The sequence below is a fragment of the Paenarthrobacter sp. TYUT067 genome (assembly GCF_023656375.1).
In the GTDB taxonomy this organism is placed as follows: domain Bacteria; phylum Actinomycetota; class Actinomycetes; order Actinomycetales; family Micrococcaceae; genus Arthrobacter.
This window is the reverse complement of sequence record NZ_JAMOIT010000016.1, coordinates 17,357-75,027: the sequence shown is the minus strand read 5'-3', so window position 1 is coordinate 75,027 and position 57,671 is coordinate 17,357. Positions and strand designations below refer to the sequence as shown.

At 62.7% G+C, this 57,671-nt stretch carries 49 protein-coding genes and 1 tRNA gene (1 of these 50 cut by a window edge); 33 read left to right on the top strand and 17 right to left on the bottom strand.

Going from position 1 to position 57,671, the window contains the following annotated elements; translation table 11 throughout:
• On the top strand, positions 1 to 893 hold the 3' portion of the coding sequence (locus tag MOD31_RS15140) for an ABC-F family ATP-binding cassette domain-containing protein (protein ID WP_142940065.1). Its footprint begins 769 nt before the window's first position; the window shows 893 of its 1,662 coding nt (coding positions 770-1,662); the start codon falls outside the window, past its left edge; it ends in the stop codon at positions 891 to 893.
• Positions 894 to 896: 3 nt separating this feature from the next.
• A complete protein-coding gene (locus MOD31_RS15135; RefSeq protein WP_166841582.1) occupies positions 897 to 2,810 on the top strand; it encodes an ABC transporter ATP-binding protein in 1,914 nt (637 codons plus the stop codon).
• Between the two features lie 9 nt (positions 2,811 to 2,819).
• On the opposite strand, the gene MOD31_RS15130 is transcribed toward MOD31_RS15135, so the two are convergent.
• The 3 genes from MOD31_RS15130 to MOD31_RS15120 all read right to left on the bottom strand — a co-directional run bounded on the left by MOD31_RS15130 (position 2,820) and on the right by MOD31_RS15120 (position 3,762).
• The gene (locus tag MOD31_RS15130; RefSeq protein ID WP_166841581.1) at positions 2,820 to 3,233 is read right to left on the bottom strand and encodes an NUDIX domain-containing protein; all 414 of its coding nucleotides are present in this window, start codon (positions 3,231 to 3,233) and stop codon (positions 2,820 to 2,822) included.
• Positions 3,230 to 3,688, bottom strand: a complete 459-nt coding sequence (locus MOD31_RS15125; protein ID WP_250821021.1) for a DUF6314 family protein — start codon at positions 3,686 to 3,688, stop codon at positions 3,230 to 3,232. Before MOD31_RS15125 ends, MOD31_RS15130 begins: the two co-directional genes overlap by 4 nt.
• 1 nt (position 3,689) lies before the next feature.
• Positions 3,690 to 3,762, bottom strand: a tRNA-Arg gene (locus MOD31_RS15120).
• Between the two features lie 108 nt (positions 3,763 to 3,870).
• On the opposite strand from MOD31_RS15120, the gene MOD31_RS15115 reads away from it, so the two are divergent.
• A complete protein-coding gene (locus MOD31_RS15115; RefSeq protein ID WP_250821020.1) occupies positions 3,871 to 4,668 on the top strand; it encodes a hypothetical protein in 798 nt (265 codons plus the stop codon).
• 61 nt (positions 4,669 to 4,729) lie between these two features.
• Here the strand turns inward: MOD31_RS15115 and MOD31_RS15110 are convergent, their stop codons facing one another.
• Complete coding sequence (locus MOD31_RS15110) at positions 4,730 to 5,356, bottom strand: hypothetical protein (protein ID WP_166841578.1); 627 nt, start codon at positions 5,354 to 5,356, stop codon at positions 4,730 to 4,732.
• Between the two features lie 33 nt (positions 5,357 to 5,389).
• Between MOD31_RS15110 and MOD31_RS15105 the strand changes: the two genes are divergently transcribed.
• From MOD31_RS15105 to sucD, 5 genes are all read left to right on the top strand, one after another.
• Positions 5,390 to 6,235 (top strand): inositol monophosphatase family protein, encoded by an 846-nt coding sequence (locus tag MOD31_RS15105; RefSeq protein ID WP_166841577.1) that lies wholly within the window; start codon positions 5,390 to 5,392, stop codon positions 6,233 to 6,235.
• Between the two features lie 78 nt (positions 6,236 to 6,313).
• Entirely contained in the window at positions 6,314 to 8,860 is a 2,547-nt protein-coding gene (gene pcrA / locus MOD31_RS15100) for a DNA helicase PcrA (protein WP_142940058.1), read from the top strand.
• A gap of 14 nt (positions 8,861 to 8,874) precedes the next feature.
• A complete protein-coding gene (locus MOD31_RS15095) occupies positions 8,875 to 9,573 on the top strand; it encodes a hypothetical protein (protein WP_142940057.1) in 699 nt (232 codons plus the stop codon).
• Positions 9,574 to 9,837: 264 nt separating this feature from the next.
• Positions 9,838 to 11,007 carry an ADP-forming succinate--CoA ligase subunit beta gene (gene sucC, locus MOD31_RS15090; RefSeq protein ID WP_011773779.1) on the top strand — a complete coding sequence of 390 codons (1,170 nt, stop codon included), beginning with the start codon at positions 9,838 to 9,840 and terminating at the stop codon, positions 11,005 to 11,007.
• A 12-nt stretch (positions 11,008 to 11,019) separates the two neighbouring features.
• Complete coding sequence (gene sucD, locus MOD31_RS15085) at positions 11,020 to 11,922, top strand: succinate--CoA ligase subunit alpha (protein ID WP_062070672.1); 903 nt, start codon at positions 11,020 to 11,022, stop codon at positions 11,920 to 11,922.
• Positions 11,923 to 12,060: 138 nt separating this feature from the next.
• Here the strand turns inward: sucD and MOD31_RS15080 are convergent, their stop codons facing one another.
• Positions 12,061 to 14,979, bottom strand: a complete 2,919-nt coding sequence (locus MOD31_RS15080) for a chitobiase/beta-hexosaminidase C-terminal domain-containing protein (protein WP_250821019.1) — start codon at positions 14,977 to 14,979, stop codon at positions 12,061 to 12,063.
• A 191-nt stretch (positions 14,980 to 15,170) separates the two neighbouring features.
• Here MOD31_RS15080 and MOD31_RS15075 point away from each other — a divergent pair, with 191 nt between their 5' ends.
• A complete protein-coding gene (locus MOD31_RS15075) occupies positions 15,171 to 16,304 on the top strand; it encodes an LOG family protein (RefSeq protein ID WP_250821018.1) in 1,134 nt (377 codons plus the stop codon).
• 4 nt (positions 16,305 to 16,308) lie between these two features.
• Here the strand turns inward: MOD31_RS15075 and MOD31_RS15070 are convergent, their stop codons facing one another.
• The 3 genes from MOD31_RS15070 to MOD31_RS15060 all read right to left on the bottom strand — a co-directional run bounded on the left by MOD31_RS15070 (position 16,309) and on the right by MOD31_RS15060 (position 19,514).
• Positions 16,309 to 17,310, bottom strand: a complete 1,002-nt coding sequence (locus tag MOD31_RS15070; RefSeq protein ID WP_142940055.1) for a matrixin family metalloprotease — start codon at positions 17,308 to 17,310, stop codon at positions 16,309 to 16,311.
• A gap of 66 nt (positions 17,311 to 17,376) precedes the next feature.
• A complete protein-coding gene (locus MOD31_RS15065; protein ID WP_166841666.1) occupies positions 17,377 to 18,213 on the bottom strand; it encodes a matrixin family metalloprotease in 837 nt (278 codons plus the stop codon).
• 143 nt (positions 18,214 to 18,356) lie between these two features.
• Entirely contained in the window at positions 18,357 to 19,514 is a 1,158-nt protein-coding gene (locus MOD31_RS15060; protein WP_223942602.1) for a VIT1/CCC1 transporter family protein, read from the bottom strand.
• Between the two features lie 226 nt (positions 19,515 to 19,740).
• On the opposite strand from MOD31_RS15060, the gene MOD31_RS15055 reads away from it, so the two are divergent.
• The gene (locus MOD31_RS15055; RefSeq protein ID WP_142940054.1) at positions 19,741 to 19,932 is read left to right on the top strand and encodes a hypothetical protein; all 192 of its coding nucleotides are present in this window, start codon (positions 19,741 to 19,743) and stop codon (positions 19,930 to 19,932) included.
• Here MOD31_RS15055 and MOD31_RS15050 read toward each other — a convergent pair.
• Positions 19,929 to 20,126 (bottom strand): hypothetical protein, encoded by a 198-nt coding sequence (locus MOD31_RS15050; protein WP_250821017.1) that lies wholly within the window; start codon positions 20,124 to 20,126, stop codon positions 19,929 to 19,931. The two genes, MOD31_RS15055 and MOD31_RS15050, sit on opposite strands and share 4 nt — an antisense overlap.
• A gap of 225 nt (positions 20,127 to 20,351) precedes the next feature.
• Positions 20,352 to 21,869: a sodium:solute symporter gene (locus MOD31_RS15045; protein WP_250821016.1), complete on the bottom strand. Its 1,518-nt coding sequence runs from the start codon at positions 21,867 to 21,869 to the stop codon at positions 20,352 to 20,354.
• Between the two features lie 266 nt (positions 21,870 to 22,135).
• On the opposite strand from MOD31_RS15045, the gene MOD31_RS15040 reads away from it, so the two are divergent.
• Positions 22,136 to 22,711 (top strand): helix-turn-helix domain-containing protein, encoded by a 576-nt coding sequence (locus tag MOD31_RS15040; protein ID WP_024819844.1) that lies wholly within the window; start codon positions 22,136 to 22,138, stop codon positions 22,709 to 22,711.
• Between the two features lie 148 nt (positions 22,712 to 22,859).
• Here the strand turns inward: MOD31_RS15040 and MOD31_RS15035 are convergent, their stop codons facing one another.
• Positions 22,860 to 24,833, bottom strand: a complete 1,974-nt coding sequence (locus tag MOD31_RS15035; RefSeq protein ID WP_250821015.1) for an amino acid transporter — start codon at positions 24,831 to 24,833, stop codon at positions 22,860 to 22,862.
• 217 nt (positions 24,834 to 25,050) lie between these two features.
• Between MOD31_RS15035 and speB the strand changes: the two genes are divergently transcribed.
• From speB to MOD31_RS14965, 14 genes are all read left to right on the top strand, one after another.
• Entirely contained in the window at positions 25,051 to 26,121 is a 1,071-nt protein-coding gene (gene speB, locus MOD31_RS15030) for an agmatinase (RefSeq protein WP_142940051.1), read from the top strand.
• Positions 26,118 to 27,821 (top strand): thiamine pyrophosphate-binding protein, encoded by a 1,704-nt coding sequence (locus tag MOD31_RS15025; protein ID WP_250821014.1) that lies wholly within the window; start codon positions 26,118 to 26,120, stop codon positions 27,819 to 27,821. Before speB ends, MOD31_RS15025 begins: the two co-directional genes overlap by 4 nt.
• A gap of 202 nt (positions 27,822 to 28,023) precedes the next feature.
• Positions 28,024 to 28,506: a MarR family winged helix-turn-helix transcriptional regulator gene (locus MOD31_RS15020; protein WP_250821013.1), complete on the top strand. Its 483-nt coding sequence runs from the start codon at positions 28,024 to 28,026 to the stop codon at positions 28,504 to 28,506.
• Between the two features lie 8 nt (positions 28,507 to 28,514).
• Positions 28,515 to 30,635 (top strand): MFS transporter, encoded by a 2,121-nt coding sequence (locus MOD31_RS15015; protein WP_250821012.1) that lies wholly within the window; start codon positions 28,515 to 28,517, stop codon positions 30,633 to 30,635.
• Between the two features lie 307 nt (positions 30,636 to 30,942).
• The gene (locus MOD31_RS15010; RefSeq protein WP_250821011.1) at positions 30,943 to 32,676 is read left to right on the top strand and encodes an ABC transporter ATP-binding protein; all 1,734 of its coding nucleotides are present in this window, start codon (positions 30,943 to 30,945) and stop codon (positions 32,674 to 32,676) included.
• Positions 32,673 to 34,751 (top strand): ABC transporter ATP-binding protein, encoded by a 2,079-nt coding sequence (locus MOD31_RS15005; RefSeq protein ID WP_284705441.1) that lies wholly within the window; start codon positions 32,673 to 32,675, stop codon positions 34,749 to 34,751. Before MOD31_RS15010 ends, MOD31_RS15005 begins: the two co-directional genes overlap by 4 nt.
• Before the next feature lie 56 nt (positions 34,752 to 34,807).
• Positions 34,808 to 35,224 carry a thioesterase family protein gene (locus MOD31_RS15000; protein ID WP_250821048.1) on the top strand — a complete coding sequence of 139 codons (417 nt, stop codon included), beginning with the start codon at positions 34,808 to 34,810 and terminating at the stop codon, positions 35,222 to 35,224.
• 80 nt (positions 35,225 to 35,304) lie between these two features.
• Positions 35,305 to 36,069 carry a copper homeostasis protein CutC gene (locus MOD31_RS14995; protein ID WP_142940045.1) on the top strand — a complete coding sequence of 255 codons (765 nt, stop codon included), beginning with the start codon at positions 35,305 to 35,307 and terminating at the stop codon, positions 36,067 to 36,069.
• A gap of 185 nt (positions 36,070 to 36,254) precedes the next feature.
• Positions 36,255 to 39,368, top strand: a complete 3,114-nt coding sequence (locus tag MOD31_RS14990; protein ID WP_250821010.1) for a glycoside hydrolase domain-containing protein — start codon at positions 36,255 to 36,257, stop codon at positions 39,366 to 39,368.
• 1 nt (position 39,369) lies between these two features.
• The gene (locus tag MOD31_RS14985; RefSeq protein ID WP_250821009.1) at positions 39,370 to 41,307 is read left to right on the top strand and encodes a DUF5107 domain-containing protein; all 1,938 of its coding nucleotides are present in this window, start codon (positions 39,370 to 39,372) and stop codon (positions 41,305 to 41,307) included.
• A gap of 87 nt (positions 41,308 to 41,394) precedes the next feature.
• The gene (locus MOD31_RS14980) at positions 41,395 to 41,997 is read left to right on the top strand and encodes a DUF1349 domain-containing protein (RefSeq protein ID WP_250821008.1); all 603 of its coding nucleotides are present in this window, start codon (positions 41,395 to 41,397) and stop codon (positions 41,995 to 41,997) included.
• Positions 41,998 to 42,093: 96 nt separating this feature from the next.
• On the top strand, positions 42,094 to 44,328 hold the full coding sequence (locus MOD31_RS14975; RefSeq protein ID WP_250821007.1) for an McrB family protein: 2,235 nt from the start codon (positions 42,094 to 42,096) through the stop codon (positions 44,326 to 44,328).
• Between the two features lie 73 nt (positions 44,329 to 44,401).
• On the top strand, positions 44,402 to 45,610 hold the full coding sequence (locus tag MOD31_RS14970; protein ID WP_250821006.1) for an McrC family protein: 1,209 nt from the start codon (positions 44,402 to 44,404) through the stop codon (positions 45,608 to 45,610).
• 33 nt (positions 45,611 to 45,643) lie between these two features.
• Positions 45,644 to 45,895 (top strand): PLD nuclease N-terminal domain-containing protein, encoded by a 252-nt coding sequence (locus MOD31_RS14965; RefSeq protein WP_223941985.1) that lies wholly within the window; start codon positions 45,644 to 45,646, stop codon positions 45,893 to 45,895.
• A 3-nt stretch (positions 45,896 to 45,898) separates the two neighbouring features.
• Here MOD31_RS14965 and MOD31_RS14960 read toward each other — a convergent pair whose 3' ends face one another.
• Positions 45,899 to 47,569 (bottom strand): cell wall metabolism sensor histidine kinase WalK, encoded by a 1,671-nt coding sequence (locus MOD31_RS14960; RefSeq protein WP_223941986.1) that lies wholly within the window; start codon positions 47,567 to 47,569, stop codon positions 45,899 to 45,901.
• Between the two features lie 99 nt (positions 47,570 to 47,668).
• On the opposite strand from MOD31_RS14960, the gene MOD31_RS14955 reads away from it, so the two are divergent.
• Positions 47,669 to 48,412, top strand: a complete 744-nt coding sequence (locus MOD31_RS14955; protein ID WP_142940038.1) for a response regulator transcription factor — start codon at positions 47,669 to 47,671, stop codon at positions 48,410 to 48,412.
• Between the two features lie 67 nt (positions 48,413 to 48,479).
• On the opposite strand, the gene MOD31_RS14950 is transcribed toward MOD31_RS14955, so the two are convergent.
• Positions 48,480 to 48,866: an Hpt domain-containing protein gene (locus MOD31_RS14950; protein WP_166841561.1), complete on the bottom strand. Its 387-nt coding sequence runs from the start codon at positions 48,864 to 48,866 to the stop codon at positions 48,480 to 48,482.
• Between the two features lie 188 nt (positions 48,867 to 49,054).
• Here MOD31_RS14950 and MOD31_RS14945 point away from each other — a divergent pair, with 188 nt between their 5' ends.
• A complete protein-coding gene (locus MOD31_RS14945; protein WP_165450215.1) occupies positions 49,055 to 49,231 on the top strand; it encodes a hypothetical protein in 177 nt (58 codons plus the stop codon).
• Between the two features lie 69 nt (positions 49,232 to 49,300).
• Here MOD31_RS14945 and MOD31_RS14940 read toward each other — a convergent pair whose 3' ends face one another.
• Positions 49,301 to 49,741 carry a very short patch repair endonuclease gene (locus MOD31_RS14940; protein ID WP_223941988.1) on the bottom strand — a complete coding sequence of 147 codons (441 nt, stop codon included), beginning with the start codon at positions 49,739 to 49,741 and terminating at the stop codon, positions 49,301 to 49,303.
• Positions 49,742 to 49,830: 89 nt separating this feature from the next.
• Between MOD31_RS14940 and MOD31_RS14935 the strand changes: the two genes are divergently transcribed.
• Complete coding sequence (locus MOD31_RS14935; protein WP_250821005.1) at positions 49,831 to 50,040, top strand: hypothetical protein; 210 nt, start codon at positions 49,831 to 49,833, stop codon at positions 50,038 to 50,040.
• 11 nt (positions 50,041 to 50,051) lie between these two features.
• Here MOD31_RS14935 and bioB read toward each other — a convergent pair whose 3' ends face one another.
• The gene (gene bioB, locus MOD31_RS14930) at positions 50,052 to 51,077 is read right to left on the bottom strand and encodes a biotin synthase BioB (protein ID WP_142940034.1); all 1,026 of its coding nucleotides are present in this window, start codon (positions 51,075 to 51,077) and stop codon (positions 50,052 to 50,054) included.
• Positions 51,078 to 51,272: 195 nt separating this feature from the next.
• On the opposite strand from bioB, the gene MOD31_RS14925 reads away from it, so the two are divergent.
• The gene (locus MOD31_RS14925; RefSeq protein ID WP_250821004.1) at positions 51,273 to 53,000 is read left to right on the top strand and encodes a cytosine permease; all 1,728 of its coding nucleotides are present in this window, start codon (positions 51,273 to 51,275) and stop codon (positions 52,998 to 53,000) included.
• Between the two features lie 160 nt (positions 53,001 to 53,160).
• Here the strand turns inward: MOD31_RS14925 and MOD31_RS14920 are convergent, their stop codons facing one another.
• Together MOD31_RS14920 and MOD31_RS14915 are read right to left on the bottom strand one after the other, a co-directional pair.
• Positions 53,161 to 53,346 (bottom strand): CsbD family protein, encoded by a 186-nt coding sequence (locus MOD31_RS14920; protein ID WP_142940032.1) that lies wholly within the window; start codon positions 53,344 to 53,346, stop codon positions 53,161 to 53,163.
• A 113-nt stretch (positions 53,347 to 53,459) separates the two neighbouring features.
• A complete protein-coding gene (locus tag MOD31_RS14915; protein ID WP_250821003.1) occupies positions 53,460 to 54,635 on the bottom strand; it encodes a zinc-dependent alcohol dehydrogenase in 1,176 nt (391 codons plus the stop codon).
• A gap of 236 nt (positions 54,636 to 54,871) precedes the next feature.
• Between MOD31_RS14915 and MOD31_RS14910 the strand changes: the two genes are divergently transcribed.
• From MOD31_RS14910 to MOD31_RS14895, 4 genes are all read left to right on the top strand, one after another.
• Positions 54,872 to 55,129: a hypothetical protein gene (locus MOD31_RS14910; protein WP_374206993.1), complete on the top strand. Its 258-nt coding sequence runs from the start codon at positions 54,872 to 54,874 to the stop codon at positions 55,127 to 55,129.
• Positions 55,130 to 55,266: 137 nt separating this feature from the next.
• Positions 55,267 to 55,782, top strand: a complete 516-nt coding sequence (locus tag MOD31_RS14905) for a hypothetical protein (RefSeq protein WP_142940029.1) — start codon at positions 55,267 to 55,269, stop codon at positions 55,780 to 55,782.
• A 23-nt stretch (positions 55,783 to 55,805) separates the two neighbouring features.
• Positions 55,806 to 56,426, top strand: a complete 621-nt coding sequence (locus tag MOD31_RS14900) for an SIS domain-containing protein (protein ID WP_187697265.1) — start codon at positions 55,806 to 55,808, stop codon at positions 56,424 to 56,426.
• A gap of 108 nt (positions 56,427 to 56,534) precedes the next feature.
• A complete protein-coding gene (locus MOD31_RS14895; protein ID WP_142940028.1) occupies positions 56,535 to 57,605 on the top strand; it encodes an alkene reductase in 1,071 nt (356 codons plus the stop codon).
• Positions 57,606 to 57,671 lie beyond the last annotated feature (66 nt).

Sequence of the window (57,671 nt, the reverse complement as noted above, 5' to 3'; positions counted from 1 at the left end):
GGGAACGGTACGAAGAGTTCGCCAACACCAAGGCCGACCTCGTCTCCCGGGCACGCACCCAGCGCGAGTGGAGCTCCCAAGGCGTCCGGAACGCGATGAAGAAGAACCCGGACAATGACAAGATCCGGCGCGCAGCGAGCAGTGAATCGTCCGAGAAACAGGCACAGAAAGTCCGCCAGATGGAGTCCCGCATCGCCCGGCTCACCGAGGTGGAAGAACCTCGCAAAGAGTGGCAGCTGCAGTTCAGCATCGGCCAGGCACCCCGCTCAAGTGCCGTCGTCGCCACTTTGCGCAACGTCATCGCGCGCCAAGGCGACTTCACCCTGGGTCCGGTGAACCTGCAACTCAACGGCGGCGAGCGGATCGGCATCACCGGACCGAACGGTGCCGGCAAGTCAACGCTGTTGCGCCTGCTGCTGGGGACCCAGGAACCGGACGACGGCGAGGCCTCCATGGGTGCCTCCGTGGCCATTGGCGAAATCGACCAGGCGCGCGGACTGCTCGACGGCGGGCGGCACCTTGGCGATGCCGTTGAAGCTGTGCTGGTGGACTGGAACAGTGCAGATGTCCGCACCCTGTTGGCCAAATTCGGCCTCAAAGCCGACCACACATCCCGGACCGTGGATTCACTGTCCCCCGGGGAGCGAACCCGTGCTGCGCTTGCGTTGCTGCAGGCCCGCGGCGTGAACCTGCTGGTGCTGGACGAGCCCACCAACCATTTGGATCTTCCGGCCATTGAGCAATTGGAGGAGGCACTGGAAAGCTACGAGGGCGCACTCCTGCTGGTCACCCATGATCGCCGTTTATTGGAAAACGTGCGGCTCGATTCGCGCTGGCACCTGGAAAACGGCCAAGTGCAAGAGCTTCATCACACCCCAAGCCAGGAGAAGTAACCCATGAGCATGGACCGCGTGGCCTGGAGCTCGCTGTACAACATCACCACTGCCAAGAGCGGTTCCAAGCCGTTCTCCAAGGAAACCCTGAAACGGGTCATGGCTTTCGCTGCGCCGCATAAGGGCAAACTCATCGCCTTTGTGATCGCCTCGATTGCCGGTGCTTTCCTCGCTGTGGCCACTCCTGTGCTTGCCGGTCAGGTGGTCGATTCCATCATTGCCAACGCAGGCGTTGGAACGGTGATCTGGTTGGCCGTCCTCATTGCGATCGTTGCGGTGGGCGAGGCCGGTGTGGGCCTGGTGACCCGGTGGTTGTCCTCGATCATCGGCGAGGGCGTCATTGTGGACCTCCGCACGCGCGTGTTCGATCACGTGCAGCGCATGCCCATCGCGTTCTTCACCCGAACCCGAACCGGTGCCTTGGTCAGCCGCTTGAACAACGACGTCATCGGGGCGCAGTCCGCCTTCGCCGGCACCTTGTCAGGTGTGGTCAGCAATGTGGTGGCCCTGGTCCTCACGCTGGTGGTCATGCTGAACACGTCCTGGCTTGTGACTGTGCTGGCCATGGTGCTGCTGCCGATCTTCCTGATCCCAGCAAGGCGGATGGGCTCCAAACTGGCGGACCTCCGCCGCGAAGCTGCCGCGCACAACGCCGCCATGGGAACCCAGATGACGGAGCGGTTCTCCGCCCCGGGAGCCACGTTGGTGAAGTTGTTCGGCCGCCCGGATGAAGAATCCCGGGAGTTCGCCGAGCGTGCCGGCAGGGTCCGGGATATTGGCGTCCGGACTGCCATGCTGCAGTTCACCTTCGTGACGGCCCTGACGCTGGTCTCTGCCCTGGCGCTCGCCTTGGTCTACGGTTTGGGCGGTTGGCTGGCAATCGGTGGGCAGCTCGCACCCGGCGATGTTGTGGTGCTCGCACTTCTTCTGACAAGGCTCTACGCTCCGCTGACGGCGCTCTCCAACGCCCGCGTGGAAATCATGAGTGCTTTGGTCAGCTTCGAGCGGGTGTTCGAAATTCTGGACCTAAAGCCGCTGATCACCCAGAAACCGGACGCTGTTTCCGTGCCCGCAGGCCCCGTTGCCGTGGAATTCGACGACGTCCGTTTCTCCTATCCCTCGGCCGAAAAGGTGTCGCTGGCTTCCCTTGAGGACGTGGCCACCTTGGATACCCGGGGCGGGGAGGAAGTCCTGCATGGGGTCAGTTTCAGGGTTGAACCTGGCCAGACTGTTGCCTTGGTGGGTTCCTCAGGTGCCGGCAAGTCCACGGTGGCGCAGCTGCTCTCGCGCCTGTATGACGTCGACTCCGGCGCCGTGCGCCTCGGGGGGCAGGCACCTGGAACAGGCGTGGACATTCGCGACCTCAGTTTCGACTCCCTGCGCGACACCATGGGCATGGTCACCCAGGACGGCCACCTCTTCCACGAAACCATCGCCTCCAACCTGCGCCTCGCCCGGCCGGATGCCACCGAGGACGACATGTGGGATGTGCTCCGGCGGGCACGCCTGGAGCCCATGATCCGGTCTCTGCCCGATGGCTTGGAAACAGTGGTGGGGGAGCGCGGCTACCGTCTCTCCGGTGGTGAACGCCAACGGCTCACCATTGCACGGTTGCTCATCAAGCAGCCCCGTGTTGTGATCCTCGACGAAGCCACGGCAGCCTTGGACTCCACCAATGAAGCCGCCGTCCAAGCGGCCTTGGGCGAGGCACTCGAGGGGCGCACCGCCGTCGTGATTGCGCACCGCTTGTCCACCATCCGTGCCGCAGACGCCATCCTGGTGGTTGAGGACGGCAGGATCGTGGAGCGTGGCACGCACACTGAGCTGCTTGCTGCGGATGGACGCTACGCGGAGCTCTACCAAACCCAGTTCGCTGAGGCCACCGCTGTGGCGCAGGAAGCGGTCCCGGAGCTGTAAACGCTGCCCCTACGTGGGCGGGGTCAGCAGCGGGATGACGTGGTCCGTTAGCAGCGGTGCCAGGTCGGTGGGCAGCGGCGCGTCCAGGTCCAGCCAGCGGATCTCCGCGATTTCCGCTGAAGGATGCGCGTCCCACGTTCCGGGGGCCGTGAAGACCGTTGCCTCGATATTGGTCGCGGCCTCGTTGGCTGCCTCCGCCAACCACACCCCGAGCGGCTCGAGGACGCCCGGCGGAACCTCGATGCCGACTTCCTCCAAGAGCTCCCGGGAGGCAGCCTCAGCAGCGGTTTCCCCTGGCTCGGGTTTGCCGCCGGGATGCATGAACTTGTCCGTGCCACGCTTGCGGACGGTCAACAAATGACCTTCCTGGTTGTAAACGCACACCGCGCTCACAATGATCAGGTCCGTGCCGGTTCCACTCATGGTTGCCTCCCGGCGTAGATCCGGACCAAGTGCGATTCAAGCAACAGATCCTTGGCTGGCCCGCGGACATCCCACGTGAAACTGAACGAGTCCGGGCCCTCACGGAAGTAATTAACACGGTAATCGTCGGGGTCGCACCAGTGCTTGTCCTGGTTGCCTTCTTCGGCGAAACTCATCACATGGAACGGGCGGCCGTCGGGGAAGAACACGTCCATCGAATCCAGGCTGGCTCCGGGTTTCAGGAGATACTCACGGAATGCCGGGCCTGAATGAGTAGGCCAGTGCATGGTTCCGTCTTCGCGGTAGTCCAGGCCGCCGTCGGGGTTCTTCAAGTAGCGCACGACGCCGGAAAAGGTTCCGTTGGTGCCGGACGTCCGGTCCAGGAGGGTCCGCTCCACGCGCCAGCTGCCGGCCAGGTAGGCCTGCAAGTCCTGGGTGGGCTGCTGGTGGTTCAAGTGCCCTCGATTGGAATCGAACCAACGACACCGGCTTTAGGAGAGCCGTGCTCTATCCACTGAGCTACGAGGGCCTGTGCGTCCATGACTCTGAATCCCACTGCTGGAGCTCAAGGGCCCGGACACGACTACAAGCATACAAGCTGCCGGGGCGCTGCCCGAACACCGCTAGGCTGACGTTCATGAAAGGGCACGTCACTGCACCGGCAACAGCTGGATCCTTCCGTCCGAATACCCGCAGCATCAGGGCGAACATCGGAGGGTGGGCGCAACTGAGTGTGGTCCAGTACTTCGTGGCTGAAGCCGCTGTGATCGATGCCTGGGCAGGCCCGGAGCCGTACAGCAGGGCCACGGGATTCATCAGCGACCTCGGGGCAGTCTCTTGCGGCATTTATGAGGACAGGGCTGTGTGCTCGCCGCTGCATCTGCTGATGAATGCCTCGTTCATGGTTCAGGGCTTGGCGTTGGTCCTTGGCTCGCTGTTCCTGACAGCCGGGCTCTTGAGCGTGGCTGCGCGGCCCGTCGTGCAAGCCCGGCGATTCCGGGCTGTTTCGGAGGGTTCCCTTCCTGCACGCGTCCTGACCGTGCCCTGGATCTTGGCCGTTGCTATCCGGATTCTCACCGCTGTTGCGGGGGTAGGAACGGTAATTGTGGGTCTGGTTCCGGAGGACTTGGGCTCTCCCTGGCATTTCGCGGGCGCTTTGATGTACTTCATCGCCGGCGGCTTTGCCCTCCTGCTGTTGGGAGTCCTGTGGTTCCGGCAAACCCCGATCAGTTGGTTCCTCGCTGCGTGCGGGCTGACGTGCATTGGGGCACTCGTGATCGGCGCAATCACGGGGATGGACGTGCCGCAGCCGGGATTGCTGGAGCGGTTCATGGGCTACCCGGTGACCATTGGCCTGGCAGCTGCGGGCCTGGTGATTGCCCAGCGTACGCACACGGAACGGAAATTGGCGCGGGCAGGGGCGGGTGCGCACTGAGGTTTGTTGGCTGGGGCCTGGTGCTCCGGGCGGAAACGGGTGCGCCGCCGCGGACGAGTGGTCAGGCGGGCTTCGCACTCTTTCGTCCAAGGAACACGGCTACCACGCCGCACACCAGGCTGAGAAGGAACAGTACCCAGGACGCAACCGTGACTGCTGACGCCAACGCCACCGAACCGGCGTCGGGCGCTTCGGCAGCGAGCACCGAGTCGATGGCCACGTTGGACCACAGGTGAGCCACCGCGAACAGCAGGGGGGCAGCCCACAGGGCCCAACGCCATGACTTTCGCGCCACATTGGTGCCAATCAACAGGAGCCAGCTGAAGCCGAAGATCAGCGGAAACAGAGTGCCGGCGGTCTTGTGGACGTAGTTGAGCTGGCCTCGGGCTGACTCGTCCATGGCCTCCCGGAGCTGGACGATGTAGTCCTGCGAGAATCCACCGATCAGCGAATCAGGCATGGCCAGGCCGCCGGAGAGCTGCGTCATCTGGTTCAAGGTGAGCAGGTGCAGGTACCAGAACAGGAACAGGCTGGCCACCACGCCCGCGATCACAATGAGCTTGGAGTTGCTCTGCGCCTTTTGCGGGGTGCGCTGCGTGGTGTTGTTGATCACGGGAGGCAGCGAGTGGTCGGGGACCACTGCCTTTGCTCCGTGCTTCTTGATGCGCTGGGCGGGTGTCTTGGCCATGTCATTCATTATCCCGCCACATAAGCTGGATCCATGACCACTGGCAGGCACACAGCAACTGAACTCGATCCATCACTGGATGACTACCAACTGGCCAGCGCCCTGGTTCGCGAAGCAGGCCAGCTGGCGCTGCTCATGCGGATGGGCGGGCTACAGGGTGAACGCAAGACCTCAGTGTCCGACGTCGTAACTGCGGCCGATCACGCAGCTGAGGCTTACGTCCTGGAACAGTTGCGGCGCTGCCGTCCCCAGGATGGCATTCTGGGCGAGGAGGGGGCCTCCGTTGCCGGCACGAGCGGCCGGACCTGGGTGATCGACCCCGTGGACGGCACCTACAATTTCCTGCACGGCTCCACGTACTGGTGCTCGGCCATCGCCCTTAAGCGCGATGATGCAGACCACGGCGGTCACCCGGTTGCCGATCCCGAGGTGCTGCTGGGGGCCATCTATCAGCCCGAACTGGACAAGCTCTGGCTTGGCGGCCCGGATCGCCCTTCCACGCTGAACGACGAGCCGATTTCCGGCTTCGGTGACCTCCCCGTGAGCCAAATCTCCGCCGCCACCTACATCCATCCCACTTGGCTGGCGGACCCCCGCGCAGCAATGCCGTGGCACGCGGCTGCAGTTTCCGCGGCATCACTGCGCATGTTCGGCTCAGGTTCCTGCGACCTCGGCAGGGTTGCTGACGGGGAGCTCGGTTGCTGGTTCCAGCACAGTTGCCCGGAATGGGACTGGCTTCCCGGCAAAGCGATCGTCCGCGCGGCCGGCGGGGACACCGCCGTCGTGCAGGTCAACGGACTGAACTGGTTCGTGGCAGGAGGCCCGACGGCGGTCCGTGAGTTGAGCGCTGCCCTCACCTCTGTTCCCCAATTTGCGTAGGGCGTTTCGGAGGGCACCAGCACACCGGATCTGGCGCGACGTAGAGTGTCAGAGGCACCGCCTAGACTGGTAGGCACCATGGATATGTTGTTTGACCCCTACGCAGACGGACCCTTCAAAGCAGGCACCAAAGCCGCACTCAAGGCTGCCCCGGAGCTTTCCCCCTCCGGCGGTGGCTCCTCCGGGCCCCGCCTTCAGGAAGGCGCCGGCGAGTCAAAAGACCTTCCGGGCCAGGGTGCACCGGGAGGGTGGGACCACCACGGAACCCACGGCTTACCCACTGCCGATGCCCTGCTCCAGGGACTGAATCCACAGCAGGAAGAAGCTGTGAAACACGCCGGAAGCCCCCTGCTGATCGTTGCAGGCGCGGGCTCCGGCAAGACCCGTGTGCTCAGTAACAGGATCGCCTACCTCATTGCCACCAAGCGTGCCCATCACGGCGAAATCCTGGCCATCACCTTCACTAACAAAGCGGCGGCCGAAATGCGGGAACGCATCGAAGCCCTGGTGGGACCCCGGGCCAAGGGCATGTGGATCTCCACCTTCCACTCGTCCTGCGTACGTATCCTGCGCCGGGAAGCGGCCAACGTGGGCCTGAATTCCAACTTCTCCATTTACGACTCCGCTGATTCATTGCGCCTGATCACCCTGGTGGCCAAGAACCTGGACCTCGATCCCAAGAAGTTTGCTCCAAAGGCCATCCAACACAAGATTTCCGCGCTCAAGAACGAGCTCATCGATGCCGACTCCTACGTGTCCTCGGCAAACCATAACGACCCCTTTGAAAGCGCCGTTGCAGAGGTCTTCAAGGGCTACACGCAGCGTCTCCGGCAAGCCAACGCCATGGACTTCGATGACCTCATCGCCGAAACCGTGTACATGTTCAGGGCCTTCCCGGCGCTCGCGGAATCCTACCGGCGCCGTTTCCGGCACGTGTTGGTTGACGAGTACCAGGACACCAACCACGCCCAGTACGCACTGGTCAGGGAAATCGTGGGTTTGGGAACGGATACGGACGTTGCGCCCAGCGAACTGACTGTGGTGGGCGATTCCGATCAGTCCATTTATGCCTTCCGCGGCGCGGACATCCGCAACATCGTGGAGTTCGAGGCCGACTATCCGAACGCCCGCACCATCAAACTTGAGCAGAATTACCGCTCCACACAGAACATCCTCAGCGCCGCCAACTCGGTGATTTCCCGTAACCCGAACCGCCAGGAAAAGCGTTTGTGGACAGCGGAGGGCGACGGCGAGAAAATCGTTGGCTACGTGGGGGAGAACGAACACGACGAAGCCCAGTTCATTGCCAAGGAAATCGACCGCCTGCAGGACGAGGACGGCTTGCGTCCCGGCGACGTCGCCATCTTCTACCGCACCAACGCGCAGTCACGCTCCATTGAGGATGTGCTGGTCCGGGTGGGCTTGCCCTACAAAGTGGTGGGCGGTACGCGCTTCTATGAGCGCAAGGAAATCAAGGATGCCCTGGCGTACTTGCGCGTCCTGGTGAACCCGGACGACGACGTCAACCTCCGCCGCGTATTGAACGAACCCAAGCGCGGGATCGGTGATCGCGCCGAGGGTGCAGTTGCCGCTTTGGCGGAGCGGGAACGCACGTCATTCATGGCCGCTGCACGTCGCGCCGACCAAGCTCCCGGAATGGCAACCCGCTCGGTCAACGCCGTCCTGGGCTTCGTGAAGCTGCTGGATGACCTCGCCGAGGTGGCGTCCGGCTCCGGCGCCGCTGCTGCCCTCGAAGCCGTCCTTGAACAGACCGGTTACCTGGCGGGCCTGCGCGCCAGCAACGACCCCCAGGACGAATCCCGCGTGGAGAACCTTGCCGAACTGGTGGCCGTGGTCCGGGAGTACGAGCGCGATAATCCGGACGGGTCCCTCGGCGAGTTCCTGGAGCAGGTCTCCTTGGTGGCAGACGCCGACCAGATCCCCGATGCCCCTGGTGCGGACATTGATGCCGCGGTGGCTGAGGCCAAGAGGATGGGCGTTGTCACGCTCATGACCCTGCACACAGCCAAGGGCCTGGAGTTCCCGGTGGTCTTCCTCACCGGCATGGAGCACGGTATCTTCCCGCATCAGCGCTCGGCAACGGACCCCAAGGAGCTAGCGGAGGAACGCCGCCTGGCCTACGTGGGCCTGACCCGTGCCCGCAAGCGCCTTTATGTCACGCGCTCTGAGGTTCGCAGCATGTGGGGCCAGAGCCAGTACAACCCCGCCAGCCAGTTCCTGGAAGAGATTCCCTCCGAACTTGTGGAGTGGAAGCGCGAAGGAATGAGTCGCCAGGCCGCAGGTGGCTGGGGGAGCGCCCCCATCGGGTCCAACCGCTACGGTGGTTCGTTCTGGGGTGCGGGCACATCCCGCGGTGCTGCCGCCAGCCCAACCGCAGGGTTCGACGCCGACGTCCCGGCCGCCGTCGTACGCAACAGGGTCCAGCCGCAAAAGGAAGTTATTTCCGTGGTGGCGGGGGACAAGGTCAACCACACAAGCTTCGGCAACGGAGTGGTCTTGGGCATCGAGGGTTCGGGGGACAAGACGGTGGCGAAGGTGAAGTTCGACGTCGGCGAAAAGCGACTTCTCTTGCGGTATGCGCCCCTGACCAAGTTGGATGCGTGAAATCGCACGGCATAATGAGGGGCATGCGACGGACTGTTGGGCCGATCCTGGCCGCCTTGATCATGGTGCTGGCGGCGGGATGCTCTTTCGCCACCAAAGATCCTGACTATGTGCCGCCGGCCCCGTTGCCGCCGCTTGAACAGCTCCAGCAGGTTCCCGTCACTGAGCAGACCACCTTGTCCGCGGGCGAGGATGTCACTGCTTTTGTCACGGCTGACAAGAACATTGTCTGCGCCATGACGTCCTCACGGGGTGGGCACCTCAATCTCCCGTATGAGGCCAACTCTTACTCGGATGCTGCCAACAACAAGTTCGCCGTTGTTCCCGTGGTCCACTGTGAACTGGCCAAGTATGCCGCACCGGAGCCCGACGACGTCGCTGACGATTGTGCGGGAATCGGCCTCGGATACCTGGGCGGGACGGTGCTCCTGACTCCGGAGAAGGCGGTGTACGGCTCATGTCGTTCCGGCGTAACACAAATGGAGTCGGAGTTCGGTCCGAAGGGCAGCCGGGAAGGTCCCATCTCCAAGCTCCGGGAGCTGGGGGAGGGGCAGAACATTGAGCGCAACGGTCTGCGGTGTTCGGCATACAACGGCGGCGTTGCTTGCGGAAATATCTCCGGGGGCGTGGCGTTCTTCGTCAATCGCGAGGGCTACCAGTTGATTTCCGACGGCGGGAAAAAGGTCTCGGGAAACCTGAAACTTGCGTCGTGACTGCTCTTGGATAGTGGGCGGGCGGCCCAAAAACCGCGTCATTCTGCGGGTTTTCTACAGTCGATAGAAGTGTAAGGTTACTCACTTAACAGGTAGTGTGTAGCTGGCGGGACTCCTCAAAGGGCTAAAGTTCCGAGAGGACCTTACGCAATGTGACCGGCTTCAATCCTGGTTGTTACCGCGTACTTTCCGCAGCTGGCTATCGCGGTCATCGCGGTTCCCGGCTGAACAGAAAACTACTTCGACGTAGAAGGACACTAAACCGTGGACCTGTTTGAATATCAGGCGCGCGATATGTTCGAAGCGCACGGTGTACCCGTGCTCGCCGGCATCGTGGCGCACACTCCTGAAGAAGCAAAGGCAGCTGCCGAGAAGATCGGCGGCGTAACTGTCGTCAAGGCACAGGTTAAGGTTGGTGGCCGCGGCAAGGCTGGCGGCGTCAAGGTTGCCAAGACTGCCGAAGAGGCACTTGAGCACTCCACCAACATCCTGGGCATGGACATCAAGGGCCACACCGTCAACAAGGTGATGATCGCCCAAGGTGCTGACATTGCCGAAGAGTTCTACTTCTCGGTCCTCCTGGACCGCGCCAACCGCAACTACCTGGCCATGTGCTCGGTTGAGGGCGGCATGGAGATCGAACAGCTTGCCGTGGAGCGTCCCGAGGCCCTGGCCAAGATCGCCATCGACCCCGCAGTGGGCATCGACCAGGCCAAGGCTGACGAGATCGTCGCAGCTGCAGGTTTCGCTGAAGAACTGCGCGGCAAAGTGGCCGACGTCATTCTGAAGCTCTGGGACGTCTTCAAGAAGGAAGACGCAACCCTGGTTGAGGTCAACCCGCTGGTCCGCACCGGCGCCGGCGAGATCGTTGCCCTCGACGGCAAGGTCTCCCTGGATGAGAACGCTGACTTCCGCCACGTGCACCACGCGCACCTGGAAGACAAGGATGCAGCTGACCCGCTGGAGGCCAAGGCCAAGGCCCAGGACCTCAACTACGTCAAGCTGGACGGCGAAGTAGGCATCATCGGCAACGGCGCCGGTCTTGTGATGTCCACCCTCGACGTCGTTGCATACGCCGGCGAGAACCACGGCAACGTCAAGCCCGCCAACTTCCTGGACATCGGCGGTGGAGCTTCCGCCGAGGTCATGGCCAACGGCCTCGACGTCATCTTGGGCGACTCCCAGGTCAAGAGCGTGTTCGTGAACGTCTTCGGTGGCATCACCGCCTGTGACGCCGTTGCCAAGGGCATCGTCGGCGCACTGGCTGAGCTGGGTTCCTCCGCGAACAAGCCGCTGGTAGTTCGCCTCGACGGCAACAACGTTGAGGAAGGCCGCCGCATCCTGACCGAGGCCAACCACCCGCTGGTTACCCTGGCCGCCACCATGGACGAGGGCGCCGACAAGGCCGCCGAGCTCGCCAACGCAGCTAAGTAAAGGGACGCGACAATGTCTATCTACCTCAACAAGGACTCCAAAGTCATCGTTCAGGGCATCACCGGCGGCGAGGGCACCAAGCACACCGCCCTCATGCTCAAGGCCGGCACCAACATTGTTGGTGGCGTCAACGCCCGCAAGGCCGGCACCACGGTCCTGCACGGCGATAAGGAAATCAACGTCTTCGGCACCGTCAAGGAAGCCATCGCTGAAACCGGCGCTGACGTCTCCATCGTCTTCGTACCCCCGGCATTCACCAAGGACGCCGTAGTTGAAGCCATCGAAGCCGGCATCGGCCTGGTAGTTGTCATCACCGAAGGCGTTCCTGTTCAGGACTCCGCCGAATTCTGGGCTCTCGCCCAGTCCAAGGTTGACGCTGACGGCAAGCAGATCACCCGCATCATCGGACCGAACTGCCCCGGCATCATCACCCCCGGCGAAGCACTGGTTGGTATCACCCCGGCGAACATCACGGGCAAGGGCCCCATCGGCCTGGTGTCCAAGTCCGGTACCTTGACCTACCAGATGATGTACGAACTCCGCGACCTCGGCTTCTCCACCGCGATCGGCATCGGTGGCGACCCCATCATCGGCACCACGCACATCGACGCCCTGGCTGCGTTCGAGGCTGATCCGGAGACCAAGGCAATCGTCATGATCGGCGAAATCGGTGGCGACGCTGAAGAGCGCGCAGCCGACTTCATCAAGGCCAACGTCACCAAGCCGGTTGTTGGCTACGTTGCAGGCTTCACCGCTCCGGAGGGCAAGACCATGGGCCACGCAGGCGCCATCGTCTCCGGCTCTGCAGGAACGGCACAGGCCAAGAAGGAAGCTCTCGAAGCTGCAGGCGTGAAGGTCGGCAAGACGCCGTCCGAAACCGCCACGCTGCTGCGCGAAGTTTACGCAACGCTCTAGGTTCTACAGCTAACTCACGACGACGGCCCGGCGCCTTCCCTACGGAAGGTGACGGGCCGTCGTCGTGCTCTAAGTAGCTGACGCGAGCCGAAGAGTCTGGGGGAAAACTCCGACCCGCGCCAGGTCCGTGGGGGCTGGCTAGGCGATGATCTTCATGGCCTGCCAACCGGTGCCGAGGCTGATGGGCGGCACAGTGCTGAACGCTCCACTGCCTGTGCCCGGGTACAGCCACAGGGTGTCGCCGATGCGGCCTACGACGTCATTGCTGCCATCGCCGTTGAGGTCGCGGGGCCCGGCTATCGATGTTCGGTTGTCCCAACCCGTTGAGATTTGCTTCCACTGGAGCCATCCGCGGGTTCCGTTTCCGGGGTAGAGCCAGAGTGCACCCGTGTCCGAACGGCGCGCCAGCACATCTGCCTTTCCATCTCCATTAAAGTCCCCCGTGCTCAGAATTGCATTCATCACATTCCACCCGGATCCAATGGTGGTGGGAGTCCGCTGGCCGCCGGTTCCGTTGCCTTCGTAGAGCCGCAGCTCCCCGGAGCTCAGCCGCCCAATGAAGTCCGGAATACCGTCGCCGCTGAAGTCGCCGGGAGAGAACAGCTGGCTCATGGTGCTCCAGCCGGTGCTGACCTGTACCCGGGCTCCGAAACTGCCGGCACCGTTGCCCGGGTAGAACCACACGACGTCTCCGGCGCGGGCCAGGAGGTCATTCTTGCCGTCCCTGTTGAAGTCGCCGGGGGTGATGGTTTCGTTGACGGTGGACCACGCCGGTGCCGCCAGGGCCACCTGGCGTCCCGATAGCCCGCCCGCACCGTCACCGGGGTACAAGTACAGATTTCCAGCGGTATCGGAGGCTAGGACATCGGCTTTGCCGTCACCGTTGAAGTCATGGGCCGACGGCGGTCCGGCTGCGGGCACGGTGTACGTCTGGTTGCCCACGGCTGAGGCGTTACCGGCAGTGTCCACCCCGATGTACTTCAGGTTCAGGGTTGAGGTGCCCATGAGAATCGGGGCCGAGTATTTGATGTTCGTTGCCGATTCCACCGCAGTGGGTGTGCTGCCATCGGTGGTGTAGTAGATGGCAGCCCCCGGCTCATTTGCGGTCAGGGTGATGGTTGCCCCGCTGGCCAGTGCCCGGCTGGTGGGGTTGGCTGTGACCACGGGGGCTGTGGTGTCCGGCGGCACCGTGTACGTCTGGGTGACGACGTCGGAGACGTTTCCGGCAGGATCCGTGGCGGAGTACTTCAGTGTCATCGGGCCCGGGCCGTCGAAGGTGATCGGTGCCGAGTACACCACGCCGGCGACCAAGGGGTCGGTACCGTCTTTGGTGTATTTGATGACCGAATTCGCTTCATTGACCGTGAGGGTGATGGTGGTGCCGGGAGCGTACGCGCCGCCGGCAGGGTTGGCCGTGACCACGGGCTTGGTGACGTCAGGGCCTGTGGAATAGACTTGGGTGACCACTGCGGATGGGTTGTTCGCGGTGTCTACAGCGAAGTACTTCAGGGTCAGCGGCCCGTTCACCGTGAGGGGGGTGGCGTATCTGCTGCTGGCCGTGGTGGGTGTGGACCCGTCCACGGTGTAGTAGATGGTGGCCGGCTCGTTCACGGCAAGCGTGACCTTCTGTCCGACGTCGTACGTGCCGCCTGCCGGTGTGGCTGTGACCACGGGGGCAACAACATCGGCGGTGATATGCGCTTCGAATTCGGCCAGGCCCACGTTGGTGGTGGTACCGCTGACGGAGCTGATGTTGAAGCGTACGGAGCTGACGGTCCTGGCAGGAAAGTTGGTAGTCAATCCTGAGCCGTTGTTGGGCAGGGCCGCAACCGGGACGGTGGTGCCGTCAGAAAATGTGAGATTGCCGCCGGTGACGTGGTCGCTGGGCAAGGGACGGTCAAAGAGTGTCACTGCGTTGATGGTCCGGGCAGGGGAGAAGTTGTACTGGATCCAGCTACCAGCCTTGCCCCCGTTAGTGACCCACTCGCGGTTGGCATCCATGGGAGTGCCCCAGGCATATCCATCCCGCGCCTTCTCCGGACTTTGTGCGGAGGCCTTTTGGGAGGACGCTGACACCGTGGTTCCCGCCGATTTTGCTGCGTTTCCGGTCCACTCGATCGACGTGATGTACTGCCGCTTGAGCCAGTCGCTGTAAGGGGTGTCCGGGCAAACGGCACCGCAGAGGTACTCATCAAACTCAGCGAAGCGCCTGAAAGTGTTGACCTTGCTGGTCAATTCGGCCCCTGTGACGTTCTGTGCGTACTCGTCAATCACGTACGCGTCGTAGGCGGAGGAAGTATGTGGTCCCGTGTAGGCGCGGGTGGCCAGCTGACCGAACTTGGCCGCAGCCCAATGGTCGCTGTGGTCATACGGGGTGGTGAAGTTGCCGGTCCAGTCCTGGGTCCGAAACGTGGTGGGCTTGTAGTTGGCCACGAGCCGGTTCAACACGCTCTGGAGTTGGGCTTTTGTGTACGTGGCAGATCCATCAACGGGGCGGATGGTGGAGATGCGGCCGTCCCACAGTTTGAGGATGCTCTGGCCGTTGTAACGGCTGCTGCCATTGCCATTGGGGAAGCCATCCGGAAGCCGCAGGAAAACCACTGAAATATTCGGGGCGGCATTGAGCGTGTGAACGGTCAGTGGCCGCTCAGGAACACCGGCGTCAGAAGCCGTCCAGGCGTTGGCTACCCCGGCCATCAGGGCATAACTCGACCGGATGCCGTCCTCCAGGCCACCCCAATAGGACTGCCCTTCACCGGCTTCCCCCGCTGTGATGTAGACGGTCTGGACGCAGCGTTTGGCTTGGATGTCCCGCATGAAGTCCGGGCTGATGAAGATCAGGTCATCGTCGGTGTGCGCCACGATCATGTGGGCACCGCCTGTACCCGGACAGGGCGGTACTGCCGCCGAGGCGGGCATAGCCAGTCCGAACACCAGGGAGGAAAGGGCAACAGAAAGGCCCAGCAGGAATCCAAGGATTCGCCGGGCAAAGGTACGGGTGCTGACGAGTGGTAGTCGAGTATGACGACGAACGTATTTTGGACGGTCCACAACCATGCTCCTTGAGCAGATGTTGGGCCCCCCAGCCGGCAAACTTACGACGCCCCCAGGACGCCATGTCGGATTGAGTTATTCACCGCCCCACGGGTTCCCCGCGTGAAAACGATGCAGTGAGCGCTACTGTACTCCCGCTGATGGGCCGTGGGTAGGGTTCCGGCAAACTTCCATGCCAGCACTACGCTGAAACCATGAATCGCTCCGGATCCTTGAACCCGAGTCCCCGCACACTGGACGTCGAAAGTGTGGCCCACTTCAGCCACCTGGTCAGTGCAGGAGCCGGGTCCATGCACGGCTGGCACGCTCAGTCGCTGGACCTGCGAGGCCACGCACGGGACCTCAAAGCTTTGGACCCTGAAGGTGCGATCTTCCTGGGCTGCACCTTTGATGACGGGGTGGAGGAAAGCCTCCGACGGCGGGGAGCGCTCATCTTTCCCAAGCTTCACAATGTGCCGTTCAACCCCTACCGAAGCGGGGTCTACACAGCCGGGGAACTATACGCGGACATTTCCTCCACGGAATACGAGTCCACCCTGGACGCCCGCGTTTACCAATGGAGCATCCTGCCCGGGCGACGAGGCAGCCTGGACGCCACCCTCGCCGCAGCCCTGCACGATCACGCAATCGGCGATGCCTTGGACGAGTTGCTGGAGCACGGCGCGCTCTCCGGCACCAGGGTGGTGGGCGTCATGGGCGGTCACGCGGCGCAGCGGGGGACCAAGGAATTCGCCGACGCCGCGCATCTGGGATGGTTGCTGGCCCAAGCCGGCTTTACAGTAGCTACGGGCGGTGGCCCCGGCGCCATGGAAGCGGCCAACCTTGGGGCTTACTTGAGCAGAGTCCCCGACACCGACTTCACCGCCGCGCTTGAGGTCCTCGCTGCGGTGCCGGGATTCAGGCCCTCGGTGACAGCTTGGGCGCGGCAAGCAGCCGCCGTCGTCGAACGCTATCCGGACGGTACCCCAACGCTCGGTATTCCCACATGGTTCTACGGCCACGAGCCGCCCAATCTTTTCTCCACCCACATCGCCAAGTACTTCGCCAACGCTATCCGCGAGGCCATCCTGTTGGAGCTCTGCGACGGCGGCATTGTGTTCCTGCCGGGCGCGGCCGGAACGGTACAGGAGATCTTCCAGGACGCGTGCGAGAACTACTACGGAGCCCCTGAGACCATTACGCCCATGGTGCTGGTGGGACGCGAACACTGGGAACGGACATTTCCCGCCTGGCCCATGGTGCAGAGCCTCGCGGCCGGGAAACCGATGGCGGAGAAGATCTTCCTGGTGGACACGGTGGAGGAGGCCTTGGCGGTGCTTGCCCCGTAGGACCTCAGAAATCCTTGCTGCAAGGTCCCCTGCCCAGCTGGGCCAAGCCGGTGAGGTCGCCGGCAGCGTACCCGCGCACCCAGGAAGCTTGATCGAACATGAGCTGCCGGGGATCGTCCACATGGTCCAGGCCCAGGAGATGACCGAGCTCGTGCATGATCACAGCTACGCCGATCTCCTCCCCGTTGGGAGCGTTCACGATCTCAGCGAACTGGGGAGCATCCAAGGACACCGTCCCGGTGACGTACGCCTTGTAGCCGTCGCTGAGGCCAATGGAAGAACTCCCGCCAAGCCCCACAGTCTGCCCGGTCAGGCGTGGCACCTGCTCCGGGGTGGTCCACGCAATGAGGACCGGTGCCCAGCGGTCCCCGTACCTTTCCGGCTGGTATCCGGACCTGGTGGGGGAGGGAACTTCGGAACTGGGGCCGTCATAGACGAACCTCAGTCCCGTAGCTGAACTGGCCTGCTCCACTGCCTCCACCACCAAAGGCTGCCACGAGGCCGGCGCGAGGTCCGAATTAACCACGTAGTGGATAGGCCTGCACGGCGAATAGGCCAGCGGGGTTCCGTCTTCTTTGACGGCCAGGAACTTATATGAGGAACTGGTGCGGTTCAGCGGGGCTGGTGTCCCCAGCGGCGCGTCCGCTTCTTCGAGTCCCGGGACGGGGTCCTGGCGTTGGCCGAAAGGAACCAATCCGGGCCGGGGAGCCTGGCTTTGCGTTGCGGACGGGCCATACAGGAACTGACGGAGTTCGCCGCTGAAGTAGGCTCCCGCGCACACCAGCGCCAGGACGCTGATGAGGAACATGATGGCCGCGATGCTGCTGTGCTTGATGGGCGGCCTGATCTGCGGAGGGTCCGGCGGGCGCTGGGAGTGCGGGAGGTATTTCGGGCGAGGGGGATCGGGGTCCGGCCACTGGGGCGACCCGTAAGGTTCCATGGAACCCCCTGACGTGGAGGCCGCGACGGGAGGTGGGGCGCCGCCGTCGACCGTAGTGGCCAGCATAAGTCCCACTCCGCCGGGAGTCCATGGCGGGAGTCAACGCCGCGAATGCTTGAAGCGCGAAGCCGCTCAGATGTCCTTGCGGCAAGGCGCCGAGGCAAGAAGATGCAGGCCGTTCAGGTCTCCCGCCGCGAGTCCGTCGGGAGCCCCGATCTCCGGATACATGAGTTGGATGGGATCATCCACGTGATCCAGGCCCATCACGTGGCCCAGTTCGTGCTGCATGACTGCCAGGACGTAGTCGGCCCCGCCGGGGCTGGCAAGCAGTTCCGTGACCTGCGGGGTATCCAGCTCCAAGCTCCCCGTGATGTAACTTTTGGGGCCCTTATTGAGGGAGTACATGGTGCTGCCTCCGGTCCCGATGACGTTATCCGCCAGCGCCGGGGCCTCCACCGGGGTGGTCCACGAGATCAGCAAGGGAGCCCACCGGTCACCGTATTTGGACGGCTGGTAGGGCTCGCGCCGGTCCACGGGCAACTCGTCCGTGGTGCCGTCGTCAATGAACTGAATGCCCGACGCCGCAGAAATATTGGCCAGGGCGGTGGCCAGCAGGGCATCGGAGCCAACAGGTGCGGTGGCGTTGTTCACAACGTAATGAAGCGGGCGGCACGGCGAATAACCTACGGGTGTGCCGTCGTCGTTGGTGGCCAGGAACTTGTATGAGTCGTTGGTGGTGCCGGGGGCTGACGGGGAGGCCAGCGGGGCATCCGCCTCCTCAAGCCCCGGGGGTGGCGCGTCAGGGGCACGCCCCGGTTCTGCAACGCCCGGTCCCTTTTGCGGGGCACCCGGAACGCTGACACCCGGGAACAGTGCGGTGATGCGGGGATCACCCTGCAGATATCCACTCACCAGAACAGCGACGATTGCGGCAATTCCGGCCATGAGGACACCGCGGAGAACCCGCACAGCTGTTGAACTGCGTCGGTGTTTTGGCGCACGTGTTGCTTCCCGCTCCGGGTCCACGGTTCTCCGTTCATGATGCCCTGGATCACGCGGGGCAGCGCGGAGGACGAACCAACATTACGTTCTGCGGGCCGAGCCGTCCAAACTTAGATGATGGTTGCCCCGAACACCAGGCCCAGCCCATAGGTTGCAGCTGCCGCTCCCAGGCCGATGGCCAGCTGACGCAGCCCGCGGCTCAGCGGCGAGGTTCCGGACAGCAAGCCGACGACGGCGCCCGTGGCCAGGAGCGCGATGCCCACCAGGACCCCGGCCACCATCAGGGCTGCAAGGCCCGTCATGCCGAAGATGAAGGGCAGGATGGGCACTATTGCACCTGAGGCGAAGAAGCAGAAGCTGGACAATGCCGCGCCCCATGCGGAGCCTACGGACTCGTGCTCGTCCGCCGGCGGTTTTTCCGGTTGCAAGGACAGGCTCGGATCGCAGTCGCAGCTGAACAAACCCATGCGCTCGGCCGCGCGGTGCTCCGCAGCTTCACGGGTCATGCCCCTGGCAAGGTACACCAGGACCAGTTCGTTGTGCTCAATATCCAACGAAGGCGCGGCAGTCAGTGTTGCCTGCGTGGGAAGCGTGGCGTTAAGGAGTTCGCGCTGGGAACGGACCGAGACATATTCGCCCGCGCCCATGGACAGCGCACCGGCCAACAAGCCTGCCACGCCACTCATCAGGACTACAGGGCTGGGTACACCGGTTGCTGCCATGCCCATCACCAACGAGAGGTTGCTGACCAGTCCGTCATTGGCGCCAAAGACTGCGGCGCGGAAGGTTCCGGAGAGCCTGTTGCGTCCGCGCGTGGCCAGGCCCCGGACAACTTCCTCGTGGATTTGTTCATCGGCAACCATGGCAGGCGTTGCTGCAGGCTCGGTGCCGTAGGGGGAACGGCCCTCGGCGCGTTGGGCCAACGCCAGCACAAAGACCGAGCCGAAATTACGGGCAAGGAATCCCAGGAACTGGCTCCGGGCGGACGCTGCCTTGGGCATTCCGGCGTGCTCGCCAAGGAGCTTGAGCCAGTGTGCTTCGTGGCGGCCTTCAGCTTCGGCCAAGGCGAGCAGGATTTGGCGCTCCTCGCCGTCACGCCGCTGGGCAAGTTCGCGGTACACGGCGGCTTCGGCACGCTCATCGGCCAGGTACTGGCGCCACCGGCGGATGTCCGCGTTCGACGGAAGCGCGGCTGCTGATTCGGGGGCTGCTGAGTCGGGGGTGGGGTCCGGAGCGGGGCTCGACGAACTGTGGGATTCCTGGTGCATCTGCACTACGTCTCCTGTGCTGGGCACTTGTCTCCTGTGCTGGGTGGGGTAGTTGCGCCCCTTTGCACGCCCCACACTACCGCTTATCCGCGCGGATTTTTGGCCGGTATTCCTTAACTGGAATGTTCGGTGCACCGTAATTTCCTTCCGCTCCTTGACCCTTGTTTGCGCCGGTGCTCAGATGGAAGGACACCGGCCAACCGGCCCACGAGACGGAGGTTGCACCATGAACACCACCGAATCACACGCCAACCACCCGGAACGGGCAACCATCGAGTCCGACCCGGCCTACGACTACGCCGAAGACCAGGAAGTGGACCAGCCCTGGGTTGAGGAAGTAGACGCCCCCGAGGACGACGAACGCGTGGTCCCCATCGACGAAACCGAAGAATTCCGCGAGGAGGACGAGGAACTCTAGGCCGGGTGGTCGCAGCTCAGCGTGAAGTGACGTTGGAGGCCTGCCCGCTTCCCGACGGCGGCAACAGTCACCGTCACCGTCTTTGACGCCTCACACCAGCGCGTTGGGCGGATGGCTTGGGCCAACGCCTGCGCGATCAACTGCGGCTGGGGATGCCTGAAGCGCCCGGTCCGGTCCTTTGTCGTGATGGTCACCATGCCTGTGAAGAGGTCGACGGCGGGAATCACCGGGACCGTGGGTGTGGCCGTTTCCGCCGGGGTTTCGGGTGTCTTCGTTGCGCGGCCCGTTCTGCGCCCTTTGTTCGCGCCTTATCGTGCAGAGCGGGCCACGCAACGCCTCCTCCGGGACGCAACAACGGCGACGCCGCCCCGGAAAGGGGAGGCGCCGCCGTCGAACTTTGCTTGTTTCTTTGTACCTGCCTACGAGGCGGGCGTGGTGACCTCTTCCTCTGCCACGCGTGTGCCCGCAACGCGGTCGGTCCAAGCCTTCATGACTGCCGGATCGGTGGGCTTGCTGGCGAGCGAAACCACCACATAGACCAGTGCCGAGGCGATCAGGCCATAGTAGATGGGCTCGTTGGCGTAGATGCCGTCCAGGGGAACTTCGGCGTTGATCTCGAGGATGATCATGGTGCCCAGGGTTACCACTGAACCGGCCGCCATGGACCATGCTGCAGCGATGCCCGTTCCGTGCTTCCACACCAGGCCACCGATGATGGCTACCAGCAGGCCGCCCACAAGGATGTCGTAGGCGATGGTCAGAGCGGCCACTACGTCCTTGGTGGAGATGGCGATGATGATGGCCACGATTCCCAGTCCGAGGACCCAGTAGCGGTTGGCCTTGACGTCGTGCTCAGGGTTGTCGGAATCGGAGGTGTCCACCTTCTTGCCGAACCAGCTGGCAACAAAAGGCATGACGTCTGCGCGGGCAACGGTGGCGGCAGCGATCAGCGCGCCGGAAGCCGTGGACATCATGGCTGCGACAGCTGCAGCGAGCACCAGTCCACCGATGCCGATGGGCAGCAGGCGGGTGGCAACTTCAGCGTAGACGTCATCCTTGGCGGCGATCTCCACACCGGAGAGGGCAACGCTGGCAGCCATGCCGATCAGGGCACCGGCAAAGCCGTAAAGGATGCAGTAGATGCCGGCGGTGGCCCCACCCCAGCGGGCAACCGTGGGGGTCTTGGCCGTAAAGACGCGCTGCCAGATGTCCTGGCCGATCAGCAGGCCCAGTGTGTAAACGACGAAGTAGGTGATGATCGTTTGGAGGCCGATGCCGCCGATATCGAAGAAGCTCTCATCGACGCGGGCGCGGATGCCGTCCAGGCCGCCAGCAGCGTTCAGGGCGAAGGGGAGCATCAGGAAGAAGATGCCCACCGTCTTGATGACGAACTGGACCTGGTCTGCCAAAGTGATGGACCACATGCCGCCGATGGTGGAGTAGACCAGGACAATTGCGCCGCCGATGGCGATGGCCAGCCAACGCTCCCAGCCGAAGAGGACCACGAAAATGGTGGCGTAGGCGCCGGTGGACGTGGCACACAGCATCAGTGTGTAGGCCAGCATGACGATGCCCGAGGTCTGGGTTGCGGTGCTGCCGTAACGGAGGGTCAGCATCTGGGAGACCGTGTAGATCTTGAGTTTCTGGATGGTCCCGGCGAACAGGAGGCTGAGCAGCAGCACACCCGAGCCGATGGCCACAACAAGCCACATGCCGGAGATGCCGAACTTGTAGCCCAGGCCGACGCCGCCCACGGTGGATGCGCCACCGAGGACCACTGCGGCCATGGTGCCGGTGTAAAGGAAGGGGCCCAGGCGGCGGCCTGCCACCAGGAAGTCGCTGTTGTTCTTGGTGCGGGACTTGCCCCACCAGCCGAATGCCAGCATGGCGAGCAGGTACGCCACCACGATTGCGATGTTTATAGCCGATGATTCCATGAACGGTCCTTGGAGCTGATGCACTGAGGTTGGGGTTTTCGACGATACTCCTGCGAAGAGTCGAAGTCTCTGTGCTGATGATTGGAGATTGGGGAGGTGTTGTGTGCCTCACAGGCAACACTTGTTGCCTCTGAGGATATGTTGTGATGGGAGTAACAGTCAAGATCCTTTGGTCATGCTTCCGCGTATTCTGGCGTTCTTGGCCTGTCTCCCGGCTACTATTGCTCCAATGACAGGGCCACATGACAGGCCTGAAAGGTTCGTGAATGAAGGCTCTACCCGTTGAACCGAGCAATGTTCCCGTTGCCATCGGTTCCAGAATCCGCGCAGCCCGGCAAGCGCAGCGCCTCACCATCGAGCAAGTGGCGGACGCTACCGGTCTGACCAAGGGCTTCCTCAGCCGGGTGGAGCGGGACCTGACATCGCCGTCGGTTGCCTCGCTGGTCACTCTGTGCCAAGTGCTGTCCGTCTCCGTGGGCGACCTCTTCGCAGCTCCGGAGACACACCTGACCAAGCGCGACGACGGCCCCCGCATTTCCCTGGGCGGCCAGGGCATCGTGGAGCGTCTATTGACCGCCCGCTCCGAGCGTCGCTTACAGATCCTGCAGGCAACCATCGAGCCACGTGGCCGCGGCGAAAACGAGCTCTACGCCGTGGACTGCGACGTCGATGTCCTGCACGTGGTCAAGGGACGGATCAAGCTCATCCTCACCAACGAGGAGTACGACCTCGAAGAAGGGGACACTCTCTCCTTCCCGGGCCGGGAACCCCACACTTGGATCAACCCCACGGACGAGACCGTTGAGGTGCTGTGGGTCCTGGTGCCGGCGGCGAGCCGCTAGCTTCACTCCCTGCGCTCCCTCCCAGATCTCCGCACAGGCTAAGCGGAGCGCGCGAAATCCGGGGAGGAGCGCAGCCTGCGAGGGGACCAACCGGGGAGGAGCGCAGCCTGCGAGGGGACCAACCGGGGAGGAGCGCGCGGGTCCGGGGTTAGCCCACGTGCACCCACGGGCGTCGGGTGATGTCAGGCTCGGCCTCCCGAAGTACCTCGCGGGTCACCGGGGCGATCTCTCCTTCGCCGAAGAACAGGAACTTGCTGAGGTTGGAGATCGGATTGCCCTCGGTCCAGCGGAAGTAGATATGGGGCATGAATCCTGTGACGTCGCGGATGTGGAGGAGTACTGCGGCCACGGTGTTGGGCACGTTGTTGCTGTGCACCTCCAGGATCTTGAACCCGTGCCGGACCTTGCCCACCACTTGGAGCTCCTGCTCAAAGTCGGAGCTGTCGTCCACAATGACCTCAATGAAGACGGCGTCGCAGTCAACGGGCAGGTGACTTGCCTGCTGGGCGTGCTGGAGCTTCTCCCTGTATCGGCTTGCGCTGAGGTGTTTGGGTTCGTGGGCGATGATGCGGACGGGACCCTCGGCGGCGTTGGCCGTGAATTCGAGGGCTTTCTCGTCCATCTTGATGTGAGTGGCCCGAAGTTCGAACGCGCGCCGCATGCGGGATATGAAGCTAACTACCATGATGCCCAGAATGAAGAGGGCGGCGATCTTCAGGCCGTCGGGGCGCTCGATCGAGTTGACTACGGTGGTGTAGACGAAGACGAGGGAGATCAGACCAAAGCCGATGACCTGTGCCCGCTGCTTCTTCCGCCGTGCAGACAGTGTGACGGCAATGGAGGCCGAAGTTATCAGGACCAGCACACCAGTGGCGTAGGCGCCACCTTGGGCGTTGACGTCCGCCTTGAAGATGATGGTGACAAAGAAGGCGATGACAGTGAACACCAGGACCAGCGGGCGGAGGGCGCGTGCCCATGCCGGCGCCATGCCATAGCGGGGCAGGTAACGGGGGACGAGGTTCAAGAGCCCGGCCATGGCTGACGCGCCTGCGAACCAGAGGATGGCGATGGTGCTGACGTCATAGACGGTTCCGAAGCCGTCTCCTAGGAATTTGTGCGCAAGGTAAGCGAGAGCGCGGCCTTCGGCTTTACCGCCGTCCTGGAATTCGGCGGCGGGGATCAGCATGACGGTGGTGAAGCTGGAGGTGATGAGGAATGAGCTCATGATGATGGCCGCGGTGGTGAGGAGCTTGTGCGCACCCTTGATCCGGCCAGTGGGCTTGGCATCGGTGTCTGTTGCGTGGCCCTTGATTTGAGGCATGACGGCAACTCCGGTTTCGAATCCGGAAAGTCCAAGCGCCAGGCGGGGAAAGACCAGAAGTGCCAGGGCGATCATCATGATGGGGTCGCCATGGGACGTGGTGAGCGCACTCCACCAGTCGGTGATGACGCCGGCTTCGGTAAAGAGATGAGTCATGGACACCACGATCACCACAAGGTTCAGCGCGAGGAATGCTGCCACCAGCACCACGGCCACGTTGATGGCTTCTTTGAATCCGCGGAGGAAGACGACGCCCAGGCCGGCGATCAAAGCCAAGGTGATGACTACTTGCTGGCCTTCGAGGAAATGCGGCGCGAAAGGGTTCTCGATGAGGTGGGCTGTGGCGTCGGCGGCGGACAGCGTGATGGTGATCATGAAGTCGGTCGCAGCAAAACCAAGAAGGGCCAGGACGAACAGCTTGCCTCCCCATCGCGGTAGCAGGCGCTCCAGCATGGCGATGGATCCTTCGCCGCGGGGGCTTTCCTTCGCAACGCGCCGGTATACGGGGAGGGCGCCGGCCAGGGTTGCGAGCACCAGGAGCAGGGTGGCCAGCGGGGACAACAGCCCGGCGGCCAGGGCGGCGATGGCTGGCTGGTAGCCAAGGGTGGAGAAGTAGTCCAGGCCCGTGAGGCACATGACTTTCCACCAGGCTTGGGGCTTGTGCGAGTCCGCAGGGCGTCCGTGGGGTCCCTGCCGCTTCCCTGAGGTATCCGGCATTCCCTCCAGTAGCCATGGCTTGAGCTTTAAGGAGTTCTTTGGCCGATTGGCCGGATCGGCCGGAGGCCTCGACAGGGTGGTCACGGTGTCCTTTCGTGCAGCAGTGTGCTGCTTCCGCTAGGAGCGTATGGCCGCGTTCGACGTCGGGACCCCGGTTTTTATGGAATCTTAACGCCCGCTGTGACGGGCATCTCATGACGCACGCCCGGTAAGCCAATTTGTAAACATGTGATGCTTATTAGACAACTTTGAGTGTATGATGGGTGTCACAGACGCTGACTTATCTCGAAGGAGAGGCATTTTGGAAGAGCTCCGCATTGAGGCCAACGGGAACCTCGGCCCCATCGATTCATCCCGCATCCCGCGCTACGCCGGTGCCGCTACCTATGCCCGCCTGCCCCGCCTGGACCAGGTCTCCAAGGCTGACGTCACCGTTGTCGGCGTCCCCTTCGATTCCGGCGTTTCCTACCGCCCTGGCGCGCGCTTCGGTGCCAACCACGTGCGTGAAGCCAGCCGCCTGCTCCGTCCCTACAACCCGGCATGGGACGTCAGCCCGTTCGAGAACATCCAGGTTGCCGACGCCGGCGACATGGCCGTGAACCCGTTCAACATCAACGAGGCCATCGAGACCATCCAGCAGAACGCCTTGGACCTCACGGCCAACGGCAGCAAGCTGGTCACTCTCGGTGGCGACCACACCATTGCCCTGCCTCTGTTGAGGGCAGCCGCTGAGCGTGCCGGTGAGCCCATCGCGATGCTCCACTTCGATGCGCACCTGGACACCTGGGATACCTACTTTGGCGCCGAGTACACGCACGGCACCCCGTTCCGTCGGGCCGTGGAAGAGGGCATCCTTGACACCGAGGCCATCAGCCACGTCGGTACCCGCGGTCCGCTGTATGGCAAGAAGGACCTCGACGACGACCACCGCTTCGGCTTCGGAATCGTCACCTCCGCAGACGTCTACTACCAGGGCGTCCTTGAGACCGTGGCTAAGATCCGCGACCGCATCGGCAACCGTCCGCTGTACATCTCCGTGGACATCGATGTCCTGGATCCGGCGCACGCGCCCGGCACCGGCACTCCTGAAGCCGGCGGCATCACCAGCCGCGAGCTCCTGGAAATCATCCGTGGTTTCCGGGGCATGAACCTCGTTGGTGCGGACATCGTTGAAGTTGCTCCGGCCTACGACCACGCGGAAATTACCGGTGTTGCAGGCAGCCACGTAGCCTACGAGCTCGTGACCCTCATGGCGGACAACGCAGTGGAAGGTGACCGCCAAGGTGCCCCCAACGGCTACGCGCAGCAGGCCCTCGGCGCCCGCATCGCGGAACTCGCGCAGGCAACCGGAGCAACCGGAGACCAGCGATGATCGATTTCGATCCGGGCACAGCAGCCCCCACCAAGGGAACCAACCAGCGCAACGGTGGGGACCTCGTCGTCGAGACCCTTGAAGCGCTGGGCGCGAAGACTGTCTTCGGTATCCCGGGCCAGCACGCCCTGGGTCTCTTCGACGCCATGGGTCGCGGCAACTTGCACTTCGTTTCCTCCCGTGTGGAGAACAACTCGGCGTTCGCGGCGGACGGGTATTCACGTGCCACCGGCGAGGTGGGTGTGCTGTTCCTGTCCACCGGGCCCGGTGCGCTGACGTCCCTGGCCGGTTTGCAGGAGGCCTATGCCACAGGTGTTCCCATGGTGGTTGTGGCCAGCCAGATTCCGCTCGATGGCCTGGGTGCCCGCCGCAAGGGCATGTTGCACCAGCTTGATGACCAGAAGGCCTCGGCCGCGAACGTCACCAAGAGCCAGCGACTGATCCAGCACGCCTCGGGCATCCCCTCGGCCATCCAGGACGCGTGGACCGAAGCGATTTCCTCACCGCAGGGCCCTGTGTGGATCGAAATCCCGCAAAACGTCCTGCTGGACCCGATCATGGTTCCCCCGGTGGAGGACGCCCTCGCCGAAGCATTCGACAACCCGCCGCGCGTCGAGCTGATCCGCGAGGCCGTGAAGTGGCTTTCGACGGCGGAACGTCCGGCCATCATCGCCGGCGGCGGTACCCGTCGTGGCCGGGCCGAGAAGTCGTTGCTCTCGATCGCCGAGCAATTACGGGCTCCGGTCATTTGCACCCCGGGCGGCAACGGCGCGTTCCCGTGGACCCACGAGCTGTCCTTACAGTCGTGGATCGAGGACCGGTATATGACCGACGTCCTGGAAGACGCCGATGTGCTGATCGTGATCGGCTCCTCCCTGGGTGAAGTGACCTCGAACTACTTCACGTTCGAACCACGCGGCCGGATCATCCAGATCGACGCCGAACCCCGCGTCCTGGAATCCAACCGGCCCGGTTTGGGCATCCGTGCCGACGCCGGCCAGGCCCTAGCGGCCCTGGACGAAGCCCTCGCAGCTGCCGGTGCCGCGGACTCCGTGAAGCGTGACTGGCACGGCACCAGCCCGGAGGACGTGGTCAAGGAATCCCTGGCCAAGGTCAAGGCCCGCCTGGAATCACAGGACCTGGCCAAGGAACTGAAGTTCATGGCCGACATCCGCGAGGCTGTTCCGGCTGACATGCAGACGTTCTGGGACATGACCATCTCTGCGTACTGGGGCTGGAGCTGCTGGGACGCCCGGCAGGGCCAGTTCCACTCCGCCCAAGGCGCCGGCGGCTTGGGCTACGGTTTCCCTGCGGCAATCGGCGGTGCCGTGGGACTGGAGACCATCGGCAAGCCGAGCAGGGTGCTGGCCGTTTCCGGTGACGGATCCTCCATGTACTCCATCTCCGAGCTCGCCACCGCCAAGCAGCACAACGTCCCGGTCACCTGGCTGATTGTGGACGACGGCGGCTACGGCATCCTGCGCGAGTACATGGTGGGCGCCTTTGGCCAAGCCACCGCCACCGAGCTCGCCCGCCCGGACTTCGTGAAGCTTGCCGAGTCCTTCGGCGTCCCGGCGCGCCGGGTTTCCCCGGAGGAAGTGGGGGACGCGCTCAAGGCGTCCTTCGCAGCGGACGGACCCAACGTCGTCGTGGTTGAGACCCTGCTGAAGATGTTCGGCCCCACGCATTTGGATGACTAAGTAGACCGTAGTAAACGCAGAAAGCCCCCGCACGGAACCTCGTGCGGGGGTTTTCTGCGTTGCGAGGCCCACTCTGCACCCAATTCCCGCGAAATAAGGTGCAGAGCGGGCCCCGCAACTGAACCGAAACGCATCTTTAGTTTCCCAAAGCAATCAATCTGAGTTATAGTTGCTTTAGGCAAGCAAAAGAGGGGTGTTTTCCATGTCCGTCGGTTCCGCCACAGCAACCGATCTTGTGCATCAAATCTTCGACCTCCAGCGCACACTGCGCTGTGTGGTGACCGCCCACATGGCGCGTGTTCCCGACGTCGGAATGGCTGTTCAAGGGGTGATGCGATTCATTGGCGAGGGGGAGACCCGCGCTACGCATCTGGCCACGCGGCTCGGTGTCAGCGCACCGGTCCTGAGCCGGCACGTCACCGAACTCGAGGAACTGGGCTTCGTGGTCAGGCGGCCCGATCCCGCGGACGGCAGGGCCCAACTGCTTGCCCTGACGGAGGAAGGCTCCGCGAAACTGCGCGAATTCGAAGAACAACGCAGCGTGAGACTGCGCGATTACCTGGCGGATTGGAGCGAGGCTGACGCCCTCGAGGCCTCCCAGGTCATCAACAAACTCACCGAGTCACTCAAGGACTCAATCCGGGCAACGACGGCCGGCTCCATCACAACCAACCAGACAGCTTAGGAGCCACCATGGCCACACCAGCAGTTCAGAACACCAAGGCGGTGGACGCCTCAGTCAGCCCCGCGGCCAGCAAAGCCGCAGCGCCCATGACGCACCGGCAGATCATGGAAGCCCTCACCGGCCTCCTCGCCGCCTTCTTCACCGCAATCCTCAGCAGCACTATTGTTGCCAACGCATTGCCCACCATCATGTCCGAGCTCAAGGGCACCCAAACCGACTTCGCCTGGGTCATCACGGCAGCGTTGCTGGCCAACGCTGCAACCACACCCATCTGGGGCAAGCTCGCCGACCTTTTCGACAAAAAGCTCCTGGTCCAGCTGAGCATCATCATCTTTGTGGCCGGCTCAGTCATGGCTGGACTCTCCGAAACCATTCCGCTGCTGCTCACCGCCCGCGTCATCCAAGGCGTGGCCATGGGTGGCCTCACAGCCTTGGCCCAGGCAATCATCGGCTCCATGATTCCGCCGCGCGACCGCGGTAAATACTCCGGTTACATGGGTGCCGTCATGGCCGTTGGCACTGCTGGCGGACCGCTGTTGGGTGGCTTCATCGTTGACAGCCCGTTGGGCTGGCGCTGGACGTTCTTCGTCTGCGTGCCCCTGGCCGTCGTCGCGCTCATACTGCTGCAGGTGACGCTGAAAATCGAGCACATCAAGCGTCCCGCCAAGATCGACTGGCTCGGCTCCATCCTGCTGACCTCCGGCGTCAGCCTGTTGCTGATCTGGGTTTCCTTCGCCGGCAACCCCGACTACTACGACTGGTTCTCCTGGCAGTCCGCCCTCATGGTGGGTGGCGGCGTAGCTCTTCTGGCTGTGCTCGTGTTCGTGGAAACCAAGGTGGCCCAGCCCATCATCCCGCTCAAGATCATCTCCGAGCGCACCACGGCCCTGGCCATTGTTGCCTCCGTTGCGGTGGGCATCGCCATGTTCGGTTCCTCAACCTTCCTGGGTCAGTACTTCCAGGTTGCCCGCGGCGCCACACCCACCGAGGCAGGGCTGCTGACGCTGCCCATGATCGCCGGAAACCTCATCGGTTCGGTCGCTTCGGGCATCCTGATCAGCCGCTTCGGCAAGTGGAAGAGGTTCCTGATTGCAGGCTCCGTGCTCCTCATTGGCGGACTCGCATTCGCCGGAACCATGGACCACACCACTGAACTGTGGATAGTGGCGATCTACACCGGTGTGTTCGGGCTCGGCCTGGGCATGCTGATGCAGAACCTGGTCCTCGCTGTTCAGAACACCGTCCAGGCCAAGGACATCGGAACCGCCAGTGCCTCCGTGGCGTTCTTCCGCTCGGTCGGTGGCGCAATCGGCGTATCCGTTCTCGGCGCCATCATGTCCAACCACGTGAAAGAACTCGCTGTTGAGGGCATGACTGCCGCAGGGATCCCTGCCCAGGGTGGCGCGTCCGGAGCGAGCATGGACCTGGCTGACATGCCTGCCCCCATCGCGGACATCATGCGCGCTGCCTACGGTGACGCGACTGCTCAGATCTTCCTGATCTCCGCGATCATCAGCGTCGTTGCCCTCCTCGCCGTGCTGTTCATCAAGGAGCGTCCACTGCGACGCACCGTGGATGCAGCTCCTGAGAAAGAACTGGTTGCCACGGCTTCAGGGGACGCCGGAATGTCACTGGACACGGCGTCCCTGGACGCAGTGAAAGCGTCCGACGACGGCGCCCGCCGCGTGGGTGCCCATCCTGCAGTTTCGGTGGGCGGAGGTCAGCTAGGGGCGGACCGTCAGGTTCCGGTAGGGGACCGTCAAGCTCCGGTAGGGGACCGTCAGGTTCCGAACCCGGAGTCCGGAACCGATCTTGACCTCGAGTTCGCTCGGATCCTCACCCAGGAACGGCCTCACGGTACCGCTGATGTGAAGGAAGTCCAGGAGCAGTTGTCCCGTACCCAGTACGTCTTGGCGGAACAACAGCTTCAGCTGAGCCGTGCCAACGTGGAGCTGCAGGCCCGGTTGCGGGAGCAGCAGACCATTGCCGAGCAGCAAGCCCACACCGCGGAAGAACTTGCAGCGATCCGCAAAGAACTCAAGCGTGAGCGCAGGCAGCAGGAGCGCATGGCGTTGCTGCTCCTCCAAGGCGTCGAAGCACGTTCGGACCACGGCAAGCACGCAGGCTAACTCACTGGGGTCCCGGCCCTGTCCGGGAATCCAGGGCTCCTTGCGGAGTCCGGTCAGAACGGCCAACGAGGGCGGGATTGGGAGCGCCGGCTGGGAAACCAGCCGGCGCTTTCTTGTCTGCCCCGACTACCGGACTTGCGGAAGCGGGAGCACCCGCCACCCGGCAGATACTCCGCTGGGATGATCTTTCCCGAAAGATGTTTCGCCGGGGCAACGGATTTCGTAGAGTAGGGAGGCTAATACTGTCAGCCCCGGCTGCCACACTTCTCTTACCTCTTTCACGCACTCTTTCTAAGGACCCGTGGGCATGCTTGTCACCCTTATACGGCGCTACTCCAAGCCGTATTTGCCGCAGATCGTGGCCGTGCTGATTTTTCAGCTCGCATCCACCATCGCTACGCTGTACCTCCCCAGCCTCAACGCCAGAATTATTGATGAGGGAGTTTCCCGCGGAGACACCGACTTCATCTGGCAGACCGGTGCCCTCATGCTCGCTGTCGCCCTTGGACAAGTGGTCACTGCCATCATCGCTGTGTACTTCGGGTCCCGCGTTGCAATGGCCATTGGCAGGGACCTGCGCCGCAGCGTCTTCCGGCAGGTCAGTAGCTTCTCAGCCCAGGACGTCAACACTTTCGGTGCTCCCACGCTGATTACCCGCGGTACCAACGATGTCCAGCAGGTACAGATGCTGGTGCTCATGGGCCTGAACTTCATGGTCTCAACCCCCATCATGTGTGTGGGCGGCATCATCATGGCGCTCCGTGAGGACCTTAGCCTTTCCTGGTTGGTCTGGGTCTCCGTTCCTGTCCTGGTGGCCGTGGTGGGCTACCTTGTAGTCCGTCTCATGCCGCTGTTCCGTTCCATGCAGACCAAGATCGACGCCATCAATGGCGTACTGCGCGAACAGATCATCGGTATTCGCGTGGTCCGGGCCTTTGTTCGCGAGCCCCACGAGGCCAGGCGCTTCGGGGACGCCAATGATGACCTCACTGCAGTGTCGGTAAAGATCGGCAACCTGTTCGTCCTGATGTTCCCGGCCATCGGCATGATCCTGCACCTGTCCACGGCCGCCGTGCTGTGGTTTGGCGGCCAGCGGGTGGATTCCGGGGAGATGCAGGTGGGTGCGCTCACGGCCTTCCTCCAGTACCTGCTGCAGATCCTGATGGCTGTCATGATGGGCACGTTCATGGCCATGATGATTCCCCGCGCATCCGTCTGTGCAGACCGCATCGGTGAGGTACTGGACGTCGAGCCTTCCATCCACAACCCCAGCTCGCCAGTAGTGCCTGCTGAGAAGAAGGGACGCGTGGAGTTCCGGGACGTCACCTTCAAGTACCCCGGTGCCGAGGCTCCGGTGCTGAGCAACATTTCCTTCACTGCTGAGCCGGGCAAGACCCTGGCCATCATCGGCTCCACGGGCGCCGGCAAGACCACCTTGGTCTCGCTGCTGCCGCGGCTTTACGACGTCGCATCCGGTGACGTCCTGCTGGACGGTGTGCCCGTCACGAAGATGGACGCATCGGAGATCACCAGCCGCGTATCTGCGGTGCCGCAGAAGCCGTACTTGTTCTCAGGAACAATCGAGCACAACCTTCGTTTCGGCAAGCCTGACGCCACGGACGAAGAGCTGTGGGACGCGTTGGAAACGGCACAGGCCAAGGGCTTCGTGGAAGAAAAGTCATCCGGTTTGAACCGGCGCATCGCCCAAGGCGGTACCAATGTCTCCGGTGGCCAGCGCCAGAGGCTATCCATTGCCAGGGCGTTGGTTACCAAACCGAATGTGTACCTGTTTGATGATTCGTTCTCCGCGCTCGATGTTGCTACCGACGCCCGTCTGCGCAAAGCCTTGAAGGCCAAGACCCGGGATTCCACAGTCATCATCGTGGCCCAGCGCGTCTCTACCATCGCGGACGCGGACGAGATCCTTGTGCTGGATAACGGAAGGATTGTTGACCGCGGAACGCACGACGAACTGCTGGAGACCTCACCCACCTACCAGGAAATCGTTGAATCCCAGCTGAGCGTGGAGGAAGTGGCATGACCGAGCAGGACCAGCAGAAGAGGCGTGGCTGGGCTGCCAAGGCTCAAGCCGCCAAAGATGCCAAGGCAACAGCCGAAGCTGAGGTAGCCACCGAAGTGCTCGATGACGACGACTTTGTTGAAGAAGAATACGTCCCCTCCGAAGCTGATGGCGGTATGTTCGGCGACGTCCCGGCAAAGAAGGCCAAAGAGTTCTGGCCGTCCGCCAAGCGACTCATGGGCCTGCTGAAGCCCGAGGCCGTTGGCGTGTACATCGTGATCGGGCTCGTCATTGTCTCGGTGGTCCTCAATGTGATTGCTCCGAAGGTCCTGGGTAGTGCCATGGACGTTATCTTCGGTGGTGTTGTGGGCCGGCAGATCCCGGAGGGGGTCTCGCAGGAGCAGTTCGTTGAGCTCATGCGCCAGCAAGGTCAAGGCAACTTCGCGGACATGGTCTCCAAGATGGAGCTCACCAACGGGATTGACTTCCCCAAGCTGACGTTCCTGATTTCGATCGTGCTCCTGATGTACTTTGTGGCCAACATCTTCCTGTGGGCCCAGGGTTGGTTGCTCAACAGGATCGTCATGCGGGTCATTAAGAAGCTGCGCAACGACGTTCAGGCAAAGCTCAACCGGCTCCCGCTGAACTACTTCGACACCCGCCAGCGCGGCGACATCCTGTCCCGCGTGACCAACGACGTCGACAACGTCCAGCAGGGCCTCCAGCAGGCGTTCTCCCAACTGGTCAGCTCAGTGCTCACAGTCCTGGGCATCACGGTGATGATGTTCATCGTCTCCTGGGAATTGGCGCTCATTGCCCTGATCGCCCTGCCGTTGTCCGGCATTGTGGCGGGCGTCATTGGTGCGCGCAGCCAGAAGCTCTTCGCAGCACAGTGGAAGAACACCGGCGCACTGAACGGCCAGATCGAGGAGTCCTTCTCCGGACACGACCTCGTGAAGGTCTTCGGTCGCGATGCCGACATGCTGAAGCGTTTCGACGAGAAGAACGAGGAACTCTACAAGGCCTCCTTTGGTGCGCAGTTCGTGTCCGGCGTGATCTTCCCGGCCATGAACTTCGTGTCCTACCTGTCCTACGTCGGCATTGCCGTGGTGGGTGGCTTGCGCGTTGCCTCGGGCTCCATGAGCCTGGGCGATGCCACCGCCTTCATTCAGTACTCACGTGAATTCACCCAGCCGCTGGGCCAGATTGCCGGCATGGCCAACATGCTGCAGTCCGGTGTTGCCTCGGCAGAGCGCGTCTTCGAGTTCCTTGATGCCGAGGAAGAAGTTGAAGAGACCGGGACCCGCAATCTGCCCGCCAAGACCGACGGCCATGTTGAGTTCGAGCACGTCTCGTTCAGCTATGTAGAAGACAAACCGCTCATTGAGGACCTGTCCTTTGCTGCCGAACCTGGCCATACCGTGGCGATTGTGGGCCCCACCGGGGCCGGGAAGACCACGCTGGTGAACCTGGTGATGCGTTTCTACGAGCTCAACGCAGGCCGGATCACCTTGGATGGCGTGGACATCAAGGACCTTAGCCGCGCAGAACTGCGGTCCAAGGTGGGCATGGTGTTGCAGGATGCCTGGCTGTTTGGCGGGACCATCTACGACAACATCAAGTACGGCAAGCTGGACGCCACCGAGGACCAGATCATGGAAGCGGCCAAGGCAACCTACGTGGACCGCTTTGTGCGTGCCCTCCCGGACGGTTACCAGACGATCATCGACGAAGAAGGCAACAACGTCAGCGCCGGTGAAAAGCAGCTCATCACCATCGCCCGTGCCTTCGTTTCAGATCCGTCGCTGCTGATCCTGGACGAAGCTACAAGCTCCGTGGACACCCGTACGGAGCTGTTGCTGCAAAAGGCCATGGCTGCCCTTCGGACGGACCGGACGAGCTTCGTGATCGCCCACCGCCTGTCCACTATCCGCGACGCCGACACCATTTTGGTGATGGAGAACGGCAAGATCGTGGAGCAGGGCAACCATGCCCACCTGCTCACACTGCAGGGGGCCTACTACCGGTTGTACATGTCCCAGTTCGCTGGTGAGGAAGAGACCGCTGTGGACGACTCGACGGCGGTGCACAGCTGAGCACGGAAACACTGAAGGAGTCCATGGCACCCCGCCGCATAGAGGTCCTCGTACCCATGCGCTGGGGTGACATGGACGCCTACGGCCACATCAACAACGTCCAGATTGTGCGGATGCTGGAGGAAGCCCGTATCGCAGCCTTCGGGCCCCCTCGCGGAGCGGGCCTTCCGGGCGTAGAGCCCCCGGCGGCCCTGTTCAATGACGTCGAGGAAGGCACCATGACCCTGGTTGTGGAGCACAAAGTCCGGTACGTCCGGACTTTGGATTACCGCAACATCCCGGCTGTGGTGGAGATCTGGGTGGGGGCCATCAAAGGCGCCAGCTTCGATCTCCATTACGTCATCAAAGATCCCGTCACGCGGGAAGACTGCGTGAAAGCAACTACTCACCTGGCTTTCGTCGCCGAGGCCACAGGACGGGTCCTAAGGCTCACGCCGGAGCAAAAGGAAAAGCTGCAGAAGTACCAGGCCTGACGAGTTTTTGTACAGCTGATGCCCTCAAATGGCCGTCTTAGGGGCATGAGCTGTACAAAGACTCCACGTAGAGTTTCACCATGAAACTTGAAATTGCCGTGGTGAGTGCCGCGGGTGCAGGCACGGCAGCCGCCGAGGGAGCCGACCGCATCGAACTGTGCAGCAGCCTGGAACTTGGTGGCGTCACGCCAAGCCAAGGACTCATGGAAGCCAGCATGGAGCACGTTGACGGCCGTCTGGCGATCCATCCACTGATCCGCTCCAGGCCCGGCGACTTCCGGTACTCTGCGTCCGACGTAGACACCATGGTCCACGAGATCCGCCATCTGCTGGCTCAGGGGGCCCACGGGGTGGTGGTCGGGGCGCTCACCGCGTCCGGAGACGTAGACGTTCACGCGATCCAGCGCCTCGTGGATTCCGCCAAGGAAGCCAACCCGGAAGCAGAGTTGACCTTTCACAGGGCCATAGACCAGTCACGAGACCCCGTGGCCGCTCTTGAACAGCTGATGGAACTTGGCTTCACGCGGATCCTGACCTCGGGCCACGAAGCCACCGCGGGGGCCGGGCTGTCCACGTTGACCACCATGGCAGAACGTGCCGGGAGTGCACTGCAGATCATGGCCGGGGGAGGACTAACCCTTGACGACATCCCTGCGATGCACAGGGCAGGCCTTGCTGCGGTCCACCTTTCGGCCAAGAAGACGGTCTCCACTCTCGCCGATGGGGCGGTCTCCCTCGGTGCGCAGGACGGCAGCGATCCCACGGCTTACACAGTTACCAACCGCGACGTCGTCCGGGCGGCGAGGGCGAAAGTCAACGCACTGAACCTGGCCGCCTCCAAGTAGCACCTGGCCGCCTCCAAGTAGCACCGTCATAATGCCCTGGCAGCGTCATGGCCAGTATTCGGGGGCGGGAATTGCAGTGATCGCGCATCGCAATAACCCTTTACGACTCCACGGAACGCCGGGATGATGTAAGGATTCACCAAACAGGTGAAAAACCCCGGAAGCTACCTTCAGGAGTCTCAGCGATGCCGCTGCCCGCGCCGGTTTCACCGGCCCTCATCACCCCGCCAAATCCCAGCAGAATCGGTTCAGTGACAGCCCACCCGGAGGTGGATTGTGGCATCGGCGCGTGGGACAAACTGCTCTACGGCAATCACCGATTCGTTGTGGAAGTCCTGGATGTGGCTGAAGCGGGGCTCAGCGGAAGGGGCGGCGGGGTTGGTGCGGCCCACAGGGCTGTCATCCCGTGGCGGCGGCAGGACAAGGACCCCGCAACGGTGGATGTCATGGTCGTCTCGGAGAAGACCGGCATCAGGGTCCGGAACGTGATGGTGGAAGAGGCCACCCGCGAGTCCGGAACGGTTGTCTTCGAAGCCACAGAGGGCCCTGGCATCTACTTCGTCTTCTACCTGCCGTACGCCATGCTGGGGAAAGCCCACTATCCCCAGGCGCAGTACCTCCCGCGTCGTCCTGCCGCAGATCCGGCCTGGGCCGCCGCCGTCGGACGTTCCGCCTGGGCAAGCGGGGCGCAAGCTGCGCTGCCCACCGCCAAAGTCCTCCGATATGAGGCGGCAAGCGAACGGGACTCGTTCGCACCCATGAACTTCACCGCCCGCGCAGACGAACTGGAGCGGTTCCGGGCACTCCACGCGGGAGAAGCCCTTCTGGTGGTTCCCGAGGACCGCCTGAATCCCATCTCCATGCGGCATGACCTACCGGCGCACTGGGTGATCAACGGGCCCTCGGAAGCTTTCCACGGCACTGCACAGGCTGGCGAGGACTATGTGGTTCAGTTGGGGCTGTATGCGCAGAAGGATCTCAACGGCGTGACAGTGCGGGTCACCCCATCAGCCGGGCCCTCATCAGCCGGGGAAGAGCCAACGGGAGGAGAAGGTACCCGCGGGCGCTGCATCAACACCGATGGCGTGGACAGGCTGGGCAAGCCATGGCACAGAGCCCTCAACGTTGCTGCCGGCACCGTACGGGCTTTGCTGGTGGTCCTTCCCATCCCTGAGGAAGCTGCGGGAACCACGCACTCCGCGATGGTGACTATCCATGCAGCGGGGGAGCCACCACGGGAGGTCGTGGTCAGGCTTGATGTGGCCGCGGAAACAGATCCGGCACTCCTTGCGGGCGGTTTCGGAGATGCACGTTCCCTTCGGCGCCTGGCCTGGCTGGATTCGCGAGTGGCTCAGGACGCGGAGCTCGTTAGGCCATATACGGCCATCACTTTGGACGAAACGTGCAGGACGTTGGGGATTCTGGGCAGGTCCTTGCAGCTGACGGAGTCCGGACTTCCGGCGCAGGTGACGTCAACGTTTACCACCGCGGTGACCGCGACGGATGGTCCCGTCGTCGAGCTTTTCAGTGCTCCCATGCGGCTGGAGGTTGAGGGAATTGATTGGACGCACGGTCAGCTCGTTTTCACTGAGGACGGCCCGGCGCGGATGTCGTGGCGCTGCACCTGGACAGGTCGCAAGGACGGCAAGACGGCACTGACGCTGGAGCTGAACGGCGTTCTCGACGCCGATGGGGCAGTTTCGTACTCGCTGCGGCTCAGCCCGGTGGGGACCTTGGAGGTGAACGACGTCGGCCTGCAGCTGGCGCTCCATGAGGCTTCGGTTCCGCTGGCCATGGGGTTGGGCATCCCGGGTGGAAGACGGCCGGACACCATCGACTGGACTTGGGACGTGGCGGCGAAGAACCAGGACGCGTTGTGGCTGGGGAGTGTGAATGTAGGCGTCCAGCTTTCCTTACGTGATGGCAGCTATGAACGGCCGCTCAACACCAACTTCTACCGGGAGAAACCGTTGGTGGAACCGGGATCGTGGGCCAACCGGCAGCAGGCCGGCGGTGAAAGCGGAGTCCGGGGCGGTGTCGCGTTGCGGACATCGGGGGACACAGCCACGCTGCGTGCCTTCAGTGGTGCCCGGACCCTGACGGCGGATGAGCCATTGGACTTCGATTTCCGCATGCTGCTGACACCGTTCAAGCCGATCGATCCCGGTAAACACCTTGGAAAACGGTACTTCCACGCTCCTGAAAACCCTGCGGACATCAAGGCCGCTGGTGCCACCGTGGTCAACGTCCATCACGCCACGGCGCCGGCGCCCTATATCAATGATCCCTTGCTGACCCAGGACTCGCTGCGGAAGTACGTGGCCCAGTGCCATCAGCACGGGCTCAAAGCCAAGGTTTACAACACGGTCCGCGAGCTCACGTTCCATAGCCCGGAGCTGCTGCCGTTGCTGCACCTGGACCACGAAGTCTTCAGCGACGGACCAGGGGCAGGCCACATCTGGCTGCAGGAACATGCCGGCAGCGGCTACGTTTCAGCGTGGTTTGCACCCAATGTGGAGGACATCGCCGTGGTGACAACCGGCGAATCACGGTGGGAGAACTTCTACGTGCGGAGCCTTCAGGAACTGGCCGGCGGGGAGGATGGGATTGACGGCATCTACCTGGATGACATCGCCTATGACCGCCACGCCATGCAGCGGGTCCGCAAGGTCCTGGAGCGGGCCTGCATAACCCGTGGTGTAGACGGCCCTGAGATTGACCTCCATTCAGCAAACCAGTTCACTGCGCACGACGGTTACGCATCCTCCGCCAATCTGTACATGGAGCACTTGCCGTATGTGGACAGGCTATGGCTGGGGGAGTACTTCGACTACAACACCACCGATCCCGACTATTGGCTGGTGGAGCTCTCCGGCATTCCCTTCGGCCTCATGGGCGAGATGCTGGAAGGCGGTGGCAACCCATGGCGTGGCATGGTGTTCGGGATGACAGGCCGGGCACCTGCCGTGGACAACCGCCCGCTCTGGGAGTTCTGGGCCCAAACCGGGTTGGAGCACGGGAAAATGCAAGGGTTTTGGGACCCGCAGGCCCCCGTAAAGACAAGTCACCCGGACGTTCTGGCCACCACGTGGCTCACGGAGCACAGAGTGGTTGTAGCGCTGGCCTCCTGGGCCGCGGACACTGAACAAGTGACGCTGATTTTCGACGACGCTGCTGCCGCCACCAGAACCATCAAGGCCCCCACCATCGCCGGCTTCCAATCTGCCGCGAGCTACGCGCCCGGCCAAGCCATAACCATCGAGCCGCAGCGCGGTCTCCTTCTCACGATCGGATACTGACGTGGCAGACACAGCAACCTCCACCCTTACAGTCACCACCGTTTCCCTGACCATGGCCGAGCTCGGCCCGCTCAACCCCTTGCCCGTGGTGGCGGCTGAGCTGGACCAGCCCTACACCGTGGGAGAGGGGGTGCCGGAGGAACTCCAGGCCTCGGCCCGGTTCGGTGTGGTGCCCAACATTTACCCGTACCTCATGCAGGACGGCTACAGCCGGGACGCGGCACCCAAGGAAGTGCCCGCCGTCGTGCTTGAAAACAGCAAACTCAAGGTGACGGTCCTCCCGTCGCTGGGTGGCCGCATCTGGGAACTGTTCGACAAAAAGACGGGCAAGCAGCTCCTCCACACCCACGATGCCCCGCAACTGGCCAATGTTGCATTGCGCAAGGCCTGGTTCGCCGGTGGGCTGGAATGGAACATCGGCACCCGAGGTCATTCGCCCACCAGCTGCGATCCTTTGCACACCGCGATTGTCCGCACCCCGGACGGCAAGCACATCCTGCGGATGTGGGAATACGAGAGGCTGCGGGAAGTGGTTTTCCAGGTGGACATCTGGCTGCCCGGCGACTCGCCTGTGGTGTTCGCGGCGGTGCGGATCCGCAACCCAAACGACCACGAGGTCCCCATGTACTGGTGGAGCAACGCCGCCATCCCCGAGACGGAGCGGACCCGCGTGATCGCCCCGGCGGATGAGGCTTTCGGCAGCGACTACACCACGGACATCACCCGCGTCCGGCCCACCGCCCACGAGGGATATGACGGCACATGGCCGGTCAACAGCCCCCACGCGGCGGATTTCTTCTTCGACATCGACCCTTCCGAACGGCGTTGGGTTGTTGCAGCCGACGACGACGGCGACGGGCTGGCGATGCTCTCCACGGGACTCCTCCGCGGCAAGAAGCTCTTCGTATGGGGCCAGGGGCAGGGCGGCAAGCGGTGGCAGGAATGGCTGAGCCCCGGAGCTGGACCGTATGCCGAAATCCAGGCGGGTTTGGCGCAGACGCAGTTTGAACACCTTGTCATGCCAGCCGACGCGGAGTGGGCATGGGTAGAGGCCTACGGTAACGGTCATCTCGATCCGGAAACCTCGCACGGTGCCGACTGGGACGCTGCGGTGGCCAACGCCAGCCAGCGATTGGAGCAACTCCTGCCCCATGACGAACTCGAGGCCATGCTCCCCGCAGCCCTCAGCGATGCCGACATCCCGCCGTCCACCATGCTGCTGCGCGGCAGTGGTTGGGGCGTTCTTGAACGCGCCCGGCGCCGGAAATCCGGGAAGGGCTGGGTGGATGAGAGCGGTACACCTTTCGGGGTGGAGAGCGTCACGGCCGAGCAGGAACCGTGGCTCGGTCTGTTGGAGGGAAAAACGTTCGACGGCGGGCCCGGTTTCGTCGCCGGGGCGGACTGGGAAGAGTTGCTTGGTGGGCAGGCCAGCCCCGAATCGAGGTTTCACCTGGCCACCATGAAGCACGCCCGTCAGGACCTGGACGGTGCGAAGGCGGGGTACCGCGGGGTGCTTTCCGACGGAGGGGCCGCTCCCGGCATCAGGGCGCTCGCGCACCGCGGCTTGGGCTTGGCCCTGCTCGCCGCAGGTCAGGAGGCTGATGGACTTACAGAGCTCCGGAGGGGCGTTGACGCTGACCCCTCCACCACAGCCTTGCTGACGGAAGCCGTCACGCTCAGCATCCGGCACGGGGACCCCGCCATGGCACTGGGACTGGTGGAGTCGGCACCCAAGGAGGGCGCCGGCGTCGGACGTTTGAGGTTCCTCAAGGCGCTGGCGCTCGCGCGAACCGGGAAAGCCACCGAAGCAGCCGCGATCCTGCGTGAGGGCGTCGAGATTCCGGACCTCCGCGAGGGCGAGGACGCCATAGCGGACTTGTGGGAAGAAGTGTGCTCGGACGAGCCCGTCCCTGCGGCCTATCAGTTCGGGATGCACTGACGGGCGCGCGGTGTGGCCTCCCGCACATCGGGAGTAATCTCTGAAAGCGTGTTCTGGAACATGCAGACGCAACGAACGGAGCACCTAATGCCCCCCGAGATACCGGGACTGCCAGCCTTGGAATGGTCCTCGTCAGACGGCCATGCCAGCTATGACCAGGCGGAGGGGACGCTGACGCTCACGGCAGCCCCCGGCGTCGACTGGACCAACGATTCCCTGGGCGGCGAGCCGCAGCACCGCGCCACAGCGTTGGGCTTCAGGGCACCTGCCGCGTTCTCACTCTCAGCCCGGGTGTTGGTGGCCTCACCACGGACAACGTTCGACGCCGGTGTGCTGACTTTGTGGGCGGACAGCGAGCACTGGGCCAAGCTCTGCCTCGAGTATTCTCCGCAAGGGGAAGCCATGGTGGTCAGCGTGGTGACCAACAACTACTCCGACGATTCCAACGGCCCCGTGGTGGACGCCCCGTGGGTTTACCTGCGCGTGAGCCGGGTAGGGCCAGCGTGGGCTTTCCACTGGTCATCGGACGGCCGGAAATGGTCCTTCGTGCGGCTGTTCAGGCTGGATACGGAGAAAGCAGTGCACGTCGGGTTCATGTCGCAAGCGCCCATGGGCGAGAGCTGTGAGGCACGTTTCGACGCCATCGAAGTGAAGGACGAACCTCCGGCTGACCTCCGCGACGGAAGTTAGCGCTGGTCAATCGGGGGTTGAACGCAGCTTCGCCGGGATGGGCAGCAAGCCTGTGGATATCCAGATGCTTGGATAAACCAAACAAGGTAAGTTGGCATGGTGATTCCCTCCGTAAAAACTGCCATTGACCGCGCCCCCGGAGTCTCCAAGGAGATCGAGGACGCAGCTTGGTATGTGCTGGGTCCGGCGCTCCACGGGAGACCCTCGGCGCTGGACGGCAGGACGTTGACGTGGACCGCAGATGCTGCCGCTGAGCTCCTGGAACGGCTTGAACGCGGGGTGGAGGACTCCAAAGCCCCCATGATGACCAACCTGCGGCAGAACCTTCATGGCGCGTCCCGGGAAGCCAAGCTGCTGGCCGTGGAACTGCTATTCCTGCAATCACTGCCGCTCGCGCACGAGGTCAAGTCCCTCCGGGTCAAGCGTGCCCGCGTCACCGAGGCCGCATCATGGGTTGAGCCGCCCATCGAGCTGCCGGAAGAGCTATATGAGGGCATGACGGACCACGGCGTCATCCGTGACCGCACCGCCGAGTTCAACTGGACCATCTGGGACCACCTGAAATGGCTGTGCCGCTTCGTGGCCCACGTGGACAGCCAAAGCACAGCCACCATTAACGAGGCACTCGCGGACCCGCTGAAGTTCCATGAACTGGCCGCCGCAACGCCCGAGGACCAGCCTGCCCTGCGCCGCAGCATCGAGTACTTGGTGTGGCCGAGCTACTTTGAGCCCGTAGTGGCAGACGTTGAACGCCAGGAAATCCGGGACGCCTTTGCTTCTCTCGTCGGCGGGGCCGGGGGCGATACAGACGAGGACATTACCGCCGACATCCACCGCATCCGCCTGCACCTGGACGAGCAAGCCGGGCAGCGCATCGACTGGTACGGACGCCAACTGGTAAGCCAATGGCGCAAGGTGGGAGATCCGGGGCGCCGTTCCTGGCTCCTGCGTACCCATCACGACAATGCGGACCTGCTGGCCGCCTGGGTTGCCGAAGAGAAGGCCACCTTGGATGTGGAACATCTGCGCGCCCTCAACGCAGGGGTCACGGCAGGCGTGGTCCAGCATGCCGTGGATGAGGATTACAAGCACCTGGGCTACGTGGAGCGCGAAGACACCAAAACAGCTGTTTTCGCTTTCCTGACAGTCATGAAGCCAGGTGACCTCACGCTGTACCAGCACGCCGGCCGGGTAAGGGTTGGTGTGGTCCTCGGAGAACCCGAACACCATGAAGACAATCGGCGGATCCGCCGCAAGGTCCGCTGGTTCGATGACAGTTACGCTATCCCCGAGCTTCCCCGGCACGCCCAGCGTCAACTTTCCACCCCGGGCATCATCGTGGACGTCACCAGGGTGATTCAGGCCCTGCAGGAGCTGCTCCCCGTGGAAGCCGAAACCGATGGCGAGGACGAAACACCGCCCACCACCGTCGTCGAGGTTGTCCAGCAAGGGTTCCGGCCGCTGACCGAAGAGTTTGCAGCGTCCCTGCACATGGACGTTGAACCACTCAAGGAGATCGCTGAACTTCTCGAGGAAAACCGCCAACTGGTTCTTTATGGTCCGCCGGGAACCGGCAAAACGTACCTCGCAAAGCATCTTGCCGCCGAGTTGGCCGGTGACCACACCGACGAACGGGTGAAGCTGGTCCAGTTCCATCCCTCGTATGCCTACGAGGATTTCTTCGAGGGCTACCGGCCGGACAAAACTGATGATGGCCAAGTGTCCTTCAAGCTTGTGGCCGGTCCACTGCGGCGTCTCGCCGAGGAGGCCGCGAAACCCGAGAATGCGCACAAGCCGTACTTCCTGATCATCGATGAAATGAACCGCGCCAACCTGGCCAAGGTCTTCGGCGAGCTCTACTTCCTCCTGGAATACCGGGACGACCGCATCTACCTCCAGTACAGCCCCAATGAGCCCTTCAGCTTGCCGGACAACCTTTACATCATCGGAACCATGAACACCGCGGACCGTTCCATCGCCATGATGGACGCCGCCATTCGCCGGCGGTTTGCGTTCATCGAGCTCCACCCCAAAGAGGATCCGATCCGTGGCACGCTGCGTCGCTTCCTGGAAGCCCGCGGTCTGGACACCCTCAACGCGGACCTGCTGGATGCGCTCAATGACGCGATCGACGACTGGGACCGGGACCTGATGATCGGGCCGTCCTACTTCATGAAGAACGCGGCCCAGAACCCCACTGGACTCCGCCGCATCTGGAAGTACGAGCTCATGCCGTTGCTGGAGGAGCACTATCACGGGCAGCTGAACCGGGCGCAGCTGGAGGAACGCTTCGGCCTGGACCAGCTGCTGGGACGTCTTGCAGCCCGCTAAAGGCATCCCGCCAAGGCCCGGCCGTGCGCCCGCCAGCGCGGGGCGGGTCAACTCCGGCCCCCGGCATATCGTCATGGACGAGCTCTCCCGCGGGGTGGTGGAAAAACTCGATCCCCAATCGGCGGCATTCATCAACACCAGCGGGCTGGCCAAGGCCTCTCCCATGGGCATGGGCCTCTACCGGATTGAACCCGTTGGCAAGGTGGGCTCAGTACGGACCACCACGGTGCAGCTCGAAGTCCGTCCCAAGGACCGGCTTGGCCTGAGCAGGCTCCTCTTCCTGCTCAGCTACGCCGGAGAGCAGGGCTTCCGTGATCACTCAGTGGAGGCCGTGGAGCACCCGGACCTGTGGAGCGCACTGGCCGAATCACTAGCTCAGTTGGCGGACAAAGCCCTGAGCCGTGGCGTCCTGCAGGGCTACCTCACCGTGGAGGAGTCCTTGCGCACCGTCAAAGGGCGCATCCGGATCTCGGACCAGATTTCACGACGTCCCGGGATGATGGTGCCATTGGAAGTCTCCTACGACGAATTCACGGAGGACATCGCGGAGAACCGTATCCTCCGTGCTGCCTTGGAGCGCATGGGCCAGGTTCCCGGCGTCCGGCCCAATGTCCTGAGCCGTTTGCGGCAGCTCAAAGGAAAGCTCGACGCCGTCACACGGCTCCAGTCCGGAGCGCCCCTGCCGCCGTGGCGGGCCAGCCGGATGAACCTCAGGTACCACCCCGTGCTGCGCCTGGCCGAGGTGATCCTCCGCAACGCTTCCGCCGAGGCCGGTGAGGGTAAGCAGCAAACTGCGTCCTTCGTGGTGGACATGGGCCAGGTGTTCGAGGAATTCGTGGGGACCGCGTTGCGCAGCGCCATGAGTGCCCACCCGGGAGAGATGCGCCTCCAGTACGGCGCGCTCCTCAATGAGGCAGTCCGGGACTCCGATCGCATTACCGTTCGTCCGGACGCCGTGCATTTCCTGGGTGGGCGTCCCGTGGTGGTCTACGACTCCAAATACCAGGCAGCCTCCGACGCCGGCGCGTCCCTAAGCGCGGACCACTACCAGTTGCTGGCATACTGCACAGCCCTCAGGGTACCCACCGCATGGCTCGTCTACGCGGGTTCGGGGGAAATGAAGCTGCGTAGGATCCTCAACACGGACATCGACATAGTGGAGTACCCGCTGGACCTGTCCTTGCCGCCGTCGGAAATCCTGTCCGCAGTGGCTGACCTGGCGGAACAATCCTGGGGCGAGGTAGTCCGCCAGGCTGTGGCGGGCCGCCCGGCGTCGGACTAGCCTGATAAGTAAATCTTCACTGGAGGAGGCACTATGGGCCGCAAGAAATCATGGCGCGATATGACCAAAGGCCAACGGATCATGCTGTTGGTCAGCGGCGCCATCAACATGGCCTTGCTGGGCGCGGCGCAGCGGAGCATCGGCAAGACTCCTGACGATCAGATCAGAGGCAAGAAGGCGGTCTGGCGCGCTGTCTCCTTCATCAACTTCTTCGGCCCGGTCAGCTACTTCCTGTTCGGCCGCCGTCGGGACGCTGAGATGGGTGCAGGCGCCCCTAAGCGCTGATGCTCACGAGGGCATCTTCACCGTGAACGTGGTGCCCCGGCCTGGTTCGCTTTCCAACGTGATGGTTCCGCCGTGCGCCTCAACAATGGCTTTGCTGATGGGCAGTCCAAGCCCGACGCCGGGAATGGCGCTTTTGCGTACGCCGCCGGCCCGGAAGAACTTGGTGAAAGCCTCGGCCTGTTCCTCTTCGTTCATCCCCATCCCGGTATCGGTGACCCGGCAGAAGATGAAGTCCTGATCCTCCCAAGCGGCCACTTCAACGTCCCCGCCGTCGGGGGAGTACTTGATGGCATTCGATACCAAGTTGTCCAGTACCTGCGCGATCCTTGAGGAGTCGATGCGGGCTTCCAAGGCGTCGGGGAGATCCACGGAGAGCCTGATGCCGGCCTTGGCGGCACGGGGCTCTGCGGAGTTGACGCTCCCGCGCACCAACTCGGCAACGTCCACTGTGTGAGGTTGAATGACGATCTGGCCCGAACGTATGGCCAGCAAGTCCGAGACGAGGGTCAGGAGCCTCTCCGCGTTCCGCCTGACGATGTCCAGCTGTTTGCGTGCCTTGGCGTCGAGGGTGTCCGGCTCATCCAGGATCAGCTCAACGTACCCAAGGATGGACGTTAGAGGCGTACGGAACTCGTGGGATACGTTGGCAACAAAGTCGTCTTTGGCGGCGAGGGCGTTCACCAAGTCCGTGACGTCGCTGAACACCACTACGGACCCGGCGAACTTGCCGGAGTCGTCCACCATGGGGCGTGCGCTCGCGGTGAAGGCACGTTGATCGCTCCCAGAACCCAACCACACCAACTGGTCGGTGAACCTTTCGCCCAGGACTGCACGGCGCACCGGCCTGCGGTCGGCATCCAGGGGCGTGGTCCGGTCCGTGTCGAAGATGAGCAACTGGGATTCGTTGGGATCGTCATTGTCCGGGGGAGTTGCCAGTGCGTGTGTTTGGCGCTGGCGACGGTTCATGAGGATGTCATGGCCATCGCCGTCGACGGCCACCACGCCCAGGGGAAGGGCTTCCATGACGGTGTTCAGGAGCCGTTCCTGTTTGGTGCTGACGCTCAGTGCTTCCTTAAGGGCCTCGTCCTTCTGCTCCAACGCACGCTGCTGACGCACCATGCTCAGGGTCAGAACACTCACGGAAACACCGATGCCCAACATGAGAATGGGGAACAGCAGTGGCTTGGTGAGGTCCTGTTCGCTGAGGGTCCCTCTCACGAACAAGGGAACCCAGACGATCCCTAACGGTCCCAGGAAGGACAGGACAATGGCCAGTTTCGGGTACAACCCTGAAGCACACAGCCAGATGACGGGCAACACCACCAGGACGCTGAGGCCGGTGATGGACTCCACCGCACCTTCACGGGCGAAGCCGATGGAGACCATGTCCAGGATGGGGATGCTGAGGAAGGTGGCGAACGGGAGCCGGTGCCAGGGCACAATGATGCACAGTGCCAGGAGGAGCGCCTGACTCAGCAGGAAAATGAGGAACAGCGGATTTTCGAGCGTGGCAGGAAAATACAGCCAAACCAGGATGGCCGAAATACAGACACACACGGATAACGGCAATTGGCTGAGCACTACTCGCATACGCAGGGTATGTTCGTGGAAAGAGCGCCGAAAAACCAACAATTGCTTCTTTTCACCAATGTCCCACGTTGACGGCGGGGTCATGGCACATCCACCAAAAATGCGGAAGAAAGTCGGTTCATGAGATCAGCCTAACCATAATGGATATACTTCTGAGGTTATCGAAGGGGCTGAGGGGCAGCGATGAGTGAAGCACGTGTGGGGCTGGTCATTGAAGATGATCAGGATATCCGCGAATTGGTACGCGTAGTTCTATCCCAGGCGGGGTTTGATGTGCACGTCGCGTCCACCGGATCCGCAGGTGTGACGTCGGCCCGCGAGCTGAATCCGGATGTCATTACGCTGGACTTGGGCCTTCCCGATATCGACGGTTTTGAGGTTGCCCGCCAGATCCGGAAATCCTCGGACGCCTACATCATCATGTTGACCGCCCGCGCCGAAGAGCTGGACACCCTCATGGGTCTGGAAGCCGGCGGCGACGACTACCTCACCAAGCCCTTCCGTCCCCGGGAACTGCGCGCGCGCGTCGAAGCGATGATGCGGCGTCCGCGGGCGTCGTCCGAATCCAAGAGCGCTCCGGAAGAAGTGGTGGACCCCGAGGTTAGCCACAACGGTCTGGCCGTTTCCGCCGGGTCGCGCACAGCGGTCCTGAACGGCACCGAACTCAAGCTGACCCGCACCGAGTTCGACCTCCTGCTCGCCCTGTTGGAGACCGGGCGGATTGTGCGGACCAAGGCAGACCTCGCCCGTCGCCTCCGCAACGAACCCTACGACGTCGGCAGTTACGTCAGCGACGCGGACGAGCGCGCCGTTGAGGTACACATGGGAAATCTGCGCAAGAAGCTCGGCGACAGCATTCAGGCGCCCCGCTGGCTTGAGACGGTACGCGGCGTCGGTTACCGGCTCGCGCCCGCCTCAAACAACTAAGCCCCGCCGTCCATGAACTGGGCTGCAGGGGCTAGTTGGACTGCAGCGCCTAGTTGGGCTGAAGCGGCTAGTTAGGCTGCAGGGGCGTTTCCAGTTCTTGGATGGTGCCGGAGACAAAATTCTCGATTTCGTGGACCTGCGCGGCCAAGCGGTCCAAGTGGTCTCCGTTCGGCAGGAGTCGGATGCTGATCTCCAGCTCGGTCGCCAAGCGGTTCATGCAGATGGCGCCCACCATGTGGCTGGAGGTTTTGAGGCTGAGGACCGCGTCCATGGCGTCCTCAATGTCCTGCCTTTCCAGTGCGCGGTGTAGCCGACCCACCCGCCAGGGCAGAAGCTCCACATAGTTGCGCACGAAGCTGCTGATGATGCTGTGGTCGCCGCCTAACTCTGCTTGGAGTTCGGTGAGAACGGTGCGATCCACCAGGGCGTCGGTGCACTCGTCGTACTCAGACACCAAACCCCTCCCGCCTCCAAACAATAGATTCACCATTCAACAGTAGGACCCGTGGAAGTTGCGCAACGCCAAATATCCAAAGATTGATCCAATCTTGAGCGGACTCAGAGGCGCTCTTGATCTCGCCCCCACAAAGTAGTGAAAGCAGATCTGGATGTCTCCAGGCTGGACCAGGAACGGGGAAGAACATGGACAGTGGTGCTCGCCCGTCACCGGGCCTCCTGCTCATCATCGTGGTCTGCATGACGGTACTGCTGGGCATTGGAGGTTCGGCCGCCTTCTCGCTTTGGCAGCAGAGTTCCCAGCCCAATGTCACGGACAACACGGTCAATTCCGCGCCAACCACCACAACCGCGCCTAGATAGCCGCTGACTTGCGGAGCCTCATCGCTGGCATAGTGCGGAGTTAATTTGCGGGCGTAGTGCGTAGCCGGCCTAACCCTCAGCGGACTCCAGGAATGCCGTGAGCCGATCCTCGAGCACGGACATATTCTTAAGTTGGCACTCCCAGACCGTGAGCACCTGCCAGCCGGCAGCTGTCAACTGTTCCCGCTGCAGGGCGTCCCTTTCGCGGGTTCGTCTTCTCTTGACTTCCCAGAACTCGGCATTTGCCGCCGGAGCATGCTGTCCCGCTTTGCAATCATGGACATGCCAGAAACAGCCATTGACGAAAATGACCTTGCGCCTGCCCGCAAACACCAAATCCGGGCGGCCCGGCAGCTTCACTGCTCCGGACTGCCCGTGCAACCGGTACCGGTAGCCTTTCGCGTGCAGGAGTTTACGAACCAGCAGCTCTGGTTTGGTGTTCTTCCCGCGGATTTTCGACATGTTGCGGCTGCGTTGCTCCCGCGTCAGAAGGTCCCGGCTCCCGGTCATGCATCCAGCCTACCCAGGGAGTATTTGTACAGATACCGCCCTTATGAGGTGCTGTTAGGGGCGGTATCTGTACAAAAACTCATCAGGCCGTGGCGCGAACACTCCGCGGTCCACCCCAACGGAGTGACCTGCACTTTCATGCGGCGCCGGCACTCCGGACAAAAGCGCGGCGGCTCCATCGCCAGGCGCTGTTGGCAGCTGCGGTGGGCGTCCGACGTCGGACCGTCACCATCGGTGCCGATCGTGCCGCCGTCGGTGCTGAAAGTGCCGCCGCCGCAGTGGCCGCAGAACTTCTGTGACTCTGCAGCCTTCATAGCGACTTCTGGAATTCCTTGATGGGCATGTTCAGTTCCACCAAGAGGTTGAGGTCGGCGTTGGCGGGTCGGCCCAGGGTGGTGAGGTAGTTGCCCACAATGACGGCGTTGATACCACCCAGGAGACCGTCGCGGGTGCCGAGGTCGCCAAGGGTCAGTTCACGGCCGCCGGCGTATCGGAGAACGGTCCGCGGCATCGCCAGCCGGAACGCGGCGATAGCACGGAGGGCATCCTTGCCGTCCATGATTCCCTGGTTTTCCAACGGTGTGCCGGGGCGGGGATTAAGGAAGTTCAGTGGGACTTCGTGCGGTTCAAGGGCGGCAAGCTGGGCAGCGAGTTCGGCCCGCTGGGCCAATGATTCACCCATGCCGATCAGCGCACCGCAGCATAGTTCCATTCCGGCGGCCTTCACCATGGCGCACGTCTCGAGACGTTCCTCATAGCTGTGAGTAGTAACGACCTCGGGGAAGTAGCTGCGCGCTGTCTCAAGGTTGTGGTTGTAGCGGTGGACGCCCCACTCGGCCAGCTGGTCCACTTGGCGTTGCGTGAGCATGCCCAGCGAGCAGGCGATGTTGATGTCCACTTCTTCATTGATGCGGTCGATCGCAAACTTGATCTGGTTCATGAGCTTGATGTCCGGGCCCCGAACAGCCGCCACGATGCAGAACTCGGTGGCACCGGTGGCTGCGGTTTCCTTGGCTGCCTTAACCAGCTCCGGGATGTCCAGCCAAACGCCACGGACGGGGGAGTCGAACAGGCCCGACTGGCTGCAGAAATGGCAGTCTTCCGGGCAGCCACCGGTCTTGATGGAGATGATGCCTTCCACCTCAACATCCTCACCACAGTGCTTGAGGCGAACCTCATGCGCGAGTTGCAGGGCTTCGGGGATGGCGTGGTCGGGGAGCTCCAGGATCTGGATGAGTTGGGATTCGTTCAGGCCTTCGCCCCGTTCAAGGACCTGCTCGCGGGCGGTGTCCAGAATGGCGTAGGTGGTGGTCTCAAGGGGTGCTTGGGTGCTCATGTCCTTGACGGTATCGGTGCAGGTGGAGGGCGATTTTGTGGGGTGCGTACAAACCATGGATCCTGATTTTGGTGCTGGCCGCGCGGGGCGGCTGATGCAGAAGTTACAGCTGTGAAACATGGACGTGACTGAATTGACGCGCTGCGTGACTAGCGTCGTGGGCGAAGCACCCTCCCCGGACGAAAGCGACCACGAATGAGTGAGAACAAGACCAGTACCGCAACATTGGAGCCGACGACGGCGGCTGGAACCGCCGTCGGAACCGCCGGCTCTGTTCCAATAGCGCAAGGCAACGCCGACGCGATGAGTGCTGCGAAGGAGAGCCTGGAGGATTACACGCTCCGGTTCGCTCCGCGGTCCTACCGGAAATGGAGCGCCGGTGTGGTGGCCACCAGTGCGTTGGGCGGCATCGCCTACCTGGCCGACTTCTCCATCGGCGCGAACATCGGCATCGCCTATGGAACAGTGAACGCGATCTTCGGCATCATCGTGGCCGCGGTGATCATCTTCGCCACCGGCTTCCCCTTGGCCTATTACGCAGCACGCTACAACATCGATTTGGACCTGATCACCCGCGGCTCGGGGTTCGGCTACTACGGCTCAGTGGTCACCAACATCATTTTCGCCACGTTCACGTTCATCTTCTTCGCGCTTGAGGGCTCCATCATGGCCCAAGGGCTGCAGCTGGGCCTCGGTATTCCGCAGTGGATCGGCTATGCGGTGTCCACCATCATCATCATTCCGCTGGTGATCTACGGAATGAAGACGCTCGCTACTTTGCAGGTGTGGACCACGCCACTGTGGCTGTTGCTCATGGTGGTTCCCGTGGGCTATCTGCTACTGTCCCACCCCGAGAGCATCGACGCCTTCTTCGCGTTCACCGGCGCTTCCGGGCAGGGTGGACCTAACCTGGCATCGGTGATGTTGGCGGCCGGTGTGTGCCTGTCACTCATGGCACAGATCGCGGAGCAGATCGACTACCTGCGCTTTATGCCGGCCAAGACTGCTGAGAACAAGGGTGCTTGGTGGCGTGCAGTGATCCTGGCCGGACCGGGCTGGGTCATCTTCGGTGCCATCAAGCAGATCATCGGCCTGTTCATCGCGATCTACCTGATCGCCAAGCTGGATCCTGCGGCTGCGGTGCATGCAAATGAGCCCGTTCACCAGTTTCTGGGCGTCTACGAAGAGATGATGCCGGCCTGGCTCGCCATGACTTTGGCCGTGGTGCTGGTGGTCATCTCGCAGATCAAGATCAACGTCACCAACGCCTACTCCGGCTCGCTGGCCTGGACCAACTCCTTCACGCGCATCACCAAGACCTACCCGGGCCGCATGGTGTTTGTTGTGGTGAACCTGGTGATTGCGCTGGTGCTTATGGAATCGAACATGTTCGAGTTCCTCAACACGATCCTGGGCTTCTACGCCAACTGCGCCATGGCCTGGGTGGTCACGGTGGCCTCGGACATAGCCATCAACAAGTATCTGCTGAAGATCTCGCCCAAGGTTCCGGAGTTCCGCCGCGGGATGCTCTACGCCGTCAATCCCGTGGGTTTCGTGTCCATGCTGGTCTCCGCAGGGGTTTCCATCGCCGTCTTCTTTGGCGCCTTCGGTTCCGCAGTACAGCCGTTCTCGCCGATCTTCGCAGTGGGCCTGGCCTTGGTGCTGCCGCCCCTGTTGGCTCTGGCCACCAAGGGGCGCTACTACCTCCGCCGGACCGACGACGGCATCGACCTGCCGATGTTTGACGCCGACGGCAACCCCAGCGATGCCAAGCTGATGTGCCACGTGACAGGCATCGAGTTCGAACGTCCGGACATGCTCCGCTCCGCTCAGGACGGGCCCGACGGCGAACCCCAGTACATCTCGTCCCTGGCGTTGTCCACGGACAAGACGGGCGCGCTGGTACTCCCGGCCCAAAAGTAACCCCCGCCGACCCAACTGAGTCGCAGTTAAGCGCGTTTAGAGCCCTCAAAACGCGCTTGAATGCTACTTACTTGGGTGCACGCAAACGCCCCGGCCTTCTTTCGAGCGCCGGGGCGTTGTGCTGTGTGAATTATTTAGTTGTGGTTGTTGCTGTGGGGGCTTACTTGTCGAAGACGTCCTTCGCGGTGTCCTTGACGTTCTCGCCGGCCTGCTTGGTCTTGGCAGCCGCTTGATCAGCGACGCCCTCGGCCTGCAGTTTCTCATTGTTCGTTGCGTCACCCAAGGCTTCCTTTGCCTTACCGGTGACTTCCTGTGCCTTGTTGCTGATCTTGTCTCCGAGTCCCATGGGCCCTCCTTCGATGTAATCCAACGCTGACAATCGCTAGGCTAACGAGCAATTCTGGGTACTTCCTGAACACATCGCTATGGCATTGGTACCACGCGACTGTGAAGCGCCGCCTAGGGCTTGAGCACCACCTTGATGCAGCCGTCCTGCTTCTTCTGGAACTTCTCATAGAGGGCGGGCGCCTCATCCAGCCCTCCGGTGTGGGTGACCAGATGCATGACTCCCAGCGGATCGGCGTCGTCCTCTACCAGGGGGAGCAGCGCGTCAGTCCAGCTGCGAACATTGCACTGCCCCATGCGGAGCTGGATTTGCTTGTCGAACATGGTCATCAGGGGCATGGGATCTGCTTGACCGCCATAGACGCCGCTCAGCGAAAGGGTTCCGCCACGGCGGACCAGATCCACGGCTGTATGGAGCGCGGCTAACCGGTCAACGCTCATGGTTTCCATGGCCACCTGCGCGGGCTTGTCCGGGAGTAACGAGACGGCCCGGTGGAGGAAGGATGCCACGGGGGATCCATGAGCCTCCATACCCACCGCATCCACCACGGAGTCGGGCCCTCGCCCGAGCGTCTCTTCACGAATCTGCTCCGCCACGTGGGAGCTGTAATCCATGGTCTCTACGCCATGTGCCTCCGCCATCGCGCGGCGTTCGGGGACCGGATCGACGCCAATCACGCGGAAGCCTTGGTGGACGCCTATCCTTGCAGCGAACTGGCCCACGGGGCCGAGCCCGAGTACAGCCAGCGTGCCACCGTCCGGCACGTTCGCATACTCAACTGCCTGCCACGCTGTGGGCAGGATGTCTGAGAGGAAGAGATAGCGCTCATCCGGGGCATCGGAATCAATTTTGACAGGGCCGTAATCTGCGAAGGGAACGCGCAGGTATTGAGCCTGTCCGCCGGGGACTGAGCCATAAAGTTCGGAGTAGCCGAAAAGTGCGGCCCCTGACCCCTTGGCTGTCACCTGCGTGGTTTCACATTGCGACTGAAGGCCTTGGTTGCACATATAGCAATGACCGCAGGAGATATTGAAGGGCACCACCACGCGGTCACCCTTTTTGAGTCGGTGGACCTCGGAGCCCACTTCTTCCACGATTCCCATGGGCTCGTGACCAATTACATCGCCCTTATGCATGTACGGGCCCAGAACTTCGTAAAGGTGAAGGTCGGAGCCGCAAATGGCTGTGGATGTGATCCGGACAATCGCGTCCGTGGGCTCCTGGATGGAGGGATCGGGGACGTCTTCGACGCTGACTGAGCGCCGGCCTTGCCATGTCACTGCTTTCACGATCGATGCTCCCTGCGTTAAGGCTGGGTAGGTCCCTCGCTGCTGGAGACCTTCCCAGCGAAGCAGAGATGGCATCAGCGCACAAGGCCGCCTTGCCTCGACATCGCCGGAAGATCAGCGCTCAGGGAACACATCGAAAGCCACTGAAACCCAAAAGTAATAAGCATCCTGATTGTTAGTGTTAAGATGGTGCGAAGGAGAGAGTTTCGGGCAGAGCCGACCGAGGAGTGATCGCGTTGTCCATCATGAAGAACCCGCTGGTTTCCGGAGACGCTGCCGCAATCCCCAACCGCAGCGGAAACGTATCCGGTCTGCTCCAATCCGGTGGCCACTATTTCCACTGCGGCGAGCCCATGGCATTTGCCGAATCCTCTGCCCGTAGCGTCTACGCGCCCATGACCACCGAAGACGTGGACGATGTCCTACTGGATGTGTACTTCACGACCCGTGTCATCCATTGCAGGTGCGGCTTTCGGATGGAGCTGCCCGTCTGAGAACCCGGAATCGTTTCGAGATGTGTACCTGGGGTACACCCCAGGTACGCATCCCGGGCATCAAGCATTTCACGTACTAAGCCAGCACGGGCCACGAGCGGCGCCCATAGAAGTCGCTCATCAGGGAGGTAACGCACATGGATACAGGAACACTGGTACTGATCATCGTGCTGGCCGTCGTCGTCATTGCCGTTGTGATCGTCGCAGTTGTCATCGGGCGACGCAAAAAGGCCGAGGTCAATCGCCGCCGTGCTGAGGAGCTGCGCGAGAAGGCGGCCGAGGAAGCCATCGGTGCGCACCAGGCAAAAGCCGAATCAGCGCAGGCAGAGGCCGCCGCGCTTCAGGCGGAAGTCGAAGCCAACCGGCTCCGGAAGGAAGCGGAAGAACGAGCGCACAAAGCCGGAGAAGCTCACGAACGCGTCGAGGAACATCTCCGTCGCGCCGACAAACTGGATCCGGCTTCGAACACGGGGAGGTCGCATGACGCTGACCGCTCCCGTGACACTGACCGTACGCAGGGCGCTGACCACTCCCGCGAGGCTGACCACGATCGGTCCAACCTAACTGAGGGCGAGCGGCTTACACGGGACCGCGGCGGCCGGGATGGTTCGGCGAATGACAGTCCAACGCGCGAGGGCGGCAGGAACCTGTAGCTTCAAGGGACGGAGGTAGGGGCGTGAGCATTGTGGTGAGGCGAACAGGTCAGGCGGAACGCTCTACCGGGTCGAAACCGAACCGGCATGCGGTAGACGTGGTCTTAGGACACCTGGGTGAGATCGGCCCCGCTGTGGCGGCCCTCCGTCGCGAGTCTTCGCGGCTCGCCGAATGGGGCGAGGAGTTGGCGCGTGTCAGGTTGCGCGGGGGGTGCGTCTTCGCCGCAGGCAGCGACGGATCTTCGCACGAGGCGCAGAGGTTCACCTCAGAGCTGAACGCGCACGATCCTGTGGAGGGGTCCGGTTTCAAAGCCATCTCCATCACCAAAAGCGCTGCCGGCTCTAACGGCAGCGGAAGCATGGGAGCTCAGATATCCACCCAGGTGCGAGCGGGTGACATAGTGGTCCTTCTCGCTGCCAGGGGGATCACCGAGGAGCTCCGTGAAGCTGCAGCCGCGGCGAAATCAAGAGGTGCACGGGTCTGGGCGCTCACGGGCAAGGAGTCCAAGGACCTCGCCCAGTCGGTCAACGAGTCAATATGCATCGACACGGATCCTCCTCATGCAGAAGAAGCTCACCTTGTGGCGGTACTGGCCCTGTGCGAGTGCTTCGAAGATGCCTTGAAAAGCGTCGAACCGGAGTGAGTCCTGATTTTCCATCACAGTCGGTGTGATGTCCGACTCCTTCGGAATAGTTGCAGACGCCATGCAGTTGCCCAAGGTGAACCTGATTCACTCTGAAAGGAACTGCGCATGCTGTTTACCCCCCTGGCCCTCGGCGAGCTTGAACTTTCCAACCGTCTGGTGATGGCACCCTTGACGCGTCTACGCGCAGGTCAGAACGGTGTGCCTGGTTCATTGATCGCTGAGCATTACCGGCAGCGGGCTTCCCTTGGGCTGATCGTCAGCGAAGGCACCTATCCGACGTTCGCAGGCCAGTCGTACCCGGGGCAGCCAGGGCTTGTCACGGAGGAGCAAATTGCGGGCTGGAAGAACGTCACCGACGCAGTCCACGCCGAGGGTGGCCGCATCTTTGCTCAGGTCATGCATGGCGGCCGCGTTTCACACGCCGACATCACCAACGGCCACGAGATCGTGGGCCCCAGTGCGGTGGCCATCGAGGGCGAAGTTCGCACGCCCAACGGCAAGCAGCCCTACCCGGTGCCGCGCGAACTTCGCACGGATGAGCTTCCGGCGGTTATTCAGGAAATTGTCACCGCGTCCAAGAACGCTATCGAGGCAGGATTCGACGGCGTTGAACTCCACTCCGCCAACGGTTACCTGCTGCACGAATTCCTTGCACCGAACTCGAACGTTCGCACGGACAGCTATGGAGGCTCCCCGGAGAACCGGGCCCGTTTCGTGATCGAGACCGTCAACGCCGTGGTCGAGGCCCTCGGTGCCAACCGGGTGGGCATCCGTATTTCCCCGGAGCACAATGTGCAGGGAATCGCCGAAATCGACGCCGACGACGTCCGGGCCACATACGAAGTGCTGGTTGACACCATCGCTCCGCTGAACCTGGCGTACTTGAGCATCCTCCACCATGACCCTAAGAGCTCTTTGGTGCAGGACCTCCGCGAGCGCTTCAACGGCACGTTCCTGGTAAACACAGGCTTCAGCGAGATCACCACCCGCGATGAAGCCTTTGCAATCATCGAAGACGGACTCGCCGACGCCGTGGTGGTGGGACGCCCGGCCATTGCCAATCCCGATCTCGCCCGTCGCTGGCGCGAAAGCCTGCCGCTCAATGAGCCGGACGCTTCCACCTTCTACGCCGACGGCGCCGAGGGTTACACCGATTACCCGTTCTACGCCAACTAAGAACCCCGCGCACTTTTAGCGCAAAGTACTTCAGCAAGACCACGACGTCGGCACCCACGCCCGGGT

Excerpts from the sequence above, each read along its gene's own strand:
- MOD31_RS15015 (WP_250821012.1), top strand. The coding sequence starts at position 28,515 with ATGGCCACACCAGCAGTTCAGAACACCAAGGCGGTGGACGCCTCAGTC.
- MOD31_RS14895 (WP_142940028.1), top strand. The coding sequence starts at position 56,535 with ATGCTGTTTACCCCCCTGGCCCTCGGCGAGCTTGAACTTTCCAACCGT.
- pcrA (WP_142940058.1), top strand. The coding sequence starts at position 6,314 with ATGGATATGTTGTTTGACCCCTACGCAGACGGACCCTTCAAAGCAGGC.
- MOD31_RS15135 (WP_166841582.1), top strand. The coding sequence starts at position 897 with ATGAGCATGGACCGCGTGGCCTGGAGCTCGCTGTACAACATCACCACT.
- MOD31_RS15130 (WP_166841581.1), bottom strand. The coding sequence starts at position 3,233 with ATGAGTGGAACCGGCACGGACCTGATCATTGTGAGCGCGGTGTGCGTT.
- MOD31_RS15110 (WP_166841578.1), bottom strand. The coding sequence starts at position 5,356 with ATGGCCAAGACACCCGCCCAGCGCATCAAGAAGCACGGAGCAAAGGCA.
- MOD31_RS15025 (WP_250821014.1), top strand. The coding sequence starts at position 26,118 with ATGATCGATTTCGATCCGGGCACAGCAGCCCCCACCAAGGGAACCAAC.
- MOD31_RS14970 (WP_250821006.1), top strand. The coding sequence starts at position 44,402 with ATGGACGAGCTCTCCCGCGGGGTGGTGGAAAAACTCGATCCCCAATCG.
- MOD31_RS14920 (WP_142940032.1), bottom strand. The coding sequence starts at position 53,346 with ATGGGACTCGGAGACAAGATCAGCAACAAGGCACAGGAAGTCACCGGT.
- MOD31_RS14975 (WP_250821007.1), top strand. The coding sequence starts at position 42,094 with ATGGTGATTCCCTCCGTAAAAACTGCCATTGACCGCGCCCCCGGAGTC.
- MOD31_RS14995 (WP_142940045.1), top strand. The coding sequence starts at position 35,305 with ATGAAACTTGAAATTGCCGTGGTGAGTGCCGCGGGTGCAGGCACGGCA.
- MOD31_RS14955 (WP_142940038.1), top strand. The coding sequence starts at position 47,669 with ATGAGTGAAGCACGTGTGGGGCTGGTCATTGAAGATGATCAGGATATC.
- MOD31_RS15095 (WP_142940057.1), top strand. The coding sequence starts at position 8,875 with ATGAGGGGCATGCGACGGACTGTTGGGCCGATCCTGGCCGCCTTGATC.
- MOD31_RS15080 (WP_250821019.1), bottom strand. The coding sequence starts at position 14,979 with ATGGTTGTGGACCGTCCAAAATACGTTCGTCGTCATACTCGACTACCA.
- MOD31_RS15000 (WP_250821048.1), top strand. The coding sequence starts at position 34,808 with ATGCGCTGGGGTGACATGGACGCCTACGGCCACATCAACAACGTCCAG.
- MOD31_RS15005 (WP_284705441.1), top strand. The coding sequence starts at position 32,673 with ATGACCGAGCAGGACCAGCAGAAGAGGCGTGGCTGGGCTGCCAAGGCT.
- MOD31_RS15010 (WP_250821011.1), top strand. The coding sequence starts at position 30,943 with ATGCTTGTCACCCTTATACGGCGCTACTCCAAGCCGTATTTGCCGCAG.
- MOD31_RS15020 (WP_250821013.1), top strand. The coding sequence starts at position 28,024 with ATGTCCGTCGGTTCCGCCACAGCAACCGATCTTGTGCATCAAATCTTC.
- MOD31_RS14980 (WP_250821008.1), top strand. The coding sequence starts at position 41,395 with ATGCCCCCCGAGATACCGGGACTGCCAGCCTTGGAATGGTCCTCGTCA.
- MOD31_RS15040 (WP_024819844.1), top strand. The coding sequence starts at position 22,136 with ATGAAGGCTCTACCCGTTGAACCGAGCAATGTTCCCGTTGCCATCGGT.
- MOD31_RS15045 (WP_250821016.1), bottom strand. The coding sequence starts at position 21,869 with ATGGAATCATCGGCTATAAACATCGCAATCGTGGTGGCGTACCTGCTC.
- MOD31_RS14945 (WP_165450215.1), top strand. The coding sequence starts at position 49,055 with ATGGACAGTGGTGCTCGCCCGTCACCGGGCCTCCTGCTCATCATCGTG.
- MOD31_RS14905 (WP_142940029.1), top strand. The coding sequence starts at position 55,267 with ATGGATACAGGAACACTGGTACTGATCATCGTGCTGGCCGTCGTCGTC.
- sucD (WP_062070672.1), top strand. The coding sequence starts at position 11,020 with ATGTCTATCTACCTCAACAAGGACTCCAAAGTCATCGTTCAGGGCATC.
- MOD31_RS14925 (WP_250821004.1), top strand. The coding sequence starts at position 51,273 with ATGAGTGAGAACAAGACCAGTACCGCAACATTGGAGCCGACGACGGCG.
- MOD31_RS15115 (WP_250821020.1), top strand. The coding sequence starts at position 3,871 with ATGAAAGGGCACGTCACTGCACCGGCAACAGCTGGATCCTTCCGTCCG.
- MOD31_RS14990 (WP_250821010.1), top strand. The coding sequence starts at position 36,255 with ATGCCGCTGCCCGCGCCGGTTTCACCGGCCCTCATCACCCCGCCAAAT.
- MOD31_RS15105 (WP_166841577.1), top strand. The coding sequence starts at position 5,390 with ATGACCACTGGCAGGCACACAGCAACTGAACTCGATCCATCACTGGAT.
- bioB (WP_142940034.1), bottom strand. The coding sequence starts at position 51,077 with ATGAGCACCCAAGCACCCCTTGAGACCACCACCTACGCCATTCTGGAC.
- MOD31_RS14965 (WP_223941985.1), top strand. The coding sequence starts at position 45,644 with ATGGGCCGCAAGAAATCATGGCGCGATATGACCAAAGGCCAACGGATC.
- MOD31_RS14960 (WP_223941986.1), bottom strand. The coding sequence starts at position 47,569 with ATGACCCCGCCGTCAACGTGGGACATTGGTGAAAAGAAGCAATTGTTG.
- MOD31_RS15055 (WP_142940054.1), top strand. The coding sequence starts at position 19,741 with ATGAACACCACCGAATCACACGCCAACCACCCGGAACGGGCAACCATC.
- MOD31_RS14940 (WP_223941988.1), bottom strand. The coding sequence starts at position 49,741 with ATGACCGGGAGCCGGGACCTTCTGACGCGGGAGCAACGCAGCCGCAAC.
- MOD31_RS15075 (WP_250821018.1), top strand. The coding sequence starts at position 15,171 with ATGAATCGCTCCGGATCCTTGAACCCGAGTCCCCGCACACTGGACGTC.
- MOD31_RS15070 (WP_142940055.1), bottom strand. The coding sequence starts at position 17,310 with ATGCTGGCCACTACGGTCGACGGCGGCGCCCCACCTCCCGTCGCGGCC.
- MOD31_RS15060 (WP_223942602.1), bottom strand. The coding sequence starts at position 19,514 with ATGCACCAGGAATCCCACAGTTCGTCGAGCCCCGCTCCGGACCCCACC.